The following is a 56794-nucleotide window of genomic DNA, read 5'->3' as shown; positions in this document are numbered from 1 at the left end:
GACCAGTTCGTGGCCGAGGCCAATGCTCAGGGACAAGAGGGTTTTGCCCTGAGTGCTCCTTATATCAGTCTGTATGGCGACACCACCATTCAAACCGTCTACATGCACCAACAAGGCACTAATACCACCTACGAAACCAAGGTGACGCCGGGTCTTGCAACCAGCGCCTCGGCACTCATCGACGCGGCCAATGAAGAAGGAAAGGACGGTTATCTGCTCCTGGGCCCCATCACGGATGGCAACGGCAATGCCGGCTACCTCTGGCAGCGCGCCGTCAATGGCACGGCCCGTTACAGCTACCGGTCGACGCCAGCCGACTATGAAGAAACCGAGGAAGAGTTCCTGACCGCCGTCTCCGAACAAGGCGATCAAGGATACCTGTGGATTTATCCTTTTGCGTTCGTCAATACCAACGGCGCAGCGGAATTCGCCAATCTCTACATCAAGGATGAAAACAGCCAGGCCACTTTCAACTATGAGCTAATGCAGTCGGCGGACACTTACACGGAGGTGGTGGCGGATGCCAACGCCAAGGGTGCGGAAGGGATTTACTTCTTCGGCTTCGTGGCCTTCATCAGCAATGATCCGGTCAACGACCCCACTGGTGAACGGCTGCTGTTCGTCACCCCGGAAAACTGCTCCGGCAGCCCGTTGTGCGCCTTTCCGACCAAGGTGCTCTGATCCGTAATCGTTGAGCATCCCCTCCATTCGCGGCCAAAGCCGCTTCCCACGGTGACTTTGCAGTTCCCGCCGTGGGAAGTCGCCTTGGCTGCGAATACAACGCCAATCCATGTCTGCGGAGTCTGATCATCCGTCTTCCCCGGCGACGGGATCGCCGCACACCGGGCAATGCGGGTCCTTGCGCAGTGCCAATTGCCGCCAGCTCAGGGCTCGGCCATCGAAGGCGTGAAGTTGCGGAGCCACCGGCTGGCCAGTAAGCAAATGCATGGCCAGCAGCGCCTGCAGGGTGCCCACGGTACCCACCACCGGTCCCAGGATTCCCGCCTCACTGCACAGCAAATCGCCCTCGGTACCGTCACCAAACAAACAAGCGTAGCAGGGGCTGCCGGCTTGCCGCAGATCGAACGCGGCGATTTGCCCTTCCAGACGAATGGCGGCGCCACTTACCAGCGGTTTACGATGACGCACGCAGGCGGCGTTGACCGCTTGCCGGGTAGCAAAGTTGTCGGTGCAATCCAGCACCAGGTCCACTTCCGGCAGCTGTTGATCGAGCCAGCCAGCGTCGACACGGGCCACCACTGGCGTGACCGGCACATCGGGGTTCAACGAACGTAATTGCGCCGCCAGGGCCGGGGCTTTTTCCTCCCCGACCTGATCGGCGCGGAAAGCCACTTGACGATGCAGATTGGAGACTTCCACGTGGTCGTCGTCCACCAGCAACAACCCACCGACGCCAGCGCCGGCCAGATACAGGGCTGCCGGGTTGGCCAGACCGCCGCACCCCACCAACAGCACCCGGGCGCGGCTCAACGCTTCCTGACCCTGCAGATCGAAATCCGCCAGCAGCAGTTGGCGGCTGTAACGCATTAACTGGTCGTCGTTGAACATGGTGTCTCCGCCTGTCGTCGGCTCCGGCCAGGGGCCGCGCCGCTATTTTTGCCCTAAAGTAACGCGATCCTGTCCTCCCAGATCGCGGAGCGTCTCCACCTCGCCATACCCCCGATCCTGCAAAAGGGTGCGAACCGCCTCTCCCTGATCATAACCATGCTCCAGCACCAGCCAACCGCCTTCCACAAGACGCGTTATGGCCTGATCGGCAAGCACGCGAATATCCGCCAGTCCCCGTTCCGCCGCCACCAGCGCGGTACGCGGTTCATGGCGGACATCGCCTTGCCCCAGATGCGGGTCTTCGGGATCGACATAAGGCGGGTTGGATACGATCAACTCAAACGGGCCTGGCAACGCCGCCAGCCAGGTTCCGCCGACGACTCCGACTTCCGCGTTCAGAGCCCTGGCATTGTCCTTCGCCACCCGCAGGGCGGCATCGCTGATATCCACCAGCAACACTGACCAGGCAGGCCTTTCCAGCGCCAGAGTAATGCCGATGGCGCCAGTGCCGGTGCCCACATCCACCGCCCGCAACGGCGATTCCGGCAGCCGTTCCAACACGATGTCGATGAGAGTTTCGGTATCCGGGCGCGGGATCAGCGTATCCGGGGTAACCTTGAACAGCCGCCCATAGAACTCCCGCTCGCCGACCAGATAGGCCACCGGCTCACCAGCTTCACGGCGGCCCAGCAATTCCAGGAAGCGCCGTTGCTGGGATTCGCTCAGGGTCCGCTCCGGCCAGGTGAACAGATAGGTGCGGGATTGGGCCAGCACATGGGACAGCAGACACTCGGCATCCAGCGCCGCACTGGGCGAGGACCGCAAACGGGAGCGGGCCTCGCGCAACGCCTGATCGATGCGCACCGGTTACTCCGCGCCGCCGGCGTCCGCCAGCGCCGCCAGCTGTTCCGCCTGATGTTCGGCGAGCAGAGCGTCCAACACTTCGTCCATGTCACCGGCGACGATTTCGTTGAGGCGGTAGAGGGTCAGATTGATGCGATGATCGGTGAGGCGGCCCTGAGGGAAATTATAGGTGCGGATACGCTCGGAGCGATCACCGGAGCCTACCAGGGATTTACGCTGAGCGGCCTGTTCCGCTTGCGCGGCACTTTCGCGAGCGTCCAGCAAACGAGCTTTCAGCAGGGACATGGCCTTGGCCTTGTTTTTATGCTGGCTGCGTTCGTCCTGACACTCCACCACCACTCCGGTGGGCAAGTGGGTGATGCGTACCGCCGAGTCGGTGGTATTGACGTGCTGGCCGCCGGCGCCGGAGGAACGATAAGTATCGATGCGCAGGTCTTCGTTGCGGATCTCGATATCACCGGCCTCCTCGGCCTCCGCCATCACCGCCACGGTACAGGCGGAGGTGTGGATACGGCCCTGGGATTCGGTGGCGGGTACACGCTGTACCCGATGGGCGCCGGATTCGAACTTGAGACGGGAATAGACGCCGTCGCCCATCACCCTCGCGATCACTTCCTTATAGCCACCGTGTTCGCCTTCACTGGTGCTTACCGTTTCCACTTTCCAGCCCCGCTGGTCGGCGTAGCGGGAATACATGCGGAACAGATCGCCGGCGAACAAAGCCGCTTCATCACCGCCGGTACCGGCGCGGATTTCCAGGTAAACCCCGGCGTTATCGCGGGGGTCCTTGGGCAGCATGGCCCGTTGCAGATCGCTTTCCAGTTGCTCCAGACGCGCCTGCCCCTCGCGCAGTTCCTCTTGCCCCATGGCACGCATTTCCGGATCGCTGTCCTCGGCGAGCGCGCGGGCTGCGTCCATATCCGCCTCTGTGGAGCGGTACTCCCGGAATCCCTGCACCACCGGTTCCAGCTCCGCGTATTCCTTGGAAAAGGCACGGAAGCGTTTCTGCTCGGCAATGACGTCCGGATCGGACAGTAGGCCGCTCAGTTCCTCGAAACGTTCCGTCAATTTCTCGAGCTTGGCGCTCAGCGAAGCTTTCATAGAGGTTTCCGATGTTGAAAAAGAGGGACCGGGCGACGCGGCGTCAGGTCTGATCAGGCTCGTCGCCGAGCAGCAGTTCCCGGGCGGTGCGCAGATCCTCCACACGACCTTCGGCGGCCATCCGCCGCAGTGACACGCTGGGCTGGTGCAGCCATTTGTTAACCAGGTTGTGCTTGAAGCGGCGCAGGACATCCTCCGGATCCGCGCCGTTCTGCAGCTGCGACAGTGCGCGCTCCAGTTCCTGGTCCGCCAACGCCACACGCTGCTGCCGGTAATCCCGCAGCACACCCGCGGCGCGTTGCTCACGGCGCGACCGGCGATGACGGTGCACCGCCTCTCGGATCAGCTCACCGGCCTCGCGCGCGGCTTCCTGACGGGCGCGCACATTTTCCTCGATGGCTTCCTGAAGGTGATCCACCGTATATAAATAGACGTCGTCCAACTTACCCACTTCCGGTTCGATATCCCGGGGCACGGCAATGTCCACCATGAACATGGGGCGGTGCCGGCGCCGTTTCAGCGCGCGTTCCACCGTGCCCTTGCCCAGCACCGGCAGTGGCGAAGCGGTGCAGGAAATGACGATGTCCGCGTGCTCCAGCGCCACCGGCAATTCTTCCAGGCCGATGGCGCGCCCGGCCACCTCGGCTGCCAGCTCACTGGCCCGGTCCAGTGTCCGGTTGGCAATAACGATCTCCCGCACCTGCTGTTCATGCAGGTGCCGGGCCACCAGTTGGATCATTTCCCCGGCGCCGACCAACAAGGCCCGGCTCTTCTTCAGGTCGGAGAAAATGTGCCGGGCGAAGGAAACCGCGGCGTAGGCCACCGACACCGGGTTGGCACCTATACCGGTTTCGGTGCGAATACGTTTGGCCACCGAGAAAACATCCTGGAACACTCGTCCCAGATCGCTGTTAAGCAGGCCGGCCTCGTGAGCACGGGCGTAGGCTTCACGCATTTGCCCGAGAATCTGAGGTTCACCCAATACCAGGGAATCGAGCCCGCCGGCCACGCGCATCATATGTTCCAGCGCCTGCTCGTCCCGATACTGGTAGACCACGTCCCGCAGCCGCTGCGAGGGCATGCGCCGGGCACGGGCCAGCCAGTCGCTGAAATCGGGGATGGGGCCGTCCACCAGGCAATAAAGTTCGGTGCGATTACAGGTGGACAATAGCGCCGCTTCGCGAACGCCGGGCAGCTCATCGCGCAAGACGGCCAGTACCTGGTCGGCCTGATCCGCTGAAAACGCCAGTTGCTCGCGCAACTCCACGTCCGCGGTGGTGTGATTGACCCCGACTGCGAAGAGATTCATAAGAAACAAGGACGACCCGGCCTGGGTTAGCTACACGCGCAAGGGCCACGCATTTTGCGCGAAAGAGCACGCGGAAACAATGTTATAACCCGGGCGCCGCGGCCACCAGCCTCACCGGTGCCCTCATCAACACGGCTCCGGAGGCCTTCGGGTCGCTGCCGGTCCGCCCCTTGGGTGACGCAAATGTCTGTGCCATGATAGCCGCTCACCCGTGCCGTGACAGCGAGTTCGATGAAACCACGTTCGCCGTTTTATGCCGCGATCCCGCCGCTGATCGCCAGCTTCTTACTTGGCGGTTGCGCCAGCCCGCCCCCCCGGGTCGAGGATCCCGCCGCCACCGCCGAGCCCGCGCCCCCCAACCGGCCGATCGAGTACAACGGCACCGATATCGGTGACCTGCTGGTGGCGGAAACCGCCGCCCAGCGCCAGGCGCTGGATTTGACCCTGGATTACTACGCCCCGGTGGCGGAGCGCACCGGCGACCCCGGGGTGCTTGGCCAGGCCACCCAACTGGCCGCCTATCTCGGCCACTTCGAGCAGGCCCGGTTGCTATCCAGTCAATGGCTGCGGCATTCCCCCCAAGACCCTGACGCGCTGCGCCTGGCCGCCCTGGCCGACATCCAACTTGGTGACGGCGACGCCGCCGCGGCTCATGTGGACCAGTTGGTGGCCCATCACGGCACCGAAGCCTTGATACCGCTGGTGGCGGAGGCTCAGGACCTGGACCAGCAAGGCAACCGGGAATTACTGCATGCCCTGTCCAGCCTGGCCGACCGTTATCCGGAACACGCCCCGCTGTGGTACGCGCGGGCCCTGGAGCGGCGTGAGCAAGGTGATCTGAAAGGGGCCATGGAAGCCACCGACAAAACCCTCAAACGCAACCCGGATCATGACGAAGCTCTGCTGCTCAAGGCCCAGCTCTGGCACGACATGGGCCGGCAAAAGCGCGCCCAGCGGCATCTGCGCAAGATCGTCAAAAAAGCACCGGAGCAACGCCGCTACCGCCTGGCCTATATTCGTGTGCTGCTGGCCGATGGCGAGCACGAACGCGCCGAGGAGCAGTTGGAAATTCTCGCCGCTCAGGACCCCGACGATCTGGATCTGCAATATTCCCTGGCCCTGATGGCGCTGGAGTCCGGTGCCGCCGAGGTCGCGCAGGAGCGGCTCCAAGCCTTGCTCGATCAGGGCTACCGCCCGGATGAGGTGCGCATGCAGCTGGCTCAGGCGGCGGAACAGCAGGGCGTGCCAAGCCAGGCCATCGACCTTTATATGCAGGTGCAGGGCCCTCAGACCTTGCCCGCCCGGGTCCAGGCGGTACGGCTGATGTACGAGCGCGGCCAGACCGCCAAGGGCCACGCCCTGATGACCAGTCTGGTGCAACAGCATCCGGCTCACACTTCTCTGCTGTACGTCACCGAGGCGGAAATCCGCACCGATACCGGCGACGTGCCCGGAGCCATGGCCCTGCTGGATGAAGCGGTCGGCGAGCAACCCGATGACCCCGATCTGCTGTACGCCCGCGCCATGACCGCCACCTTGCTCAAGGATTGGGACCAGGCCACCGGTGATCTGCGCAAGGTACTGACGCTGAGACCGGACAACACCGATGCCCTCAATGCCCTGGGCTACACCTGGGCGGATCTGGGCATCAATCTGAATCAGGCCCACGACATGATCCGCCAGGCCCTGGAACAGGAGCCGGATCATCCCGCTATTCTCGACTCCATGGGCTGGGTACTGTTCCGGCTGGGGCGTCCTCAACAGGCGTTGGAGTATCTGCAGCGGGCCTACGCTCAGTTTCCGGACGCCGAGGTCGCCGCCCATCTCGGCGAGGTATTGTGGAACCTCGGTCAGCGCAACAAAGCCCGCACGGTCTGGCGCGACGCCCTCGCCGACGACCCGGAGAGCGAACTGCTGCACGGCACCCTGCAACGCCTGGGAGTGTCATTATGATTCGCGTCGCCGCCGTGGCACTGGCCTTGCTGCTGACCGCCTGTCAGCAGCAGCCGGTCAGCACTGATTACACCCGTCCCGACCAGATCCTGAAGTGGCGCATGTCCGGCAAACTGGGCTACCGCACCGAAGCCGACGGCGGCTCCGCCACCTTCGACTGGCATCAGACGCCACGCCAGGGGGAGATCCAGTTTTCCGGCCCTCTGGGTTTCGGCAGCGCTGAACTGCGCTGGGACCCGGGACTGGCCCACCTGCGCACCGCCAAGGGCGAATGGCAGGCCCGCACCCCCGGGGAGCTGGCCTGGCATCTGACCGGATTCTGGCTGCCGGTCTCGGCGCTGGAGTACTGGAGCCGCGGTCTGGTCTGGCCGGGCGCGCCGGCGCAAAGCGACCGCGATCAGGCCGGCAATCTGATCACCCTGAATCAACTCGGCTGGCAGCTGCAATTCGACCGTTATCAGCCGGTGGGCCGGGTCACCCTGCCCCATCGCATCAAGGCGGAGCAGGACGGTAACCGGTTCACCTTGTTGATCCGCGACTGGCGCCCCCTGCCATGACCACCTTCGATTTGCCGGCTCCGGCCAAACTGAATCTGTTTTTGCATATCACCGGGCGCCGGGCGGACGGGTATCATGAGCTGCAAACCCTGTTCGTGATGCTGGACCATGGCGATCGCCTCCACTTTGAACCGCACTCTCATCTCGACTTTCAGTGTGACGATCCCGATTTGCCCACCGATGATGACAATCTGGTACTGCGGGCCGCCCGGCTTCTGCAGGAGCACACCGGCTGCCGCCAGGGCGCGCGCCTGCGCTTGCAAAAACGGCTGCCAGCCGGGGGCGGTGTCGGCGGCGGCTCCTCCGACGCGGCCACCACCTTGTGCGGTCTGAACCTGCTTTGGGATCTGAACCTGGAAGAGGCGGAATTAATCACTCTGGGGCTGAAACTGGGTGCCGATGTGCCGGTGTTCGTGGCCGGCCACAGCGCCTGGGCGGAAGGCGTCGGCGAGCGCCTGACCCCGGTGTTCATGCCCGAGGAATGGTTTCTGGTGGTGCATCCCGGCATTGCCGTTCCGACCGCTCGAATTTTCAGCGACAAGGAATTGACAAGGCACACACCCCCCATTACAGTACCGGCCTCGCTGGACAGGGGCTCCTTGGACAGTCTGCAAAACGACTGTGAAAGCGTGGCCAAACGGCACTTTCCGCCCATAGCGGAAGCCCTGGACTGGCTCCAGCGAGAAGCGGGCAACGCCCGTATGACCGGCACCGGCGCCTGCTGTTTCGCACGCCTTGCCGGTGAGCAAGCAGCCCGGCAATTACTGCCGAGGTTGCCACAGCACTGGACAGGTTTTGTGGCACGAAGCAAACAAATCTCCCCACTCCGGGAGGCACTGGCAACGCTTCGGGCCAGACAGAATTCAGGAACGTCCTGAGCAAGTTAGTGTTGGGGTATCGCCAAGTTGGTAAGGCAACGGGTTTTGATCCCGTCATTCCCAGGTTCGAGTCCTGGTACCCCAGCCATCTTTCCTGTAGTACTTCAAAACGGTACTTTCAACATCCTAGGGGACGCCAGTGTCCAAACTCGTCATCTTTTCCGGTAACGCCAACCCGGTTCTCGCCGACGCCATGGCCAGACACCTCAGCCTTCCCCTGGGTGATGCCGAAGTCGGCACCTTCAGCGACGGCGAAGTCGCGGTGGATATCCAGGAGAATGTGCGCGGCAAGGACGTGTTCATTGTCCAGTCCACCTGCAATCCCACCAATAACAACCTGATGGAAGTGCTGGTGATGGCGGATGCATTGCGCCGCTCCTCCGCCGGCCGCATCACCGCCGTCATGCCCTACTTCGGCTATGCCCGTCAGGATCGCCGGGTGCGCTCCGCGCGGGTACCGATCACCGCCAAGGTGGTGGCCGACATGATCACCGCGGTGGGCATCGACCGGGTGGTGACGGTGGACCTGCACGCCGACCAGATTCAAGGCTTCTTCGATATCCCGGTGGACAACGTGTACGCCACGCCGCTGTTCGTGGCCGATATCGAGCGCCAGAAGTACGACGACGCCATGGTGGTGAGCCCGGACGTGGGCGGTGTGGTGCGCGCTCGCGCCCTGGCCAAGCAGCTCAATGACCTGGATCTGGCGATCATCGACAAGCGTCGCCCGAAAGCCAATGAATCCCAGGTCATGCACATCATCGGTGAAGTCGAAGGCCGCACCTGCATCCTGGTGGACGATATCGTCGATACCGCCGGCACCCTGTGCAAGGCGGCCCAGGCCCTGAAAGACCATGGCGCCGCCAAGGTCTACGCCTACTGCACCCACGCGGTGCTGTCCGGCCCGGCCATCGACAACATCCGCAACAGTCCGCTGGATCAGCTGGTGGTCACCGACAGCATCCCGCTGTCCCCGGAGGGCGAAGCCTGCCCCAACATCCGCGTGCTCAGCCTGGCACCGATTCTGGCTGAAACGGTACGCCGGGTGAACAACGAGGAGTCCCTCTCCGCCATGTTCGACCGCCTCGAGCTGGTGTAACGCCGGACGCCTGACGCTGGATGCCTGACGCTTTCCAAAGCCCGCTTCGGCGGGCTTTCTGCTTTTCGTCCGGCGTCCAGCGTCTAGCGTCTAGCGTCTAGCGTTCTTTTCCGGCATAATCCGCCCCCTTCCGGCCCGTTGCCGGTTTTATTCGACTGATCCCTCCCGGTGCGCCTGGTCGCGGGGTGCCGCGGAGCTTTACTGGAGAACACTCATGAGCAATGAGTTTGTACTGAACGCTGAAGCACGCAGCGACAAGGGGAAAGGTGCGAGCCGCCGCCTGCGTCGTCTGCAAGACCGGGTTCCCGCTGTTCTTTACGGTGGTACCGCCGAACCCGCCATGTTGTCCCTGGAAATGCGCGAACTGCGTAAAGCCCTGGAAAACGAAGCCTTCTACAGCCACGTGCTGACCCTGAAACTGGAAGGCAAAGAGCACCAGGCGGTACTGCGTGATCTGCAGCGCCATCCGTCCAGCGGCTTCCCGATCCACGCTGACTTCCTGCGCGTGGACACCAGCCATGCCATCACCATGACCGTTCCGCTGCACTTCATTAACGAAGAAACCTGCGTGGGCGTGAAGAAGGAAGGCGGTGAAATCCACCACAACGTATCCGAGGTTCAGGTCAGCTGTCTGCCGCAGGACCTGCCGGAATTCATCGAAGTGGACATGGCCGAGGTGGCACTGGAGCAGGTGGTTCACCTGTCCGATCTGGTACTGCCGAAAGGCGTGACCCTGGTCGAACTGAGCCACGGCGAGAGCCACGACCAGCCGGTTGCCGCGGTGCACAAGCCGAAAGTGCGCGGCGATAGCGACGACGCCGAAGAAGGCGGCGAAGCGGAAGAAGGCGAAGGCCAGGAATAACCGGCCCGAGACGAAACGGGGGCCTCGGCCCCCGTTTTTTATGATTTCAGGATAGGGACATGGCACCGGTTCGACTGATCGTCGGCCTCGGCAACCCGGGGCAGGAATACGAGCAGACCCGCCACAACGCCGGCGTCTGGTACGTGGACGCGCTGGCCCGCGCCCATGGGGTTCACCTCAACGAAGAAAAGAAGTACTTCGGCGTCACCGGGACTTTTACTTTCGAGGGCGAAACCATTCGCCTGCTGGTCCCCACCACCTTTATGAACCGCAGCGGGCAGTCCACCTCCGCCCTGGCCAACTTCTTCAAGATCCCCACCGAGCAAATCCTGGTCGCCCATGATGAACTGGACCTGCCACCCGGCACCGCCCGTTTCAAGCAAGGCGGCGGGCACGGCGGCCACAATGGCCTCAAGGACATCATCAGTCGCCACGGCAACAACCGGAACTTTTACCGGCTGCGCATCGGCATCGGCCACCCGGGCAGCGCCCAGCTGGTTACGCCCCATGTGCTCAACAAACCTTCCACCGCTGACCGTACGCTTATCGAACACGCCATCGACGAAGCGGTGCGTTATACCCCCGATTTGCTGCGCGGCGATCTTAACAGCGCCATGAACCACCTGAACGGTTTTCGCGCCTGACCGCCGGCCCCAAGCCAGCCCCCATTATCTATCGCGCAGGTAGCGTTCCTTCACCCATTGCCCGGCAGGGCGTTCACGGACCAACCGGAACTGATGCCGGATCGGCTCCGGCAAGCTGGAAACCGCGATCCCCTCCCAGGGGGTGCCGGCGATCCCCATCATCGGCGCCAGCAGACTGGCGGCGGTAATGTCCGCCAGCGTCAGACGATCCCCGACCAGATAGTCTCCCCCGTTTTGTACCAGCAGCGTCTCCACCAGGGTCAGACCGTCCTCCACCCGCTCACCGGCATAAACCACCGATTTCGGATTGATGGCGTATTTGCGGCGGATGGCTTCACGCAATGGCGGCGCCAGCAATCGCGTTATCCAGGGGGCCATTCCCGCCGGCGCCAGCAGTAACTCCATGGTTTCCGGGCGATCCAGCACATGCCCGTACATCCAGGTTCGCAGATGGACACCCAGGCGATCGAACTGCTGCTCCAGTTCAATGACCCGGTGGCGCAGAGACGCGTCCTCGGGAATCAGGGAGCGCTCGGGATAGTACTTTTCCAGGTAGTAGGCGATTTTGGTGGAGTCCCCCACCCTGCGCTCGCCGTCACGCAACACCGGCACGGTACCGATCCGGGCCAGCCAGCGGGTCCGTGGCCAGTGCGCCCCGGGCAGCAGGTCACGGGTCTCGTAGGCCAGTCCCTTATGCTCCAATTGCCAACGGCTCTTCTCGCAGTAATGGGATATGGGAAACTGGTAAAGGATACGCATGATCATCAGACTCTTGGTTTTCTGACCGACCAGTCTAGCGGCGCCCCACGGCCGGCCTCCCGGCGCCAGCGCCTGGCCGTCCCGGCTCCCTGGCAACCCGCCGGGACGGTCGCTTTTTGCCGACGGCTTGAGTAGCATTGCGCCCTCGAACGTGGAGGTATGGCTATGGGTATTCAGTGCGGCATCGTGGGACTTCCCAACGTGGGCAAGTCCACTCTTTTCAACGCCTTGACCAAGGCGGGCATCGACGCCGAAAACTTCCCTTTCTGCACCATTGAGCCGAACACCGGCGTGGTGCCCATCCCCGACCCACGGCAGGACAAGCTGGCCGCCATCGTCAATCCGGAACGGGTGCTGCCAGCCACCATGGAATTCGTCGATATCGCCGGCCTGGTCGCCGGCGCTTCCAAGGGCGAGGGCCTGGGCAACCAGTTCCTGGCCAACATCCGGGAGACCGACGCCATCGCTCATGTGGTGCGCTGCTTCGATGACGAGAACGTGATCCACGTGGCCGGCAAGGTGTCCCCCCTGGACGACATCGCCGTCATCAACACGGAACTGGCGCTGGCCGATCTGGACACCGTGGAACGCGCCCATCAGCGCGCCACCAAAGCCGCCAAGGGCCAGAACAAGGAAGCCCAGGCGCTGTTACCGGTGTTGGACAAAGTGCTGCCGTTACTGAACGAAGGCGAGCCGGCCCGGGCCGCCGAACTGAGTGACGACGAACGCAAACAACTGCGCAGCCTCAACCTGCTCACCCTCAAACCCACCATGTACATCGCCAACGTGGACGAGGACGGCTTCGACAACAACCCGCTGTTGGACGCGGTACGGGAACTGGCGGAAAAGGAAAACGCTTCGGTGGTGCCAATCTGCGCCAAGATCGAAGCGGAAATCGCCGAGCTGGACGACGATGAAAAAGCCGACTTCCTGGCCGACCTGGGCATGGAAGAGCCCGGCCTGAACCGGGTGATTCGCGCCGGCTACAGTCTGCTGGGGCTGCACACCTATTTCACCGCTGGCAAGAAGGAAGTTCGGGCCTGGACCGTAAAGATCGGCGCCACCGCCCCGCAAGCCGCCGGCGTCATCCACACCGACTTCGAGAAAGGCTTTATTCGCGCCGAGGTCACCGCCTACGACGATTACGTCGCCTACAACGGCGAACAGGGCGCCAAGGACGCCGGCAAATGGCGCCTGGAAGGCAAGGAGTACGTGGTCAAGGACGGCGACGTGGTGCACTTCCGCTTCAACGTCTGATCCCGCTTGCCCCTCGCCACAGGCGACCAGGGCCAACCCGCCCGCCAGGCGGAAACCGCCCCACCGGTTTCCGCCCATGAACCTTTCAGCCCACCTTCAATCCGATAGTAGCCAGCTTACGGATAGACGCCGTTTCACTTTCAATGGGACGGCGCCATACTGCCTTTCCTGAATACGGATAAGAGGGCTATCGGTGCCAGGCAGGAAGATCACGGTCGCCGGTTTGCTGCTCGCCGCCGGCGAGGCCCGCCGCATGGGGCCAGGCGGTCAACATAAACTATTGGCCGAATTCGACGGTTGTGCGCTGGTGAGACGATCGGCGCAAACCCTGTTGTCGTCCCGTCTTCACCCGGTCATCGTCGTCACCGGACATCAGCACTCACGAATCGGGTCGGCACTGCTGGGGCTCGAGGTGGAACAGCAGTTCAATCCCGCCTATGGCACCGGTATCGGCAGCTCTCTGGCCCGCGGGTTTTCTCATCCGGCGATCACCAAAGCCGACGGCACTCTGGTAATGCTGGCCGACATGCCGGCGATCAACCCGGGGCATATCGACCAACTGGTCCAGACATTCCGCCAGCAAGGCGGCAATGTGCTGGCGCGCGCAAGCTGCAATGGACAACGCGGCAATCCCGTTATCATTCCCAAGGCCCTTTATGGCGCCATGCGGCACCTGTCCGGCGATAGCGGAGCGCGGTCATTGATCGAGCGGTCGGAGCTGCCGATCGTCGACGTGGAAACCGGTCCCGCCGCGCTTCTCGACGTCGACACGCCCGAAGCGGTCATCCGGGCAGGCGGCGTGCTGAAAAACTGACCACCGCCAGCGCCTGGCACGATCCACCCTACCGATATTCAGACGAACGTCGCCAGGCGCGTCGCGGCGACATCAGCGAGCACCGAGATGGCCAGGGACGACGCCTCTCTTGCCGGCCCGAACAGGCCAATCGGCGCCTTGATCCGAGCCACGTCCTCATCACTGAAACCGAGGCCGCGCAAGCGTTCGATACGTTTGCGATGGGTTCGGGTACTGCCCAGGGCGCCGAGGTAAAAGCCTGGGGCGTTCAGCGCCTTTTCCAGGAACGGCAGTTCCGCGTCCAGATCGTGATGCAGAAGCACAATGGCGCTATAGGCATCGGCCACCCCGTCCAGCCCTTCCGCGGCCCGGGAGGGGTCGAGAACGACGGCATCATAGCCCGAGCACTCCGCCAGCAGGGCAACGCGTTCCGCTTCAATGCCGCCCCCGGATATCACCACCCGCGTCACCGGACGATAGACCGACACAAAGGTGTCATCGCGCCACCCGGCCTGTTCCGGTGACGCAACGCACCTCAACGTTTGCTGTTGCGGAGAGTAAGCCAGCCCGGCCGGACCGCGCTTGTCGAGACACGCGATAACCTGATCGATGGCGTCGATGTCTCTGAGTACATGAATGGCGACGGTGATGCCGCCTCCACAGGGCAGTACGATGTCAAAAAATGGCGAGCCCTCGCCGTAGAGCACGGAGCGATCACGGCCCTCGGATATGGCGAGAAGCGCCTCGGCCGCGACGGCCGCTTCCACACAGCCACCGGAAACGAAGCCGGCGAATTCACCCTCCTCGGTGACCACCACCTGCGAGCCGAGCGCGCGCGCCGCGCCTCCCCTGATGCCAACCAGCATGGCGATCGCCACGCCGCCGCCACGGAAACTGGCCCGCGCGAATGTCAGCAGTTCCAGCGGATCATCGGTCCGCAGCGTTCGGACCGGCGATGTGTTAACCCAGTGGTTTTCCTTCAAGACCGACTCCGAAACAGATCAATCCGCGATCCGACTTGCCACATTCAGGTCACCGTCCCCACCGGCAGGCTACGCACGCGCTTGCCGGTGGCGGCGAAGATGGCATTGCACAGGGCCGGAGCCACCGGTGGCACCGGCGGCTCGCCCACACCGCCAGGCGGCAAATCATGGTCATCGTTGACCAGATGGGTACGTATCACCCGCGGCGATGCATTGTGGCGCAGCACCTGATAGTCGTGGAAATTGCTCTGCTTTACCCGTCCTTTCTCGAAGGTAATCTCGCTGGTGAGTGCCAGACTCAGCCCCATTACCGCGCCGCCTTCCATCTGTGCACGAATACGCTCGGGGTTGATCTGCGGACCACAGTCCATGGCCATATCCACAGCCAGCACCCGGACCCCGCCCTTCTCGTCCACCGCGACCTCGACCACGGTGGCGGTGTAGCTCATGAAGCTGTAGCAGAAAGCCAGGCCCAGACCATGCCCCCTGGGAAGCTCGCGCCCCCATTTGGCACCTTGGCAGGCGGCCTCAATGACGCCTCGCAAGCGGCCCGTATCATAAGGGTAGCGTTCCGGAGACTCGGTGTAGTTCCAGGTGTCCGCCATGTCGCCGGGATCGATCTGGCGTGCTGGACCGATCAGATCGAGCGCGAACTGCCGGTGGTCCTTGCCGGCGCGATGCGCCAGTTCGGCGATGAAACACTGTGCCGCGAAGGCATGGGGGATATTGGCCACCGAGCGGAACCAACCGATGCGGGCGTGGGCGGCAACCTCCGCGGTTTCAACCCGCACGTTCGGGATCCGGTAAGGCATGTTGATGGCCGACATGGCCGACTCGAAAAGCTGCTGCCCCTTGGCGCCCTCGGCGAACAGAGAAGCGATGGTGGGGGCGGCACTGCGGTGCAGCCAGGACCGAACCTTCCCGCTCTTGTCGATGACCGCTTCCAGCCGCTCCGCCGAAACGGTGTGCAGGTAGTCGTGGTGGATGTCGTCTTCGCGGGTCCACACCAACTTGACCGGTGTCCCCTCGGGCATGGCCCGGGCAACAATGGCCGCTTCATCAACATAGTCCGGCTTGGATTTCCGGCCGAAGCCGCCTCCCAGCAGCAGCACGTTGACTTTGACATCTTCCGGCTTGAGTTTCAGCCGGGTGGCCACCGCGGTCCGTGCCGCCTCAGGGTTCTGCACCGAGGTCCAGACCTCGGCACGGCCCTCCTTGATTTGCACCGTGGCTACCGGCGGCTCCATTGACGCATGCGCCAAATGCGGGATGTAGTAGTCAGCGGCGAACCGCTCCGTCTCGGCGGCGTCGTTCCACACGCTCACGGCATCACCGTTATCACGAATGGTTTTACCCGTTGCACGCGATGCCTTCGTCAGTGCCTCACGGAAGTCGGCGGAGTCGTAGCCACCGTTGGGGCCGTCGTCCCACTCTATCTCCAGCGCCTCGCGGCCCTTGATCGCGGCCCAGGTGTTGCGTGCCACCACGGCAACGCCGCCCAGCGGCTGGAATGCCGGCGCCCCCTGGAAAGCGGGAATCTCCACCACCTTCACGACACCGGGCACGGCCAGAGCTTTCTCACTGTCGAAACGGCGCAGTTTGCCGCCCACCACGGGCGGGCGCGCCACCACGGCGTAAACCATGCCAGGCAGACGCATATCCATGCCATAGGTGGCCTGGCCCTTGCCAATGGCCTCCAGGTCGACCAGGCGTACCTGATTCTTACCAATGTAGCGATAGTCGGCGCGCGCCTTGAGTTTAAGCTGTTCCGTACCGGGTACCGGTTGCCGGGCCGCGTCGGCCGCCAGCTCGCCATAGCCCAGGCGGCGCCCGGAGCTCGGGTGAACCACTTCATGCCGCACCGCCTTGACCTCGGCCACGGGCACCGACCAGCGGGCAGCGGCAGCCGCTTCCAGCATCTGCCGGGCCGCCGCGCCCGCGCGCCGCATCGGCATCAGAAAATGACGCATGCTACGGGAGCCGTCCACGTTCTGGTTGCCATAGCGGGCCTCGTTGGCTTCCGCCTGTACCACCCGCACCCGATCCCAGCTGGCCTCCATTTCATCGGCCACCACCATTGGCAGGCTGGTACGCACGCCGGTTCCCATCTCGGCACGGTGCGCCACGATGGTGACAGTGCCGTCCTCGGCGATGGACACGAAGACCAGAGGATCGTCCACCGTACCGCCCGGCATGGAGTCGGCACCGTACTTCTTGGAATCGGCATCAGCGGCTCTGACGATGGTAACCAGACCACCCGCCGTCACCGCCAGCGTCAGTGCTCCCAGGCTGCCCTGGAGGAAACGGCGCCGCGAGAGTTGTATGGTCGTGGACATTTATTCGCCTCCTTGCGCCAGACGATCCGCCGCCTGCAGGATAGCGGCGCGAATACGAGGGTAGGTGCCACAACGACAGATATTGCCCCCCATGGCACCATCAATCTGTTCTTCCGTGGGCGCCGTTGTGGTCTTGAGCAGCCCCACCGCCGTCATGATCTGACCCGCCTGACAGTAGCCGCACTGGGCCACATTGTTCTCAATCCAGGCTTGTTGCACCACCTGGCCGACACGGTCGGACTCCATGCCTTCGATGGTCGAAATCGCGCGCCCCGCGGCCGCGGACACCGGCGTGACACAAGAGCGGACAGGCGCCCCGTCCAGATGCATGGTGCAGGCGCCACACAGCGCCATGCCGCAGCCGAATTTGCTACCGGTCATGCCAAGTTCGTCGCGCAGAACCCACAACAGCGGCATGTCGTCGGGAACATCGACCTCCCTGGTCTGGCCATTGACGTTAAGCTGGGGCATGGCGAACTCCTTTGCGTTGCACAATCAGCGTGGTGACCATAACCAATAAGGGCATGGGCCCCTACCGCATATCAAGAACGATGCAAAAAAACACTCATCCGATTACGACAGTGCCATGGATTCTGTGCCACATTCGTCTCCGGATGCTGTTTTACCAACATCCGCTAAAAAGCGATGTCAGGTCAATACCGCACCTTTGCCTGTTCCTGCCACGATCCCACCGCTTTGAGACAGCACGCTTACACCTACCCAGGCTGCCGGAGACCGATCGAACACTAAAATCAAAACTCGTCGGGAATACTTTGATTCATGCCCGCGCCACGTCGCCACCGACGAAGCAGCCAATCCAGCCATGGCGCCAGATGCAGCATGCCCATCAGAACATACATCGCCGCCATCCCGGTCCACCAGGACGAATCGTGCATTGAATGAGGCGAATCGCTCAGGCCAATCACCAACGCCATCATGGTGCACACAGGCGTGGCCGCGAAGGCGAGAATGCCGGCCACGCTGGAGGCAGAACGCCCTTCATGTCCGTTATTCATCGCGGTTTCTCCCATGCCCGCCCATTACCTACACTTGCTCATAGGCATCGCGGTGCCGCCACCAGACTCCACCGCTTTCGTTGCGCCCTTTGGGAGCCCGATCAAGCCATTGGTAAACTCCCCAAAGACCGTCGAGGCCACGCGCGTAAGTAGAGTAAGTGTGATAGACGACACCGTCTTCAAGTACAAAAGAACTCATGCCCGGCCGGTCGCGTTCAAAGGTCGGTGCGTCCACACCGCACATGGCCGCGAAAATGGCTTCCGCTTCCTCGCCGCCGCCCTCCTTATCCGCGCGCCAGGGCCGTTCCGGCTCACGATGGAAGTTATATTCAATGCCTTCGCTTTGCTGCCGTTTGGTGTACGAGGCGGAAAAGTCGAAGTTGAAATCGCTGTCGTGTGAAGAGGCCCAGGGAAAATCCCACCCCATACGCTGTTTGAACGACCGCAGCTTCTGTAGTGGTGCCCGGGAGACGGCCCACAACATGACATCATGCTGCGCCAGATGCGTGGCGAAACCATTGAAGCCGTCGGCAATCATCGAACAGGATGGACAACCCGCCTTCCAATCGGGCCCGAACATGAAATGGTAGATCAGCAGTTGTGATCGCCCCTCGAACAAGTCCGCAAGGGACGCCTCGCCCTTGTCGGTTTCAAACACATAGCTCTTGTCCACCGGCACCCAGGGCAAAGCCTGTCGTCGCCGTGCCAGCTCATCGCTGCGCCGTGTCAGTTCCTTTTCCTCCCGCAACAGTTGCAACCGCGCATTCAGCCATTCCTCATGGGTTCCTATAGCATGGCTCGTCATGGTGACACCCTCCAAGTGGTTGTTGGTCATGGGCTATGCTAGGTATCAACCAGCGGGCAGCGTGAGTAACAAAGATGGCGGGATTCCGATGGATTCATTGATCACGGCGGCGGCGCGTGCTCTCGCGGCGGGCGATCCGCTGACCGCGCTCAACCAGGTCGCCCTGCGTGATGATGCCGCCGCGCTGGCCATGCGCGGCATCGCGTTGGCGCAACTCGGAGACCTGCCCCGTGCCGGAGCCTTGCTGAAAGCCGCGGGACGGGCCTTCGGGAAGAAAGAAGCCCTGGCCCGGGCCCGCTGCGTCGTCGCCCGGGCCGAGATCGCACTGGCATCACGCGACCTGGGTTGGTCCGAACAGCCCCTTGAGGCGGCAAGATCCACGCTGGAAAAGCACGGCGAGCGGATCAATGCCGCCCATGCCCGACATATCCGAATCCGGCGCCAGCTCCTGCTTGGTCGTCTTGACGAAGCGGAGCAGGGACTGTCCGGGATCGACGCCGCTTCCTACCCTCCCCCGTTGCAAGCCGCCCATGAATTGGTGATCGCCGGCATTGCCTTGCGTCGTCTACAAACGCGGCGGGCCCGGGCCGCTTTTGCCCGCGCCGGCACGGCCGCCCGCCAAAGCGGCATTCCGGCTCTGATCGCGGAGGTGGAACAGGCCGCACTCACACTGACGGTGCCAGCGGCACGTCTGTTTCACAAAGGCCGGCAACGGGCTCTGCTACTTGAGGAAGTGGAAGCGCTGCTGGCTTCCAATACACTGATCGTGGATGAATGCCGCCATCGGGTCCGTAGCGGCGGCACCTCGATCCCGCTTGTGGGACGCCCGATATTGCTCGCTCTCGCTCGCATGCTGGCCGAGGCCTGGCCGGAAGACGTCCCCAGAGACGTTCTTATTGAGAAGGTATTCCGAACCCGCTTTGCCGACGATTCCCATCGCGCCCGGTTGCGGGTGGAAGTCGGGCGTCTGCGTCAGCGCCTGCGAGGTCACGCCGGAATAAAAGCAACCCGCCGGGGCTTCACCCTGACCCCCGAACCCGGCACTGACGTGGCCGTGCTCACCCCTCCGGTGGACGAAAAACACGCCGCCATTCTGGCCCTGCTTGCCGACGGTGAAGCCTGGTCCAGTTCGGCTCTGGCCCTGGCACTGGGCGCCAGTCAGCGTACCGTGCAGAGAGCCCTTGAATCGCTGGCACGGGAGGAGAAAGTGCAATGTTTCGGACGGGGTCGCGCCCGCCGCTGGCTGCTTCCTCCCATTCCAGGATTCACGACAACCTTGTTACTCCCGGCCCCGCTGCCGGGTGGCTAGGATGAAAACACCCAGGGCAGCAACGAGGACAACAGCATGAACACATCATCAGCCGACCTGATCCGCGAATACGGGCCTTTCCCCGACATTGAGGCCGTCCATGGGGTGTCCTTCGACGGCCAGCACGTCTGGCTTGCCACCGGAGAAACACTGACCGCCCTGGACCCCGACAGCGGCCAAACCGGGCGCTCATTGAACGTCCCCGCGGACGCCGGAACCGCCTTCGATGGGCAGCATTTATTTCAGATCAGCGGAAACCAGATCCAGAAGATCGACCCTCGAAGCGGCTCGATCATCGCCACCCTCCCCGCTCCCGAAGGCGGCAACTCGGGGCTCGCCTGGGGCGAAGGCGTACTCTGGGTGGGCCAGCATCGAAGCCGCAAGATCCATCAGATCGACCCGGAAACCGGAGCGATTCTCCGCACGCTTGAATCCAACCGCTTCGTCACCGGCGTCACCTGGCTGGAGGGAGAGTTATGGCACGGCACCTGGGAAAACGACGAAAGCGAACTGCGACGTATCGACTCCGACACCGGAGAACTGCTGGAGCGAATTGAGATGCCGGCCGGAATGGGTGTGTCAGGGCTCGAATCCGATGGCCGGGACCGTTTCTTCTGCGGCGGCGGTGGCAGCGGAAAGCTGAGAGCCGTCCGCCGCCCCGGATGATGCAAGCAAACCCATTAAGAGAGGGAGGCGCACCGGGGATAAACCCGTGCGCCTCCCTCTGTCCTTGCTTTTTTTTCGTGCTTACGGTTTTTCACTTCTACGGCTTGGAGGGAACCCGCTCCCGCTGGCCATGCACCACCGCCAACCCGGCCAGGATCGCGATCATGCCGGCCAGCGACATTGCCGACAGAGCATTGCCGAATACCAGGTAATCCAGCAATACCGTCACCACCGGAACCAGATAGAACAGGCTGGTGACATTGACTAGATTACCGGAGCGGATCATCCGATAGAGCAGCAGCTGTGCCGCCACCGACACCCCCAGCCCCATCCATACCACCGGCACCAGGAACCCCACACTCCATTGCCAATGGAAAGGCTGGAACGGGATCAGCAAAGCGCACAACAGCAGCGTCACCGCGTATTGCAATGGCAGCACCTCGCTCGGCGGCAACGCGATACGCTTCTGCCATAACGCGCCGACGGTGACACAAAGCAAAGCGCCCAGAGCAAACGCCATACCGGTCCAGGACAACCTGGCCAGAACCAGACTCTGGTAGACCACCAGCGTCAGCCCAAGCAAAGCCAGCAGCAGTCCCGCCAGACGCCACGGCGAGAAGCGCCGCTCGGTGAGCACCAGGGTGAGAATCGGTTGTGCCCCCAGCACCGTGGCCAGGAGCCCCGGCGTGACTTCATGCTCCAAAGCCAGGAAGTAACACAGGGTGTAAAAACCGATCAGCAGCAGGCCGACGCCAGCCACGGGCAAACGCTGTCCTCGCGGAGGCAGCAGACGACCGCCACGAATCAACAGCAGGGCGCCAAGCGCGAGAGCAAAACGCAGAATCAACAGGGCAAGAACCGAGCCGTGGTCCAAACCCCAACGGGTGACGATGGCGGCACTGCCCCACAGCAACACGAACGTGGCCATGGCGCCCTGGGCCGCCCAAAAGGTATTTTCCGTTTTCATCAAAGCTCATCCATCGAATACGAACGGTCCCGACCTGACGCCGCGGAAACCGGGCGGCGAAGCCGTTAAAGCAGGTCAGGGAGGTAAATCAGCGGTATCAGCCGCGAACGACTTGGCGTACTACGGCAACGGATGTCCGAACCGCCGTGACGACGGAGGAAACCGGTGGGGACATGCCATGATCGCGTACGCGGTCGCCGGGGAAGCGGGCAACTACAGCGACAGGGCGTGCGATCACGTTCATGGGGGAGGATCCGTTCGTTCAGGATTTAACGGTACTCATGTTAATACGGAAACCGGCCATGCACCAGTATGATGCATGGCCGCCTCTCATCGTCATACCGCCGCTTTCGCCATCGGTGACACCGGAAACACCCGGTCATAAGCCCAGTTGAAGCTGAAGGCATAGAACAGATAGAACAACACCATGGCGAGGTCCATCAGCAGGGCCTGCAGCAAACCGATCCCCAAATACCAGGCTACCATCGGCAGCAGCATTACCAGCAGGCCGCCTTCGAACAGCACTGCATGCCCTACCCGCATACGCAGGGTTTTCCTGGTATGGCCCAACCAACGCAACATGGCGTGATCAAACCCCAGATTGAAGACAAAGTTCCAGACCGTGGCGATAGTGGCGCCCACCACGCCCAGCACGCCCATATGGCCGACTGGCAACTGAAACAGGTAAGCGCCCACCGGGACCATGATTGCCAGGCCGATCAGCTCGAACAATACCGCGTGACGGACCCGGTCCTGAGTCGTACGCAATGCCATGATGAAACACTCCTCACTGGTTTGACTGGCGCCTAATCTATCTTCAATATTGCGGAAATAAAGTTAGATACCATCTTAAAAACAGATAGATGACTGTCTCCCTGGACCAACTACAGGCCTTCGTCATTGCCGCCGAGACGGGCTCGTTCTCCGCCGCCGCCCGGCGTTTGCACAAGGCCCAATCCGCCGTCAGCACCCAGATATCCAACCTGGAGGAGGATCTTGGGCTGGCATTGTTCAGCCGTGCCGGACGCAGCCCCACACTGACCCCGGCCGGGGAACGCCTGTTACTGGAGGCCAGGGTAATCCTCGACCGGCGTGAACATTTGATCGGCGTGGCGCGCAGTTTCGAGGCTCATGTGGAACAGCGTCTGGTGGTGGCGATCGACGAAATTTATCCGGAACGGATCATGGCCGAAGTGTTCGCCGAATTCGCCGAACACTTCCCCCACGTGGAGCTGGAGTTGCTGTTTCCCATGATGGAGGACGTCAGCCGCCTGGTATTGACCGGCAAGGCCGACCTTGGTGTCATGTGGCGGCAGGAAATTCTGCCCACCGAGCTGGGATTCCAAACCCTCGGCTGGGTGCCGATCAAAATGGTCTGTGGCAAACACCATCCCCTGGCAAAGGTACGGGTGGATTGGGAAGACCTGAAACGCCATCGCCAGATTCTGGTGGCGGCGCACAGCGACGGCCCCGAGAAACAACGTTTACGAGTAGCGCCGGAAGTGTGGTGGGTGGAAAGCCACTGGGTGATCCTGCAGTTGGTGCGACAGGGAATCGGTTGGGCCTTCGTCTCCAGTCACGTGATCGAGGCATCACCGGTGGCGGCGGATCTGGTGATTCCGGAACTGCAGTTCGATGACTTTGATTTGCCGGTGGCGGTGGAATTGGTCTGGCACAAACAACGCCCCTGTGGTCCGGCGGCCAAATGGCTGCGGCAGCGGTTCGCCGCCACGCGCATCTGATTCAACGTTCCCGCCTGCCATGCCACCTCGGTCAGATCACGAGCCGGCCATGCCCTGCCCAGGAAAACGCGCGGCCCAAGGCTCCGGCGCCAATCCGGCGGTGTTGGCGATAAAGCTGACCGTCGAATAGAAACCGCACAGTGCCAGTATCTCCAGCTGCTGCTCCGTCTCCCAGTGACGGGAGAAATACACCAGGGTCTCCTCCGACAAACGCCCCCGTTGATGCAGTTCGTCCACCACCCGTAACAATCCCTGCTCCGTTGCCGTCCAGCAGCCCGCCTCCGCCGGGGCTACGCGGGTGGCACCAAGTTGCTCTTCGCTGAATCCCGCGACCTTGGCGAACACCTTGGCGTGCACTCCCCATTCGTACTCGCATCCGTGATGCGCGGTGGTGCGCAAGATAACAATTTCCCGGTCCCGCAACGATAAAGGGCTGTCCTCGTCCAGCAACCCCGCCGCGCCGAGTTTGCGTAACAGACGGGGACTGCGGGCGAAAACCCGGAACAGGCTTAACACCTCGCCGTCCCGCTGCGGGTAGTGCTTGTCCAGTATCGCTTGAGTCTTGGCGTCGAAGGGCGGTCCCGAAAGGGGCCTCAAATCGTGTGTCATTGTCGTCTCCCGGTCGCTACAATATGTGTAGCACACCTCTCAGTGTCCGCTACTTTTTATGTAGCAGTCAAGTCACTCGATAAGGAATCGCCATGGCCAGGAAGACCGTCAGCCAATCCGTCCGGGGATCGACCACCGGCCGCCCGATCATGGTATTGCTGGATATTCTCGGGCAACGCTGGACGCTCCGTATCTTGTGGGAACTGCGGGATGCCCCCCTGTCCTTCAGAGCCTTGCGTCAACGCTGCGACCAGGTGTCGCCCACGGTCCTGAATGATCGATTGAAAACCCTGCGCGAGCTGGATCTGGTTCAACGGGAAGACGGAACCGGTTATCGTCTCAGCCAGGCCGGGGAGGAACTGGAGAGCACACTGCTGGCGCTCAACCACTGGGCCGAAAAGCACTGGGCCGGGCGCTGAGCCCCCTCTGCTTTGCCCTATCCGGCACCGGAAGGAAGACTCATTGATGGATCGCACTCAACTGCGGGGAACAGGATACGCCTTCGCCACCAGCGCGCTTTGGGGGGCCACCGGTATCTGGGTGGCACTGCTGACGGTTTTGCCGGTGTCTTCCACGCTATTGTTCCGCTTCCTTACCGCCGCCGTGCTACTGGCACCCGCACTGCTGCTCTCCGGCGGTATCCACAAACCCAATCGCCATGGCTATGGCGCGGGAGCCCTGCTGACTGGCTATTATCTGTTCGCCACCGTCGGTTTTTATTTCAGCAATGTGGTCAGCGTCTCGCTGCTGGTATCCACCTCACCGTTCTTCGTCATGTTGATTCGTGTTTGCCGACGGGAGACGTTACGCAGCCAGGAGATAGTCGGGGGAATTCTGGCTTTTGCCGGTGTGCTGGTGCTGATTGGCGGCGGGACGGCGGAGACCGCCGGGCGCCTTCCCGCTCTCGGTAATTTCTGCGGCCTGGGCGCCGCTGTGACCATGGCACTGTATTCATTGGCCGGGCCGCGTTTGCAGGGCCAGGGTTGGACCGTGGTATTGATCAGTTGCCTGCTGGGCGCCCTGATCAGCCTGCCGTTCGCCGCACCGACACTGACATTGCCCGATTGGCCGCAATGGGGATTGTTCGTGGGCCTGGCGCTGTTCTCCACCCTGGCCCCTGGCTATCTCTACCCGCTGGCCTGCCAGCGCATCACGCCCACGGCCGCCACGGTGATCCGCCTGAGCACACCGTTTTTCACCGCCCTGTTCGCCTGGTTGATCCTCGGCCAGACCCTGGGGCTTCACCATTTGCTTGGCGCGCCACTGATGCTCGCCGGGGTTTATCTGACGTTGCCACGGGCGTCTTCACCGGCCTGAACCGCTTCGGCGGACTCCTCCTGACGCCGCCAATACCAGGCCAGCACGGCGCCGGAGAGGTTGTGCCAGACGCTGAACAAGGCACCCGGCAAGGCGGCCATGGCGGTAAAGTGCTTCACCGCCAGCGCCACGCCGAGACCGGAATTCTGCATGCCCACCTCGATGGCGAGGGTGCGGGCACGGCGCGGGTCGAAACGGAACAGTCTGGCGACACCATAGCCGGCGGCCAGGCCGATGCTGTTGTGCAGCACCACCGCCAGCATCACGAGCGCGCCTCCGCTGGCGATGCGGGATTGGTTCAGAGCCACGATGATACCGATCACCAGGACGATGGCGGCCACGGAAATCAGAGGAAAGGCATCCCGCACCCGATCCAGCCGCGCTCCCAGTAAAGAATTGATCAGGGTGCCACCGACCACCGGCAGCAGCACGATCTTCACCAAGGAGAGCAACATGGCGGCCACCGGCACCGGCAGGGTTTCACCCAGATACAGCCAGACCAGCGCCGGTGTCGCCAACACCGCCACCAGGGTGGAAACAGCGGTCATGGCAATGGAGAGCGCCACATCGGCGCGGGCCAGATAACAGATCACGTTGGAAGCGGTGCCGCCGGGGCAGGCGCCGACGATCACCAGTCCGACCATCACCTCCGTGGGCAGGGCCAGGACCTTGGCCACCAGCAGCGCGGCCAGCGGCATGACCAGGTATTGCAGAGCCACTCCCAGGCCAATGACGCCGGGCGCCCTGAACACTCGCAGGAAGTCTTCCCAGGTCAGGGTCAGCCCCATGCCGAACATGATCACCATCAGCAGCGGCACGATCCAGTCGGACAGCGCCGCCAGCGGCGACGGCATGAAATAGGCGAAAATGGAAAACAAAACCGCCCACAGCGGGAAAAGTCTCGCGATCATGCCCTGCCCTCGCTATCTGATGTTGTTGTTCTGGATACCGTCGCGCGGGAGTGTCAGTCGGTGCCCTCCCGGGCCTTGATGGACTCGAAGTCCTCATCCTTCAATTCCGGCAACTGCTCGTCGCAGCCCTGGATGCCCTGGCGGCGCAGATTCTCGCAGACCCGGTCCAGCTTACCGTCCACCGCGTGCATATGATCCAGCAGCGTGCCAATGGCCTCCGCCACCGGGTCGGGCATATCGTTGCTGACGCCATAAGCCTGGAAGCCGATCTTCTCCGCCATTTCCCGGCGATTGCGCTCCTGCTCGTTGGCTGGCTGACGAATCACGCGTCCGGGAATACCAATCACCGTGGCGCCTTCCGGCACTTCCTTGGTAACCACGGAGTTGGAACCGATCTTGGCGTTCTTATGCACCACGAACGGCCCCAGCACCTTGGCGCCGGCGCCGACCACCACGCCATCTTCCAATGTCGGGTGGCGCTTGCCCTTGTTCCAGCTGGTACCACCCAGGGTAACGCCGTGATAGAGCGTGACGTCGTCACCGATTTCCGCGGTTTCGCCGATCACCACCCCCATACCGTGATCAATGAAGAAGCGCCGGCCAATGCGCGCGCCCGGATGAATTTCGATGCCGGTCAGCCAGCGGCTGAAGGTGGAGATCAGGCGAGCGAGCAGTTTCATACCGTGCCGCCAGCACCAGTGCGCCAGCCGATGGAACAAGACGGCGTGCAGCCCCGGATAATTCAGCAACACCTCAAGGGTGTTACGCGCCGCCGGGTCACGGTGAAAGACGGATTGGATGTCCTCTTTGATCTGCTCGAACATAGTTACCTCAGAGAGCCTGTTTGCCTGCTCTATGAGCGGTCATCCAGGGCCTTGTCAATGGCCACCAGGGTGCCGCGCAGGATATTGATTTCCATTCTGTCGGGGCGGGCGCGCAGGAACAATCGCCGCATGCGTGTCATCACCTGGGCCGGTTTTTCCGGGTCCAGGAACTCACTGCGCACCATGATCCGCTCCAGATGATCGAGGAAGTGCTGGACGGCATCGTTACTGGCCGCCGGCTCGTCCCAGTACATCCGGGGTGGCGTCATGGTGGCGCGATTGGCCCGCGCCGCCTTCGGCACGGTATCGTCGTCGGCCAGTACCAGACGCAGTTCATAAGCAATCAACTGCACCGCCGACGCCACGTTCAGCACACCATACTCCGGGTTGGTGGGCACGGAAACATGCAGGTTACAGCGGTGCAGTTCTTCGTTGGTCAGGCCACGATCCTCACGTCCGAACAACACGGCTATACGGGCGTCGGCGGGCTCCTGCTCCAACTGTTGGCCGAGTTCGCGGGGTGTCAGACAAGGCCAGGGAATACGGCGGTGGCGGGCACTGGTGCCCACCACCAGAGTGGCGCCTTCCAGGGCTTCGTCCAGGCTATCGCAAACCCGGGCCGCGGCGAGAATGTCACCAGCGCCGGAGGCACGGGACGTAGCTTCGGCACTGGGGTAGATCTTGGGCGTCACCAGCCGCAGATCGCTCAGCCCCATGGTCTTCATGGCACGAGCCGCCGCACCGATATTGCCCGGGTGGGTGGTCCCCACCATCACCACGCGCACGTTGTCTAACATGATGTATCCAAATCGCGGGAAAGAAAGGGAGTTTAACAGATTCTCACCTGCCCACAGTCCTCCGCCTCTGCTAAACTTCGCGGCAATATGGCTCCTGGTGCCCGTTCAAGGTCGCCGGCCCGAACCGCTCTTTTAAACCGACAGGATACCGGCATGCACGCGCCGCAAGTGAACATTGCTCTGCGAGCCGCCCGCCAGGCGGGCAATCTGATCCGCCGCGCGGCGGAGAACAACGATCCCCTGACCGTGGATCAAAAGGGCATGAACGACTTCGTCACCCAGGTGGACCGGGCGGCGGAAGCTCGCATCATCGAGGTGATTCGCAAAGCCTATCCGCAACATGGCATCCTCGCCGAGGAAGGCGGCGAAATCACCGGCACCGGTGAAGGTGCCGACTATCAGTGGATCATTGATCCTCTGGACGGCACCACCAACTTCATCCACGGTTTTCCGCAATATTGCGTTTCCATTGCTCTGTCCATCAAAGGCCGGGTCGAGCACGCGGTGATCTACGATCCACTGCGCGATGAGGAATTCACCGCCAGCCGCGGCCGCGGCGCGGCGCTCAACGGCCGCCGTATCCGGGTCAGCAAGCGCGCCGGTCTGACCGGCGCCCTGATCGGCACCGGTTTTCCCTTCCGCGCCGACCAGGTCCAGCACCTGGATGCCTATCTCGGCATGTTCAAGTCCATCGCCGAATCCACCGCCGGCCTGCGCCGTCCCGGCTCCGCCGCCCTGGACCTGGCCTGGGTCGCCGCCGGACGCATGGACGGTTTCTTCGAGATCGGCCTGGCGCCCTGGGACATGGCCGCGGGCACACTGCTGATCACCGAAGCCGGTGGCCTGGTGGGCGACCTCGCTGGCGGCCACGGGCACCTGGACTTTGGCCATGTGGTGGCCGGAGCGCCCAAGGTCTTCAAGGGCCTGCTGCAGAAAATCCAGCCCCATCTCACCGCGGCCCTGCGCCGCCAGTAAGCCCGCGCGGGCCCGCTCCCGGCGGGCCCGCCGCCCGCCTGTTTTTCTCGATCACGCTGATTTGTAAATCCGATTTACCAAGGGATGGGATTGCGCGCCGGGCTCTGCTAGCGTAACCCTATACCTCTATTTTCACGGGCGCGGCCACAGGCCGCGCCTCTTGCCTTTGATGCGCTTTCAGGAGAGCCACACCATGACCCAGCACAACCTCAAGGACTCTGATCTGTTCCGCCAGCAGTGTTTCATCAACGGGCAGTGGTGTGATGCCGAGGGTGGCGCCACCCTGGACGTGGATAATCCCGCCACCGGAGAAATCATCGGCACCGTGCCCCGCATGGCGGAAGAGGGAACCCGGCAGGCCATCGCCGCCGCCGACAACGCCCTGCCCGCCTGGCGTGACAAAACCGCGGAAGAGCGCGGTAAACTGCTCTACGCCTGGTATGAGTTAATGATGGCGCACCAGGACGACCTGGCCACCATCATGACCCTGGAGCAAGGCAAACCGTTCGCCGAATCCAAGGGCGAAATCGCCTATGCCGCCTCCTTCCTGAAATGGTTCGCCGAGGAAGCCCGGCGCGCCTATGGCAACACCATCCCCGGCGCCCGTCCCGGCCAGCGTATCGTGGTGATCAAGCAACCCATCGGCGTCACCGCCGCGATCACGCCCTGGAACTTCCCCTCCTCCATGATCACCCGCAAGGCCGGCGCCGCCCTGGCCGCCGGCTGCACCATGGTGGTCAAGCCGGCCAGCGCCACCCCCTATTCCGCGCTGGCGCTGGGTGAACTGGCCACCCGGGCCGGCATTCCCGCCGGTGTGATCAATGTGATCACCGGTTCCGCCGCCGCCATTTCCACTACCATCACCCAGTCTCCGGTGGTGCGCAAAGTCAGCTTCACCGGCTCCACCGAAGTAGGCAGCCAGTTGATGGCACAGTGCGCCGAGCACATCCAGAAGGTGTCCCTGGAACTGGGCGGCAACGCGCCGTTCATCGTCTTCGACGACGCCGATCTGGACAAAGCGGTGGAAGGCGCCATCGCCAGCAAGTTCCGCAACACCGGGCAAACCTGTGTATGCGTGAACCGGTTCCTGGTACAGGATGGCGTGCACGATGCCTTCGTGGAAAAACTGGCGGCGGCGATCAATCAACTGAAAGTGGGCGATGGCTTCGAGGATGGCGTCACCCAGGCACCGCTGATCAACGGCGGCGCGGTGAAAAAAGTGCTTGAGCACATCGAGGACGCCAAATCCAAGGGCGCCAAGGTCGTGGTCGGCGGCGCCGCTCATGAACGTGGCGGCAACTTCGTGCAGCCGACGCTGATCACCGGCGCTACCCAGGACATGGAGTTCTGCCACGAGGAAACCTTCGGGCCGCTGGCCGCGGTGATCCGCTTCCAGGACGAGCAGGAAGCGATCCAACTGGCCAACGACACCCCGTTCGGTCTCGCGTCTTACTTCTACAGTGAAAACATCCATCGCGTTTGGCGCGTGGCGGAAGCACTGGAAGCCGGCATGGTGGGTATCAATGAAGGTCTGATCTCCAATGCCGCCGCCCCGTTCGGCGGGGTCAAGGAATCCGGTCTGGGCCGTGAAGGCTCCCTGTACGGCATGGAAGAATATCTGGAAGTGAAATACCTCTGCATGGGCTGATAACGTATGAGGTAACAGCCACGGCGGCGCGTCGGCGCCGCCCGTTTCAAGGAGCCGCCCATGGTTTCCATCGCGTTACTGCCAGGTGATGGTATCGGCGGCGAGGTGATGGCCGCCACCGTGCCGGTCCTCGACACCCTGATGCAGCGGCACCGGTTGCCGCTGGATTACCGGGTCCTCCCCTGGCCCGCCACCGAGTGGCATCGTCAACACGGCAGCATGATGCCGGACGACGCTATCGATCAGTTGCTCGACTACGACGCCTTGCTCTTGGGAGCGTTGGGGGATCCTGGCCCACTGGATCAACCGGACCGCTACCGTCTGCCCGACAGCGTTTCCCTGGCCCCCCTGCTGACGCTGCGTAAATCGCTCAATCTCTGGGCCTGCGAACGCCCCGCCCGCTATTACCCCGGCGTCCCCCGCTACCTGTCCGATCCGCGCGCCAGGGAACTGGACATGCTGGTGATCCGGGAAAACAGCGAAGGGGAATACGCCGGCCAGGGCGGCCGTCTGCGCGCTGGTACCGAAGATGAAATCGCTACCCAACTGGAAGTGTTCACCTACGCCGCCACCGAGCGGCTGATCCGCCATGCTTTCGAACGGGCCCGGCAACGGGCGCGGGAGCGCCGCGATGAAAAGCGCGTGCGCGCGTTCTCCGGACCCGGGGGCGAAACCCGCGAATCCCAGGTTTGCCTGATCACCAAACGCAATGCCCAGGCTTTCTGGGGCGATCTCTATGACCGCGTCTTCCAGCAGGTGGCGACGGAATACGCGGATGTGGCTACCCATCACGAGTTGGTGGACGCGGCGGCGATGAAATTCGTCCAGTGTCCCTGGCGCTTCGATGTGGTGGTAGCCAGTAACCTGCACGGCGACATTCTTACCGATCTGGCCGCGGTCCTGGCGGGCGGTTTGGGGGTGGCACCCTCCGCCAATATCAACCCCGCCGATGCCAGTGTGCCGGCGCTGTTCGAACCCACCCACGGCTCGGCGCCGGATATCGCCGGCCGCAATCTGGCCGATCCGCGCGCCACTTTGTTCAGTCTGGCACTGTTGCTGGAATGGTTGGGACAACGCTCGGTCGCCACCGCCGATACTAAGAACTCGAACGAAAAAAACCGGCTTTTTTCTAGCGCGGGCCACCAATTGCATGAGACGCTGATAACGGATCTCGCTGCCGGACATCCGGCCAGCGGCACCGACGCAGTGGGTCGGCGTATTGCCAACGCGTTACGGTAATCCGAGCAGCGCAACGCGGTATCGACCCGAGCCACGGGGCTTAGAGCCTGTTTAGGGTCTCGGCACGGAGGAGAGAGCGATGCATCATCTGTCTCCATTGCTGGTGCAATCCAGCGGCATCTGCGCGGAGCGCGGTGAAGGAAGCTGGTTGTTCGATGCCGAGGGGCATCGCTGGCTGGATTTCACGTCCGGCATCGGCGTCACCGCCACCGGCCATTGTCACCCCAAGGTGGTGGCCGCCGCCCAACAACAAGTGGCCCGGCTGGTCCACGCTCAGTACACCACTGTCACCCACCCCAATATGCTGCGGCTCAGCGACCGGCTCAGCGAGCATCTGCCCGCCGGCCTCGACGCCGTGGCCTTCTCCAACTCCGGCAGTGAAGCGGTGGAGACCGCCATCCGGCTGGCGCGGCACGCCACCGGCCGCCCCAACCTGATCGCTTTCCAGGGCGGCTTTCACGGTCGCACCCTGGCGGCGGCCTCGCTGACCAGTTCCACCACCAAGGTGCGCAGCGGGTGGGGGCCGATGATGGCAGGAGTGTTCTTCGCGCCGTTCCCGCACACCTACTTGTACGGTTGGGATGAAGAAGCCACCAGCGCCTTTTGTCTGCGTCAGCTCGACGAACTGCTGTTGACCCAGAGTTCGCCGCACGATACCGCCGCGCTGATCATCGAACCAGTACAGGGAGAGTTCGGTTACTACCCGGCACCGGCCTCGTTCCTGGCCGGTCTGCGCGAGCGCTGCGACCGCCATGGCATCCTGCTGATCGCCGATGAGATTCAGGCCGGTTACGGCCGTACCGGCCGCTTCTGGAGCCACGAGCATGCCCGCATCCAACCGGACATGGTGGTCACCGCCAAGGGACTGGCCAGCGGTTATCCATTGTCCGCCGTGGCCGCCGCCAAGGGCTTGATGGCCCAGGGACACCCCGGCTCCCAGGGCGGCACCTACGGAGCCAACGCGGTGTCCTGCGCCGCCGCTCTCGCCACCCTGGAGGTGATCGAGGAAGAGGACCTGGTCAACCAGGCCGCCGAGCACGGCCGCTATCTGCGTGAACGCCTGGAGGCACTGGCTCGAAAACACGACGACATCGACGAGGTGCGCGGCAAGGGCCTGATGCTGGGCGTCGAGATGGTCCGCGCCCCCGGCCAGCCCGACGGCGAACGCGCCCAAACACTGTTGTCCCGGTGCGAACAGGCCGGCCTGCTGCTGCTGCGCTGCGGCACCCATGGTCAGGTGGTGCGCTGGTTACCCCCTCTGACGGCGAGCCGCCAGGAAATCGATCTGGCGGTGGATACCTTCGAAGACGCTCTGGAGAGCAGTGCATGACGTTGCCGCGCGTTACCGTATTGCTGGCCGAGGACGAGCCTGATCTGCCCGGCCTGGAAAGCCTGGAAGGCCTGGCCCGGATCCACCAGCACCGTGGCGTCGATGGTCTGGCGCCCCGGCTGGCGGAAACCGATGTGCTGGTGGTCACCGACTTTCGCGTCGACGCGCTGGAACGGGCCTGGCCCTCCCCCTGTCCGATTCGTTGGGTGCATGCCACCAGCGCCGGCGTCGACGCACTGATGATTCCACCCTTGCGGGACAGCGATATTCCGGTCACCAATGCCGCCGGCATCTTCGATCGCGGTATCGCCGAATACGTGCTGGGCGCCCTGTTGCTGTTCGCCAAGGACGCTCTGGGCAATCTGCGCTATCAACGGCAACGGCAGTGGCGACACCGGGAAACCCATATGCTGCGGGACCAAAGCGCGCTGGTGGTCGGCGCCGGTTCCATCGGCCGGGAAGTGGCGACGCTGCTTGGCGCCCTCGGCATGGACGTGATCGGCACCGCGCGTCGGGCGCGGCAGCACGACGCGGCCTTCGCCCGGGTCCATGCCCAGGAGGATCTGCCGGCTCTGCTCGGCGACGCCGACTATGTGATCATCACCGCGCCGCTGACCCGCCAGACCGAAGGACTCTTCAATACCGACACTTTCGCGCGGATGAAACCCGGCGCGGTATTGGTCAACGTGGGCCGCGGTGCCATTGTGGACACCCGCGCCCTGCTCACCGCTCTGGATGACGGCCACCTCGGCGGCGCCGCCCTGGATGTATTCGAGCAGGAGCCGCTGCCCGCCGATCACCCGCTCTGGGACTATCCCAATGTGATGATTTCCGCCCATATGGCGGGCGACGCCAAAGGCTGGCGCGCCGCCCTGGGCCACCAGTTCGTGGACAACTTTGAGCGCTGGCGCCGGGGGCAGCCCCTGCGCAATCCGGTGGATACTCAGCGAGGTTACGGTCAACGCTGACCTCTCCTCCTGCCGTTCCTCCACCCCCGTGCCGGCACCGCCACCAGCGGAGGAGGCCATCCATGAGCGAGGATATACGCGCCCTGAGCGCGCGGGCACTGCGGCAAGCCTACCAAAGCCGGACGCTTTCCCCGGTGGAGGTGACCGAGACCCTGCTCGATCAGATCGAGCGACAGGACCCGGCATTGAATGCCTGGTGCCTGATTGATCGTGAGACCACCCTGGCCTCGGCCCGTGAGGCCGAGCAGCGCTATCTGCGCGATGATAGCCAGGGGTTGCTGGACGGCATCCCGGTGGCGATCAAGGATGTCTTCCTCACACCGATGTGGCCCACCCTGAAAGGTTCCCGCACGGTTGATCCCGCCAAGACACTGGGCAAGCGCGCCCCGGCGGTGGCCGCTCTGGAACGCCACGGCTATGTACCACTGGGCAAGACCACGACGCCGGAGTTTGGCTGGAAAGGGGTTACCGACAGTCCCATGTGCGGGGCCACCAACAACCCCTGGGACCCGGCCAAAACCGCCGGCGGCTCCAGTGGCGGGTCGGCGGCGGCGGTGGCCGCTGGCATGGCGCCGCTGGCCCTGGGCACCGACGCAGGCGGTTCCATTCGTATTCCCGCCGCCTTCTGCGGCATCGTCGGGCACAAACCCACCTTCGGCGAAGTACCGCACTGGCCTGCCAGTCCGTTCGGCACGCTGGCCCACGCCGGGCCGATGACACGCACGGTGGCGGACTGCGCATTGATGATGCAGGTGCTGAGCGAGGCGGATCCGCGCGACGCCCAGGCCGCGCCGCGCCGTCCACAGGATTACCTGGCCGCCCTGGACGGCGACCTCAAAGGACTGCGTATCGCCTACAGCCGCAATCTGGGCTACGTGGACGTGGCCGCCGACATTGAACAGGCCTGTGACGAAGCGGTGGCGGTGTTACGGGATCTGGGCGCCGAAGTGGTGGAAGCCGACCCGGGCTTTCGCAGTCCGCTGGCCGCCTTCGGCCACCTGTTCTACGGCGGCGCGGCCAACGCCTGCCGGGAGCTTGGCGCGCGTCAACGCTCACTGATGGACCCGGCCCTGATGGAAGTGGTCAGCAAGGCGGAGCGGCTGTCGATGCTGGACTATCTGGGCGCGGTGAACGAACGGCTGGCGCTGTCGGAGCGCATGGCTCTGTTCCACGAGAAGTACGATCTTCTGGTAACACCCACGTTGCCGATCACCGCCTTCGACACCGCCCGGGAAGTACCCGTGGACTGGCCCAGCACCCGCTGGCCCACCTGGACGCCGTTCACCTATCCCTTCAACCTCACCGGCCAACCGGCGCTGTCACTGCCTCTCGGCCTGGATCGCGCCGGACTGCCGATGGGACTGCAGGTCGTCGGCCGCCGTTTCGATGACGCCCTGGTGTTGCGCGCCGGGCATCAGTTCGAACAGCAACGGCCCTGGCGACGGTTTCCGCCGCTGGCCGGGGTCGACTGACCGGAGGCACTCTCAATGGGTAAGCACCGTCGACAGGAGGCATCGTGAGCGAACTGGACATCGACTTCTACGAATCAGAGGACCCGATCTGGAATCCGGCGCTGCACACCATGCCGGTGCCGGGAATCCGCCGCATGGTGAACCTGGCCGCCACCATGGACGACGTTATTCACCTGTCCATTGGACAGCCGGATTTCAAACCACCGGACCATGTGGTGCAGGCGGCGGTGGAGGCGCTGCAGGCGGGGCAGACCGGTTACACCATGGACGCCGGACTGCCGGAACTGCTGGACGCCCTGGCGGACTACTATCGGAATCGTTATCAACGGCCGCTGGTGCCGGAAAACATCATGGTCACCACCGGTGCCACCGAGGCCATTTACCTGGCACTTACCGCCACGTCGGCCCCGGGCCGGGAATTCATCGTGCCGGAACCGGCCTTTATGCTTTACGCCCCCCTGATCCGCATGAATGGCGGCGTTGTCAAAGCCATTCCCACCCATGCCGAACAACACCATCAGCTGGACCCCGAAGCGGTCATCGACGCCATCGACAACAACACCTGCGCCATCGTGCTCAACTCCCCGAGCAACCCCACCGGTACGCTTTATCCCCGGGAAACCGTAGAGGCCATCGTCCAGGAAGCGGCCTACCGTGGCGTCTATGTGATCAGCGACGAGGTCTACGATCACTTGGTCTACGACGGGCGCGAATACCCCAGCGTACTGTCGTGCTGTGCCGACCTCGACCATGTCATGGTGGTATCCAGCTTTTCCAAGACGTTCAGCATGGCGGGCATGCGCATCGGTTGGTTGATGGCCAGTCAGGGCGCGATCAAGAAGCTGCGCCGCTATCACATGTTCACCACCACCGTGGCCAATACACCCTGCCAGTGGGCGGGGGTGGCGGCCTTGACCGGGGATCGGGGTTTCGTCGATAACATGCTCGCCGAATATCAGCGACGGCGGGATCGCCTGGTGGAACTGGTGGAGCGAACGCCCCACCTCACCGGCTACCGGCCCGACGGCGCTTTCTATCTGTTCCCGTCACTGCCGGAAGGCGTCAATGGCGGCAACGTGGCGCTGAAATTGCTGCGCGAAACCGGCGTCTGCACCGTGGCCGGCGACACCTTCGGGGAGTCCTGCTCCAATGCCATACGGATCAGCTACTCCACCTCCCTGGAGCAGATCGAGGCGGCCTTCGAGCGCATTATTCCTTGGATGGCCAAGCAGGATTTCTGATCAAGTCCTATGAATACGTCGCCAACACAACAAAGGGGCCACGAAGGCCCCTTTTGACCGTGCCGGCGATATGGCGCCGGCAATGCCCGCTCAGGGCATATCGTCCACTTCCTTCTTCTCCGGAATGATGAAGTCCTGTTTGTCCACTTTCATCAGGAACAGCATGTTGGTGACCACGTAAATGGACGAGTAGGTGCCCACCGCGATCCCCACCAGCAGCGCTTCGGAGAAAGCGCGCATCACTTCACCGCCAAAGAAGAACAGGGCAATCAACACCAGCAGCGTGGTGAAGGAAGTGTTGATGGTCCGGCTCAGCGTCTCATTGAGGGAGCCGTTGATGATCTTTTCCGGATCGGTTTCACGGGTGTCGCGAAAGTTCTCCCGGATCCGGTCCGCCACCACGATGGAGTCGTTCAGCGAGTAGCCGATCAACGCCAGCACCGCCGCCAGCACCGTCAGATCGAAGGTCCAGCGCGTCAGCGAGAACAAGCCCAGAACAATAATCACGTCATGAAGCAAGGCCACCACGGTGGCGACACCGAACTTGTTGGTGAAGCGGAACCACACGTAAACCAGCATCAAGCCCAGCGCCATGAGCAGAGCGAGACCGGATTCATCGCGCAGTTCGTCGCCCACTTGCGGACCGACAAATTCCACTTGCAGAACCTTCACCCCAGGCAGCTTGCTTTCCACCACCTCGGTAAGCCGGGGCCCTACCTGATCCGCGGGCATATCGTTCAGGGTGGGCACCCGGATACTGATATCCCGGGGCGACCCGTAACGCACCACGGTGGCCTCTTCGAACGGGGTGCCTTCCAGCGCGGAACGCACATCGTCGATGATCACTTCATTTTCGCCCTTGGCCACCACCGAGGTGCCGCCGGTGAAATCCATCCCCAGATTCAGCCCCTGGGTCGCCAGCAGCCCGATGGATCCGATCACCAGAATGATCGACAGCGCCGCGAATACCCGCCGGATGCCCAGGAAATTGATGGAGAAAGGAGCCTTGTTACTCATAAGCACCTCAAATACTCAGTTTGGCCGGCGGACGGGCGCCGCGGCCGTAGACCATTTCCACCATGGCGCGGGTGCCCACGATGGCGGTAAACATGGAGGAGAGGATGCCGATAAACAGAGTCACCGCGAACCCCTGCACCGAGCCGGTGCCAGCGGAGAACAGGATCACCGCGACGATCATGGTGGTGATGTTGGCATCAAGAATGGTGCTGAACGCCTTGGCGTACCCTTCATCGATGGCCTGCCGTGGCCGCACGCCTTTTTTCAATTCTTCCCGGATACGTTCATAGATCAGCACGTTGGCATCCACCGCCATGCCCACCGTCAGGACGATACCGGCGATGCCCGGCAGGGTCAGAGTGGCGCCGGGAATCAGCGACATGATGCCGACGATGATCAGCAGGTTACCGACCAGCGCCACATTGGCGAAGATACCGAACACCTTGTACCAGACCAGCATGAACACCAGAACCAGAACCATGCCCAGCGCCATGGATTTGAGGCCGGCCTCGATATTTTCCGCCCCCAGGCTGGGACCGATGGTGCGCTCCTCGATGATGGTCACCGGCGCAGCCAGGGAACCGGCACGCAGCAGCAGAGCCAGCTCGGACGCTTCCGCCGGGCTGTCCAGACCGGTAATCCGGAAGCGGCTGCCCAGAGTGTCCTGGATGGTGGCCACGTTGATCACGTAACGGTCGGTGGTGCTCACCGGCACCTGTTCAGTCTCACCGTTTTCGTTGGTGCGCGAGCGCATCTCGGTCTTGGTTTCGATGAACAGCACCGCCATGGGATTGCCGACGTTCTGCGACGTCACCCGCTGCATCCGGCGGGCACCGGCGGAATCCAGGGACACGTTCACCTGCGGAGTGCCGTTTTGCGGATCGAAGCCCATCTGCGCATTGGTCACTTCGTCGCCGGTGGCGATCTTGGCGCGGTCCAGAATCACCGGACGATCCCCCTGACTGCGGAAGGGGAAAATCTCGGTGCCCGGCGGGGCCACGCCAGTGGCGGCGCGGCTGGCCGGGTAATCCTGATTAACCAGCCGGAACTCCAGGGTGGCGGTACGGCCGAGAATACGGCGGGCCTGGGCCGCGTCCTGTACCCCGGGCAGTTGCACCACGATGCGATCCGCCCCCTGCCGTTGCACCACCGGCTCGGCCACGCCCAGTTCGTTTACCCGGTTATTCAGCGCGGTACGGTTCTGATCCACCGCGTAATCCTGCATTTCCTTGAGGGCGGTCGGGTTCAGGTTGAACACCAGCACGCGCTGCTCGGGCTCGGAGTCCAACGAGAATTCCGGCAGCGCGTTGCGCAGCAGGGTGCGGGCGGAATCGGCGTCTTCGGAGTTGGCGAACTGCACGCGCAATTGCTGGCCATCTTGCTGCACGTCGCGGTAACGAATACCTTCGTTTTTCAACGCCAGTTTGATCTGGCCGGCCCAGGCTTCCATACGCTGGTTCACCACCGCGTCCATATCCACCTGCAGCAGGAAATGCACGCCACCGCGCAAATCCAGGCCCAGATTCATCGGCGAAGCGCCGATGGCACGCAGCCATCCCGGAGTCGTGGGCGCCAGGTTCAGGGCCACCACATAGTCATCACCGAGGGAACCGGCCAGAAGCTCGCGGGCACGGAGCTGGCTGTCATTATCGCTGAAGCGCACCAGCCAGGAGCCACCATCGATGTGTTCGCCAGGCCCATGTTCCAGACCCGCCTGATCCAATTGCCGCAGCACGCGCTGGCTGGCACTGTCGGACACCACGCCACCGGCCTTGGCACTGCTGATCTGCACGGCCGGCGCATCGGGGAACAGGTTGGGAAGAGCATAAAGGCCGCAAACAAACAGCACGGCCATGAGCAGGAAGAATTTCCAGCGCGGGTAGCGGGTCATAATCGTCTTCCGGTATTGCCGGGAGGTGGCGGCCCGGAGCGACCGGGCCGGACACACCTCTTTTTATATGGATTTGATGGTGCCCTTCGGCAGCGTGGCCTGGACACTCTGTTTTTGCAGTTTGATTTCCAGATTATCGCTGATTTCCACCACGACGAATTCGTCGGTGACCTTGGTCACCCGGCCGAGAATACCGCCAGCGGTTACCACTTCGTCACCTTTGTTCAGGTTCTGCACCAGATTGCGGTGTTCCTTGGCGCGCTTCTGTTGCGGACGGATCAGGAAGAAATAGAACACCGCGATCATCACCACCAGCATGATCAGTTCAATGCCACCGCCCGGTCCTCCGGCGGCTTGTGCATAAGCGGGCGAAATCAACCAGTTCATCTCAATTCTCCACGTTTTCGCGTTAAAGAGCAGGCACATCGCGGCCCATGGCCGCGTAGAAGTCACCGACAAAGGCGCTCAATGTACCCGCTTCAATGGCCCCCCGCAATCCAGCCATAAGCCGTTGGTAATAGCGTAGATTGTGGATGGTGTTCAGCTGCGCGCCGAGCATTTCACCACAGCGATCCAGGTGATGCAGATAGCTGCGGGAAAACTGGCGGCAGGTGTAGCAATCGCAGCCCTCCTCCAGCGGCGACAGGTCGTCGCGGTGGCGGGCATTACGAATCTTGATCACCCCTTCACGGGTAAACAGATGACCGTTGCGCGCATTGCGGGTGGGCATCACGCAATCGAACATATCCACCCCGCGGCGCACCCCTTCGACAATGTCCTCCGGCCGCCCCACCCCCATCAGATACCGGGGCCGGTCAGCGGGCATATGCGGCGTGATCCCGGCCAGGGTACGCCGCATCTCCTCCTGCGGTTCACCGACGCTGAGACCGCCAATGGCATAGCCGTCAAAACCAATATCCGTCAGACCGGCCAGGGATTCGCGGCGCAGATTGTCGTACATGCCCCCCTGTACGATCCCGAAACAGGCCGCATCGTTCCCTTCATCTGCCACATGGGCCGCTTTCGAGCGCCCCGCCCAGCGCAGAGACAGCCGCATGGACTCGGCGGCCTGGGTCTCGGTGGCCGGATACGGAGTGCATTCGTCGAAGATCATACAGATGTCGCTGCCCAGAGAGCGCTGTACCTGCATGGCCCTTTCCGGCGTCAGTTCCACCCGGTCGCCGTTGATCGGGTTCTTGAACACCACGCCCTGCTCGGAAATCTTGCGCAGCTCACCCAGGCTGAACACCTGGAAACCGCCGGAATCGGTGAGAATTGGCTTGTCCCACTGCATGAAACCATGCAGCGAGCCATGACGTTCGATGATCTCGGTGCCGGGACGCAACATCAGGTGAAAGGTGTTGCCCAGACAGATCTGCGCGCCGCTGTCGGCCAGATCCCGGGGCAACATGGCCTTGACCGTACCGTAGGTGCCCACCGGCATGAACGCCGGTGTCTCCACCTCACCACGGGGAAAGGTCAAACGGCCCCGGCGCGCGGGGCCATCGGTGGTCAGCAGATCAAAGCTCATTCGGGACATGAAAAAACCTTATGTTCACACATCGGGCTGCCGTTCGATGAACATGGCATCGCCGTAACTGAAGAAGCGGTAGCCTTCACGGACCGCTTCCTGGTAAGCCGCCAGCACCCGTTCCCGGCCGGCAAAGGCGCTGATCAGCATCAGCAGGGTGGAACGCGGCAGGTGGAAGTTGGTGACCAGGGCGTCCACCTGACGAAAACGATAGCCGGGATAGATGAAGATGTCGGTTTCCGACTCCCCGGCGCTCAGCGCGCCGTCGGCACTGGCTGCTTCCAGGGCCCGCAAGGCGGTGGTTCCCACCGCCACCACCCGGCCACCACGAGCCCGCGTCGCCAGCACCTGCTCCACCAGCGCCTCGCTGATCCGGAAACGCTCGCTGTGCATGTGGTGCTCTTCCACCTTGTCCACGCGCACCGGCTGGAACGTGCCCGCCCCCACATGCAGAGTAACGAAGCCTGTTTCCACGCCCTGGCCCCGTAACTGCTCGATGAAGGCCTCGTCGAAATGCAAACCGGCGGTGGGCGCCGCCACCGCGCCTGGCTCCCGGGCATATACGGTCTGATAGCGCTGCAAGTCGGTATCTTCATCCGGGCGGTCAATGTAAGGCGGCAACGGCACATGGCCAATGCGTTCCAGCGCATCCAGCACCTGCTCGCAACCGGTAAACGCCAGGTGGAACAATTCTCCGCGCCGGCCGCGGACCTCCGCCGCCACACCCTGATCGAATTCCAGCCAGCCACCCGCCTTGGGCGACTTGGAAGCCCGCACATGGGCCAGCGCCTCGCGCCCACCGAGCAGGCGCTCGACCAACACTTCCACCCGTCCACCGGTTTGCTTGCGGCCAAACAGACGAGCCGGAATCACCCGGGTGTCGTTGAACACCAGCAGATCACCAGGCTTCAGCCAGGCGGACAGATCCGGAAAGCGGCCATGCCCCGTCCCCGCACCGGTCAGCGTCAACAAGCGCGCATCGCGCCTTTGCGCTGGCGGATAGCGGGCGATCAGCTCGTCCGGTAAGTCAAAATCAAAGTCGTCGACTTGCACGTATCACCCGTATTCAGCTCACATGTGTTCAGGAGCGTTCTTTGCCGTTTTTCGGCATTTCCACCGTGGCGGTGAGGGACAATCGGTCATGCAACGTTTGGTGTGGGTGCACCAGCACCACCAGGTAACCAGCCCCCAGCATCAGCCAGGACACACCGGCGGCGGCGAACCGGGCCAGGGTCTGCCAGAATCGCACCGGACCACCACGGTAGTCACGAATTTGCAGCCGCCAGGCGCGCATCCCCAGAGTCTGGCCACCATGCAGCCAGAACCAGGCATAGAAGGCCCAGGTTTCCACCAGCAGCAGGGGGAACAGCACGCCTTTCAGCACCACCGGATCAGCCCGGGTGACACCGTTGATCTCCTGGGTCGGCAACCCCGTGTGGTTATAAACGATGACGAAAATCCCGGCGGTTATGAACCATAACGCCAACACCAGAAAGCCATCATAGACCAGCGCCATCAGCCTTTTGATCAGGCCCGCGGGTCTGGCATCTTCGATCATCGCTGCTCCATACGAGTTACCCGGGCGACGGCCCACAGGGTGACCGCCACGGCTGGTGGTCACAAATAAATCGCCGGGAGCGATTTTTGACGTCGTCCCAGCGACGGCCCACAGGGTGACCACCATGGACGGTGGTCACAAACAAATCGTCCGGAACGATTTTTGACGTCGCTCCGGCGACGGCCCGTAGGGTGACCATCATGGATGATGGTCACAAAAAAGCCCGCTCGGCGCGGGCCTTGCAAATCCTCTGCGGCACGGTCGGCTCGGCGACCGGCCAAAACGGCCGTTATTCTAGCAAACCCGGGGCCTCCTGTCCCACCGCAGACCGGCGTCACAGCCCGTCATCATGGTTGTTGCGAGGTGCCCCCGAGCGGCTGTAAAAGGGCACTATGACCCCGGTCAACGGGGTGCCACCCGGAGGGTGTCCCATGTCCGGCTTCCGCCTGTACGCCCTGCTCTTCCTGGTTGCCCTGTCAGCGCCCCTGACTGACACCATCGTCGCCGCTTCACCCTCCTCCACGCCGTCCCTTGGTGAGCAGATCCGGGGTCACTATGAGACCGTGCTGCCCTCCCTGCCACCGGACAAACAACGGCACTACGCGCTGCGTCTGTACCGGCTGACCGGTGATGACTCTTATCTGCCGCCAATTCGCGATGAGGTCCTGGGCATACTGCCGCGCTGGCAAAAGGCCATGCGGGCCCTCCCCTACGCCAGCCAACGACAGGCCCTGGCCAATCAGATAGTGGATGATTACCGCGACGACACCCCGAAATACCAACGGCGCAAGGCCTTGCTACGCCGTAGCGGGGAGTTCCCCTTCGCCAAGCAACTGCTGTACCGCGTCAATCAGCTCGAGGAGTTGCATCTTGCCGGCGTACCACCGTTTCAGGACACCGACCGAGCCCTGGCCTATCTCAGGGAATTCGATTTCCAGTCCTTCGTGCTCGATCCCGAGGTCATCAAGGTGTACTCGGCGCAGACCGCGAATCTGGTCTACTACCTTTATCGGCTCGGGTTGCAGGATCTGCGGGAGCCCTACCAACAAGCCTTCCGGAGCGTCTATCCCCCCGACACGCCACATCAAGGGCTGGATCTGCAGGAGAAAATCTACGGTATGACCCATCTGGTGATCGCCGCCAGCGGCTATTACCAACATGCCGTGGCGCGCAAGGACTTTGCCTGGATTTTCGATTATTTCGAGCACCGGGCCGGCCACGTCATCCAAGGCACCAAGCCGGATGTGTATACCGAGATGGCGCTGTGTTTCCTGCTCGCGGAAGAGCCGGACAACCCGGTCATCGGCAAGGTCAAAGCGGCGCTGGAACGGGAGTTTGATGACAAGGCGGACATGATTCCGGCCACCGACGGCAGCACCGACCCCGCCCGCGGCGAGCACCGCAACACCCTGGCGGTGATGCTCTATTACTGGCCGGAGAAGCTTCACACAGGGCCGGATCTGTCTCCTGGAAAGCCCCCGGAAACGAAAACGCCGGGCTTGGCCCGGCGCTTCCCCGACGCTATCACGCCGTCAATTTGGTACCAGAGGCCGGACTTGAACCGGCACGCCCGCGAAGGCAACGGATTTTGAATCCGTCGTGTCTACCAATTCCACCACTCTGGCAAGGGATGGCAACAGCCTGCATCAGGCTATCGGCCGGCGAGTATACCAATCTCGCCGGACAATGCCAGCCATTATGCCTTGGATATCGAGGCTACCGCACCCGCAACAACAACCAGACGCCCAGTATCAGGCAAAGCACCGGCGGCAGGCCGGCGGCGAGCAGCGGCTCGGTGCGGAACACCAGGGAGAGGTGGCCAAAAAACTGCTGGCCATAGTGGAAAATCAGGCCGGCCACCACCCCGGCCGCCACCCGCAGCCCCATGGTTACTTCCCGCAACGGGCCGAAGACAAAGGAAATGGCGATCAGCACCATGCCGATGGTGGCGGCGGGCATCAGCAGCTTCTGCCAGAACGACAGCATATAGTCGGCGGTTTCCAGTCCCTGCCGCTTCAGGTAGGAAGCGTACTCTATCAGCTTGGCCATCCCCAGACGCGCCGGGTCCAGCACCACGATACTGAGCAATTGCGGTTTGAGGCTGGTCTCCCAGACGCCGTGTTCCTCACGATAGGTCTCGGTGCGCTCCCCCTGAAAGCGGGTACCCTGCACGCCTTCCAGGGCCCAGGAATCACCCTGGTAGATGGCCCGCTCCACATACAGGCTTTCCGCCAGCTTGTGCTCTTCATCAAAGCGGTAACGGGTCAGGCCGTACAGCACCCCGTTGGGTTGCACCGCGTTAATGTGGATGAACTCATCCCCTTCCCGGTGCCAATAGCCGTATTTGCTGCGGATGGTTTCACCCCCGCCTTCCTGCAACGAGCGATTGCTCTGCGCCACCTGCTCCGAGTACGGGGCCAGGTACTCCCCCACCGGCACGGACAGCAGCATCAGGAAGATCACTGGCCGCAGCACCATCCAGGCGATCCGCAAAGTGGATATGCCCGCGGCACGGATCACCGCCAGCTCGCCGTTATTGGCCATCAGCCCCAGACCGATCAGGGTCCCCAGCAGGATCGCCAGCGGCAGGTACTCGTTGAAACGGCGCGGCACAGTGGTAACCACGAACTGCAGCGCCTGCAGCGCCTGATAGCCGCCACGCAGAAATTCCAGCTCGTAGACGAAACTGAACAGGCAGTCCAGGGCAATGATAATGCCGACAATGGCCAGGGACGGAATCAGTACCGCCCGCCAGAAATAGCCTCTCAGCAGTTTCATGTGTTCCTCCTGCGGCGCCACAACCGGTCGCCGTAATAGAGGAAGAACACCGCCACCGCGGCCAGCGCATGAATCCAGATCATCGAGTAATACCAGGGCCGCTCACCGCCGGAATCCGCCATCCAACTGCGCATGGTAAGCAACAAACCGACGTACAGCATGTATCCGAGCACCGCCGGAATCATCCGCAGGAAACGCCCCTGGCGCGGGTTGACCTTGGCCAGCGGGATCGCCGCCAGACACATGATCGGGACCGTCAATACCAGTGACCAGCGCCATTGCAACTCCGCCACCGCCTGATTATCGCCAGGGCTCTCCAACAGTTCGCCGGTGGTGCGCCCTCTTACCTTGGGCGGCCGGCTCGAGGTGTTTTCACTGCCGATACGGACCCGGGCCTTCTCGAACGCCACTTCCTGATAATCCGCTTCGCCGGGCTTGCCCTGGTATTGGTAGCCGTCGCGCAATTCCAGGTAGTTGATGCCGTTCTCGTCCTGCACCAACCGTCCGGTATGGGCCCACACGGTGAGTACGCGCCCGGCCTGGGAATCATCAAACCGGGCATCGGCGACGAATACGTTCTCCAGATAACCGTCCTCGCGATTAAGACTCTCCGCGTAGGTGGCCCGCTGGCTGCCATCCGAGCCGCGCACCAGGAACCGGCCCGGTGTCAGCAATTCCAGCACCGAGCGGCCTTTTTGTTCCTCGAAGATGCGGTTTACTTCGGCATCACCCCGGGGCGTGACGTACAATGAAAACAATGCCACCACGCTGACCGCCACCAGCACCGGCACCACCAGTGAGCGGATGATCCGGCCGTGTCCCTGGCCTCCGGCTTGCAATACCACCATCTCGTTGTCCATGTGCATACGTCCCAGCACTAGCAACAGAGAGATGTACAAGCTCAACGGCAGAATCATTTGCAGGAATTCCGGCAGCCGGAACGCCATCACCAGAAACAGAGCGTCCGCCGCGATCTGACCGGCGGCGGCCTCTGCCAAATACTTGATAAAGCGACCACTGACCAGCACCATCACCAAAATGAAGGTCACCAGCACCGTGGTCACGAATACCTGACGATTTATGTAGCGGTGTAGTATCAACGTTGGTCCCGCCCGCACCTGTTCCATCTTTGCAGTGTGCGGCATTGTAACTCAGGAGAGAGCATGGAGTACGCAATTAGCCACTCGGCCCTGCCGAAACTGAAAGCAGATTGTCTGGTTCTGCCACTCGGTAGCGCTTCCACCCTGCCGGAAGCCCTGCCCGATGAGACCCGCGCATCGGTACAGGCGTTCATCAAAACCGGGGATTTTTCCGGCAAACAGGGTCAGGTCAGCTGGTTGCACAATCCGCCGGGCGTCGCCGCCCGCCGTTTGCTGCTGGTGGGCTGCGGCGACAAGACCGAGCTCGACGGTCAGGCCTGGCAGCGTCTGGTCACCGGCGCCACCAAGCAATTGCTCGCTTCTCCGGTGAAACAAGCGGTGTTGATGCTGGACACCGTCAAGGTTGCCCGAGAGCTGGACTGGCGGGTGCGGGAAGGGGCCCGGGTAGCGGAGGAAGCCAGCTACCGGTTCGACGACTACCGCAGCAAACCCGCCAAGGCCGCCGCCCTGCGCAAGCTGACATTCTGGCACGCGCAACGCGATGCTGCCCTGCGTCAGGCCCTCAAGCAAGGCCGGGCCGTGGCCGCCGGCACCGCTCTGGCACGCGATCTGGGCAATATGCCTCCCAACGACTGCTATCCGGAGTATCTGGCCGAGCGCGCCAAGGCCCTGGGCAAGGAATACGACAAGCTGACGGTGAAGATCGTCACTCAGGCCCAGGCGGAGAAGATGGGCATGGGGGCTTTCCACGCGGTGGCCAAGGGCAGCACCCGGGAAGGGTGCCTCATCGTGATGGAGTACAAGGGCGCCACCGGCAAGCCGGTGTCCCTGGTTGGCAAGGGGATCACCTTCGATACCGGCGGCATCTCCCTTAAACCGGGTGCCAACATGGACGAAATGAAATACGACATGGGCGGCGCGGCGAGCGTTTTCGGTACCGTCAAAACGGTCTGTGAGCTGGGCCTGCCGATCCATCTCGTGGCCGTGGTGGCCGCGGCGGAAAACATGCCCGACGGCGGCGCCACCCGTCCCGGCGATATCGTCAAAACGCTGTCCGGACAAACCGTGGAAATCCTCAACACCGACGCCGAAGGCCGCCTGGTGCTGTGCGACGCCCTCACCTATGTGCAGCAGAAGTATAAGCCGCATACGGTCATCGACATCGCCACGCTCACCGGCGCCTGCGTGATCGCTCTGGGCAGCCACGCCCAAGCGGTGTACGCCAACGACGATGTGCTGCGCGAGTCACTGCTGGAAGCGGGCCAGGATACCGGCGACCGGGGCTGGCCGATGCCGCTGTGGGAGGATTACCAAAGCCAGTTGGACAGCCCCTTCGCCGACATGCAGAACATCGGCGGCCCGAAGGGCGGCTCGATCACCGCGGCCTGTTTCCTGCATCGTTTTGCCCGGGACGTGAATTGGGCGCACCTGGACATCGCCGGAACCGCCTGGATCAGCGGCGGCAAGGACAAGGGCGCCACCGGCCGGCCGGTACCGATGCTGACCCGCTATCTGATCAATCTGGCCGGCAAGGGCTGAGACATTGACCGAGGTTTTGTTTTACATCACCGGGCAAGCCGGAACGGGGGTGCGTGACGCCCTCGCCTGGCGCATCGCGGAAAAGGCCTGGCGCCAGGGGCGCCGGATCTACGTCCACTGCCAGGACGAGGCCCATGCCCATGAGCTGGATCAACAATTCTGGGCGCAGCCGGCTTCGGGCTTCCTGCCCCATTCCCTGCTCGGTGAGAGCCCGGCACCGGTGGTGCTGGGCTTTGGCGACGACCCGGGCAGTCACCACGACGTGCTGATCAATCTGGCGGCGGCGGTACCGGATTTCGTCACCCGCTTTGAACGGGCCGCCGAGATGATCACCGGCGACCCACAGCAGCGCGAGGGCGGCCGTGAGCGGTTCCGTTTCTATCGGGAAAGGGGCTTTCCACTGAAAACCCACAACCTCTGACGGCAGGCCCCGGTTCCGGTATAATCCGCCTTTCGTTTTTGCGATGAAAGACAGCGGAGATCATGGACAAGACCTACCAACCCGATCGTATCGAGCAGGCCTGGTACAACACCTGGGAGGATGCGGGCTATTTCCGTCCTTCCGGCCAGGGTGATGCCTATTCCATCATGATCCCGCCGCCCAATGTGACCGGCAGTCTGCATATGGGCCACGCGTTCCAGGACACCATCATGGACACCCTGATCCGGTTCCGCCGGATGCAGGGACGCAACACGCTGTGGCAGGTGGGCTCCGACCACGCCGGCATCGCCACTCAAATGGTGGTGGAACGGCGTCTGGCCGCCGAGGGCAAGAACCGCCACGATCTCGGCCGCGATGCTTTCATCGAGAAAATCTGGGAGTGGAAGGCGGAGTCCGGCGGCACCATCACCCGCCAATTGCGCCGCATGGGCGCCAGCGTGGACTGGACCCGTGAGCGCTTCACCATGGACGAGGGCCTGTCCAACGCAGTGCGCGAAGTGTTCGTGCGCCTCTATGAGGAAGGCCTGATCTACCGGGGCAAACGTCTGGTGAACTGGGACCCGGCCCTGCATACCGCCATCTCCGATCTGGAAGTGGAAAACAAGGAAGAGCAGGGTCATCTGTGGCACTTCCGCTATCCGCTCTCCGATGGCTCCGGCCATCTGGTGGTGGCCACCACCCGCCCGGAAACCATGCTCGGCGATACCGCCGTGGCGGTGCACCCGGAGGATCCGCGCTACAAGGACCTGGTTGGCCAGACCATCCGCTTGCCGCTGGCCGACCGCGAGATTCCAATCATCGCCGACGACTACGTGGATCCGGACTTCGGCTCCGGCTGCGTGAAGATCACCCCGGCCCACGACTTCAACGACTATGAAATGGGCAAGCGGCACGACCTGCCGATGATCAACATTCTCACCATCGATGCCCACCTCAACGACCAGGTGCCGGAAGCCTATCGCGGTCTGGACCGCTACGAGGCACGCAGAAAGGTGGTGGATGATCTGGACGCCCTGGGTCTGCTGGAAAAGGTCGACGATCACACCTTGCAGGTGCCGCGCGGCGACCGTTCCGGCGTGGTCATCGAGCCCTACCTCACCGATCAGTGGTTCGTGGCGGTGGAAAGCCTGGCCAAACCGGCCATCGAAGCGGTGGAAAACGGCGACATCCAGTTCGTGCCCAAGAACTACGAGAACATGTATTTTTCCTGGATGCGCGACCTGCAGGACTGGTGCATTTCCCGGCAGCTGTGGTGGGGACATCGCATTCCCGCCTGGTACGACGAGGACGGCAATGTCTATGTGGGACGCAGCGAGGAGGAAGTCCGCGCCGCCCATGATCTGGATGATCGCCCGCTCAGCCAGGACGAGGATGTGCTGGACACCTGGTTCAGCTCCGCGCTGTGGACCTTCTCCACCCTGGGCTGGCCGGAACAGACCGAGGAATTGCGTACCTTCCATCCCAGCAGCGTGCTGGTTACCGGCTTCGACATCATTTTCTTCTGGGTCGCGCGGATGATCATGATGACGCTGAAGTTCACTGGCGAAGTGCCTTTCAAGAAGGTGTACGTGCACGGCCTGGTACGGGATGCCGAGGGCCAGAAGATGTCCAAGTCCAAGGGCAATGTGCTCGATCCGCTGGATTTGATCGACGGCATCGACCTGGACAACCTGGTGGAGAAACGCACCCGCGGGCTGATGCAACCTCAGAAGGAAAAGCAGATCAGCAAGCGTACCCGGGCGGAATTTCCCGAAGGCATCAACAGCTACGGCACCGATGCGCTGCGTTTCACCTTCCTGTCGCTGGCCTCCACCGGCCGTGACATCAAGTGGGACATGGGCCGCATCGAAGGCTACCGTAACTTCTGCAACAAGATCTGGAACGCCGCCCGTTATGTGATGATGAACACCGAGGGCCAGGACTGCGGCGTGAATGAGAAAGAGGGTGAAGTCAGCTTGTCACTGGCGGACCGCTGGATCATCTCCGCGTTGCAGCGGGCCGAGCGCGAAGTGACCGAGGCACTGGATCAGTTCCGCTTCGATGTCGCCTCCCATGCCGCCTATGAATTCATCTGGAACGAGTACTGCGATTGGTATCTGGAGTTGTCCAAACCGGTGCTCTATAGCGACGATTATTCGGAAGCGGAGAAGCGCGGTACCCGCCGCACCCTGGTGCGGGTGCTGGAAGCGATTCTGCGTCTGGCGCATCCGTTCATGCCGTTCATTACCGAGGAAATCTGGCAGAAGGTGGCACCGCTGGCCGGCAAGATGCCCGCCACGGATGCGAGTAAAGCGCCTGCTGAGGATACAGGTATAGGGAACACCACCATCATGCTGCAGCCCTATCCCCACCCCGAGCAGGACAAGGTGGATGAACAAGCGGAGCAAGACATCGAGTGGATCAAGGCGGTGATCACGGCGATCCGGAATATCCGCGGCGAAATGCGCATTCCTCCCAGCCGCACCCTGGATGTGTACTTGCACAATGGCAAGGACGAAGACCAGCGTCGCCTGCAAGCCAACCACAATTTCCTCTGCCGCCTGGCCAAGTTGGACAGCATCAGCTGGCTCAACGCCGACGATTCCGCGCCGGCCTCCGCCACCAGCCTGGTCGGCGACATGGAAATCCTGGTGCCCATGGCCGGACTGATCGACAAGGACGCGGAAATCGACCGCCTCACCAAGGAAGTGGACAAGCTGCGCAAGGAGGTAGGGCGCGCGGAAGGGAAGCTGAAAAACCCGGCCTTTGTCGACAAGGCGCCGGAAGCCGTGGTCACCAAGGAAAAAGCCAAACTCGACGACTACCGCTCCCAGCTTGCCCGTCTGGAAGACCAGTTGGAAAAGATCAAGTACCTGTAACCGCCCGATCCCGGATCAGGACTGCCGCTTCAGCGCCCCTGGAGTGGCTTCCTGGCCCAGGATCACCGATTCCGCGATCCCGATCATGGTGCGCTGGCAAAGATGCAGCCGCTCCTCGCTGAACTCCCCACCCTCGAAGACATAAAGCGAATAGCTTTCCAGAATCCACAGCATGGTCCGCATCACCAAAGGGTCAAAATCACGGCCGGTAAGCCGGTTGATTTCAGCGGTGAGCACCTCGGCGGCAATGGTCTGGGCCCGGTCCCGATGCGGCGCCAATGCCGAATTGGAACTGCGCGCCTCTTCCATCATCAGCTTGATCACCGGCCCCATGCTGATGTGGTAGTCGAAATAGACCTTGGTGGTGTTGTGGATGATCTGCTGAACGGAACGGGCCTGGCGCATTTCATGATGGAAATGCAGCAGCATATTGTCGACGAAGATGCGGTAGATATTCTCCAGCACATCCACCTTGTTGCGGAAGTACTTATAGAAAGTGCGCCGTGACACATTCGCCGCACTCAACAGATGTTGCACCGTGGTACGCTCGACACCGCGCTGAGCGAATACCTGCACGGAATGAATCAAAACTTCCGCCCGCGCCGGCGAGCGGGGGCCCCCTTCATCCTCGGCATGAGCGTCCAGCACCTGATTAACCACCTGGCGGATGGCGTCCAGGTCATCCCCTTGATTCCACACAGTAACTTATCCTTTGTTTTTGTTTACCGGGGCGTAGCTTAAACCAAGCCCCGGAACCCAGTAAACAAAGGGTCTATCAGGCAGCCAGAGCGGCCTTTTCCTCTTCCCGGGGAGCCCGGCGACGCTGCCAACGTTTCCATACCTTCTCGTGGAAGTGGTAAGCCACCGTGTTCACACACGGTTCCACCAACGCCGTGGCGCCACCAATGCGCCAGTCACCGGTCATGGCCCACACCACGAGAAACGCCACACTGATATGCATAATGCCGAAGCTGAATGTCTTCACCATGGGACACCTCCATCATTACTTTTATATGATAACCATTCTCATAAACATAAAAAGAAAGATGAAATGATTTGATCAATAGTCTCAGCCTATGGGAATACAAGTATCATGATGAGACCGACGGTTCCGTCTAAACCAATCTGGAATAGAATGGGTAGCGGGCCATCCGCCAATCCGGTGGCTGATTTTGTCCATTGCAAGGAGTGCCGATGGTGAGCGCTAAAGCTGTTTTGATCCTTCACGGTAAACAAGCCACCAATGATGAGGTGCGTCAGGCGGTCATGGCCCGCCGTGAGCAAGGGCACCAACTCGATGTTCGGGTCACCTGGGAAGGCGGAGACGCCGAAAGGTATGTAGAGGAAGCATTGAAAGCCGGCTACGACACCATCATCGCCGGCGGCGGCGATGGCTCGGTGCGCGACATCACTGATGCCCTGATGAAAAACGGCGGCGGGGCCAATCTGGCCGTTTTACCGCTGGGGACCGCCAACGACTTCGCCACCGCCGCGAACATTCCCGTGCCACCGGAGGAGGCCCTGGCGCTGCTTGACCAACCCGCGACCGCCATCGATGTGCTCGAGGTCAACGGTCATTACTTTCTCAATATGGCCACCGGTGGCTTCGGCACCGAAGTGACCACGGAAACCTCGGAGGAGTTGAAGTCCATGCTGGGTGGCGCGGCCTACCTGCTCACCGGCCTCACCCGCTTCACCGAAATCCGGGCCGCGCAAGGCCATTTCCAGGGCCAGGACTTTGAATGGGAAGGCGAATTCATGGCTCTCGGGGTCGGTAACGGACGGCAGGCTGGAGGCGGGCAGAAACTGTGTCCGGACGCCGTGATCAACGATGGCTTGATGGACGTGGCCATCCTGCCTGCACAGATGGATCTGATGTCTGGCCTTCGCGGCCTGTTCAGCTCAAATAATGGCGCCAATGAAAACAATGGGAACGGTGAGCAGGAGGGCTTGTTCGTCCGCGCCCGCCTGGAATCCATGGAGATACGCACTCCGGAGGCAATGTATCTGAATCTGGATGGCGAGCCCCTGGAGGACACCCATTTTCAAATAAAAGTGCATACTGGCGCGCTCTGGGTTCATTTGCCGCCCGACATCCCCCTTCTTTCCTGATCAGGGCTTGGGACGTCGCAGCGTCTCCAACTGCACATTGAGCGCGTTGGTGGAGATCAGCACTTCCCAAAGCGAAAAGATCAATGACAGTGACAGACTGATCAGGCTGGCTCCGAACAACACCACCCCGGGCATGTCCTGATGCAGATAGAGCGCGAACATGGACAAAGTGCAAAGCAGGAAGCTGAGCACCCCGGCCACCTGCATCCGCTGGGTCAGTACGACTCGTCTGTGCAGCAGCTCAATCTGACGCGTGGCGACTTCCTCGTGGTGCGTCTTTTCCTCATCCGCCAGCTTGCGAATCAACTGCGCCAAAACCAGGAAGCGGTTGGTGTAGGCCAGCAATAGCAGCGAAATGGCGGGAAAGAGGAGCGCGGGAGTGGTCAACGACATAGGACTCTCTCTGAGTTCGGGGTGGCCTTACTTTAACCGATGATGACGCAAGGCGGCACGGGCTCACCAGCCCGCCCGCACTTCAGCCTTCCGCTCCCGGTATCGCAACACTTTTATGATCATCACCCGGACTGTGATCTTCATCACCCCCAAGGCCCGCTGATGTCGCGGCCCTGACACATTACTTTTCCACGCTGATCAGGCCCGTCGGGTACCGGGCTTCTCATTATCGTTTTACCTGGAACCGTCGGGCTCCGGGGCGGAGACTTGCGCGCCAACGGGATGCTCGGCGCGCCTCTCCCCTCTCTCTTTCCAGCAATAACAATGGAGAACGGATCATGTCCTATCGTTATCGGATCGGGATGCCGCTGCTGGTCAGCTCGCTGCTCCTGTCGACCAATGCCGTCACGGCAGCCACCCAGGACCGCAACACCCTATCCTCCCCCACGGGCTCTTTCTCGATCGTGCTGTTACCAGATACGCAAAACTACGCCGAGAAAGCCAGTTACGATGTCTATAACCATCAAACCCAGTGGATCGTGGATCACGCCTACGATCGCAATATCCAGTACGTGCTGCATCTCGGCGATATGACCCAACACGACACCCAGGAACAATGGCAAGTGGTGGATCAGGCCCACACCATTCTGGATCAGGCCGGAATCGGGTACACCGCTCTGTCCGGGAACCACGACCTCTACCCCAGCGATGATATCCATGCCAGGGAATCCTACTTTACCCGTTACTTCGGTCCTGATCGCTTCGCGGAGAAACCCGGCTTCGGCGGCAGTTTCAGCGACAGCGGCGAAAACACCTATCACTTCCTGGAGGCCGGCGGCCTGCAATTCCTGCTGGTGAATCTTGAGTTTCTTCCGCGCAAGGATGTAGTGACCTGGGCCAATCAAGTGATCTCCGACCACCCCCGTCATCGTGTCATCGTCTCCACCCACGCCTACCAGGATTACAACGGCGAGCACCTCACCGGCTGGGCCAACCGCTATAACACCGCCGGTCGCGAAGGTGTGGATCTATGGGAAGAGCTGGTGGCGCGACACAGCAACATTTTCATGACGGTCAGCGGTCATATTCACGGCACCTCCTACCGTCAGCGAACCGGCAACGGCGGCAATGTGGTACATGAGATACTGACCGACTTTCAGAGCGAGCCGGTCATGGGTGACGGCACCGCCCTGGGCAATGGATGGCTGAGACTGCTGACGTTCCACCCCACGGACAATCGGATAGAGGTGGAAACCTTGAGTGTCGAAGACGGTAATCCTCGGATTTTCCCAGGTGGAAACGCGCAATTCTTTGATGACTACAACAAGATCGCGGCACCCTCCGATCAGCAACATAATCGCATGGACTATGTTATCGACTTCGACATGACGGTTATCCCCGAGTACCGCTATACCCCCGGCGATACTCTGTACAAGGATCGTCACCCCCATCGAACCCTTCGAGGTGATCATCGGGCACCGTCCGTTGCCGCCGCCGCCAACGGCATTACCATCACCGCCTGGGAGGAAGACCGAGACGGCGATGGTTACAGCCAGGTCTTCGTGCGTGGTTTCGATGAGGACGGTAATGCCCTGTTCCCCGAACTGGCCGTTTCTCCCTGGGACAGTGTCCCGCAACGAAGCCCCACCGTGGCTACCGATGACGAAGGCAATTTTGTGGTGGCCTGGGTCATGGATGCGGACGGTGACGGCCACGGCCGCATTCATTACCGCGTATTCCGGGCCGACGGGAGCCCGGGCTTCCCCGCCCTCCTCCCCGGTATTCTGGCATCCGGCGATAGCGGACGCGGCCATGGCCGCTGGAAACCCGGCGACTATTGGAACTGGCTGGACGGCCAACAACGCCGGCCGGCGGTAGGCATGAACGACAAAGGGCGCTTTACTATTGCCTGGGAGCAGAAAGGCGATGGCATCCATGTGCAAAGTTTCTTGCGCAATGGGCTGCCCCGCTTCACACAACGCAACGTCAACTCGACCCCGGGTCGCCATCAACGCCCGTCATTGGCCATGAGTAATGACGGACATTTCACCGTAGCCTGGGAGCATGACACCGACGGGGATGGGCAAAGCAAAATAGCCGTTCGCGGTTTCACCGACCGGGGACGTGAACATTTCCCCGAGACCACGGTCAATCAGGTGGTCAGCGGCACCCAGGAAAAACCGGTGCTGGCCATGGATCATCGTGGCCGCTTCGTGGTTGCCTGGCAGGATGACAAGGACGGCAATGGTTATTATCAGATCCTCGCGCGGGGCTTCCTCAGCGACGGCCAGGAATGGCTGCCTGAATTCACCGCCAACAGCAAAGCCTCCGGTCAGCAGTTGGCACCAGCTCTCGCCATGGGTCCGGAAGGCAATTTCACCGTGCTATGGGAAGACGATAACGACGGCAACGGCTATTTCCAAATCTATGCCCGCACATTCCGTGCCGACGGCAGCGAAAAAACCAGCGATTTTACAGTCAACAGTGACGCCACCGGGCAGCAGTTCGAGCCCGTCGCGGCCATGGCTGGAAATGATCGTATCGTGACGGCTTGGGAGGATGACATGGACCAGGATGGAGAGTTCGGCATCCTGCAACGCAACTTCGATTTCTGAGCGGGTTTACTCGCCTGACGCGCATAGCAAAACGCCCTGCCAGGTTATCCTGACAGGGCGTTTTGTATTTAAGAGCCTGACGATGACCTACTCTCACATGGGGAAGCCCCACACTACCATCGGCGCTGAGCGGTTTCACTTCTGAGTTCGGCAAGGGATC

General features: G+C 62.3%; 53 protein-coding genes, 2 tRNA genes, 1 rRNA gene and 1 pseudogene (1 of these 57 cut by a window edge). 28 read left to right on the top strand and 29 right to left on the bottom strand.

The window, feature by feature from the left end; genetic code table 11:
* On the top strand, nt 1–681 hold the 3' portion of the coding sequence (locus CRO06_RS16665) for a hypothetical protein (protein ID WP_022996304.1). It extends 345 nt beyond the left edge of the window; 681 of the gene's 1026 nt are visible here — the last part of the coding sequence; its start codon lies off the left edge, out of view; its stop codon occupies nt 679–681.
* A gap of 126 nt (nt 682–807) precedes the next feature.
* Here CRO06_RS16665 and CRO06_RS16660 read toward each other — a convergent pair whose 3' ends face one another.
* The 4 genes from CRO06_RS16660 to hemA are packed head-to-tail and all read right to left on the bottom strand — an operon-like array spanning nt 808 to nt 4843.
* Entirely contained in the window at nt 808–1569 is a 762-nt protein-coding gene (locus CRO06_RS16660; RefSeq protein WP_097058916.1) for a HesA/MoeB/ThiF family protein, read from the bottom strand.
* Between the two features lie 42 nt (nt 1570–1611).
* Entirely contained in the window at nt 1612–2433 is an 822-nt protein-coding gene (prmC, locus tag CRO06_RS16655; protein WP_097058915.1) for a peptide chain release factor N(5)-glutamine methyltransferase, read from the bottom strand.
* Nucleotides 2434–2436: 3 nt separating this feature from the next.
* The gene (prfA, locus tag CRO06_RS16650) at nt 2437–3534 is read right to left on the bottom strand and encodes a peptide chain release factor 1 (RefSeq protein ID WP_097058914.1); all 1098 of its coding nucleotides are present in this window, start codon (nt 3532–3534) and stop codon (nt 2437–2439) included.
* Nucleotides 3535–3577: 43 nt separating this feature from the next.
* Nucleotides 3578–4843 carry a glutamyl-tRNA reductase gene (hemA, locus tag CRO06_RS16645; RefSeq protein WP_097058913.1) on the bottom strand — a complete coding sequence of 422 codons (1266 nt, stop codon included), beginning with the start codon at nt 4841–4843 and terminating at the stop codon, nt 3578–3580.
* Nucleotides 4844–5074: 231 nt separating this feature from the next.
* On the opposite strand from hemA, the gene CRO06_RS16640 reads away from it, so the two are divergent.
* The 7 genes from CRO06_RS16640 (at nt 5075) to pth (ending at nt 10836) form a co-directional block, all read left to right on the top strand.
* Entirely contained in the window at nt 5075–6796 is a 1722-nt protein-coding gene (locus tag CRO06_RS16640) for a tetratricopeptide repeat protein (RefSeq protein WP_097058912.1), read from the top strand.
* The gene (gene lolB, locus CRO06_RS16635) at nt 6793–7353 is read left to right on the top strand and encodes a lipoprotein insertase outer membrane protein LolB (protein ID WP_097058911.1); all 561 of its coding nucleotides are present in this window, start codon (nt 6793–6795) and stop codon (nt 7351–7353) included. The genes CRO06_RS16640 and lolB overlap by 4 nt, the downstream gene beginning before the upstream one ends.
* On the top strand, nt 7350–8231 hold the full coding sequence (gene ispE, locus CRO06_RS16630; protein ID WP_022996310.1) for a 4-(cytidine 5'-diphospho)-2-C-methyl-D-erythritol kinase: 882 nt from the start codon (nt 7350–7352) through the stop codon (nt 8229–8231). The genes lolB and ispE overlap by 4 nt, the downstream gene beginning before the upstream one ends.
* A 12-nt stretch (nt 8232–8243) precedes the next feature.
* Nucleotides 8244–8319 (top strand) — tRNA-Gln (locus CRO06_RS16625).
* Between the two features lie 51 nt (nt 8320–8370).
* On the top strand, nt 8371–9330 hold the full coding sequence (locus tag CRO06_RS16620; protein WP_022996311.1) for a ribose-phosphate pyrophosphokinase: 960 nt from the start codon (nt 8371–8373) through the stop codon (nt 9328–9330).
* Nucleotides 9331–9544: 214 nt separating this feature from the next.
* On the top strand, nt 9545–10192 hold the full coding sequence (locus tag CRO06_RS16615) for a 50S ribosomal protein L25/general stress protein Ctc (RefSeq protein WP_097058910.1): 648 nt from the start codon (nt 9545–9547) through the stop codon (nt 10190–10192).
* Nucleotides 10193–10251: 59 nt separating this feature from the next.
* Entirely contained in the window at nt 10252–10836 is a 585-nt protein-coding gene (gene pth, locus CRO06_RS16610; RefSeq protein ID WP_022996313.1) for an aminoacyl-tRNA hydrolase, read from the top strand.
* Nucleotides 10837–10860: 24 nt separating this feature from the next.
* On the opposite strand, the gene CRO06_RS16605 is transcribed toward pth, so the two are convergent.
* A complete protein-coding gene (locus CRO06_RS16605) occupies nt 10861–11733 on the bottom strand; it encodes a glutathione S-transferase family protein (protein WP_097058909.1) in 873 nt (290 codons plus the stop codon).
* A 27-nt stretch (nt 11734–11760) separates the two neighbouring features.
* On the opposite strand from CRO06_RS16605, the gene ychF reads away from it, so the two are divergent.
* Together ychF and CRO06_RS16595 are read left to right on the top strand one after the other, a co-directional pair.
* Nucleotides 11761–12852, top strand: coding sequence for a redox-regulated ATPase YchF (ychF, locus tag CRO06_RS16600; RefSeq protein WP_055100885.1), 1092 nt, complete (start codon nt 11761–11763; stop codon nt 12850–12852).
* A 193-nt stretch (nt 12853–13045) separates the two neighbouring features.
* Nucleotides 13046–13666 carry a nucleotidyltransferase family protein gene (locus CRO06_RS16595; RefSeq protein WP_097058908.1) on the top strand — a complete coding sequence of 207 codons (621 nt, stop codon included), beginning with the start codon at nt 13046–13048 and terminating at the stop codon, nt 13664–13666.
* A 38-nt stretch (nt 13667–13704) separates the two neighbouring features.
* Here the strand turns inward: CRO06_RS16595 and CRO06_RS16590 are convergent, their stop codons facing one another.
* The 5 genes from CRO06_RS16590 to CRO06_RS16570 form a co-directional block, all read right to left on the bottom strand.
* Nucleotides 13705–14628 (bottom strand): XdhC family protein, encoded by a 924-nt coding sequence (locus CRO06_RS16590; protein WP_097058907.1) that lies wholly within the window; start codon nt 14626–14628, stop codon nt 13705–13707.
* A gap of 44 nt (nt 14629–14672) precedes the next feature.
* Nucleotides 14673–16964, bottom strand: coding sequence for a xanthine dehydrogenase family protein molybdopterin-binding subunit (locus tag CRO06_RS16585; protein WP_097058906.1), 2292 nt, complete (start codon nt 16962–16964; stop codon nt 14673–14675).
* Nucleotides 16965–17435: a (2Fe-2S)-binding protein gene (locus CRO06_RS16580; RefSeq protein ID WP_097058905.1), complete on the bottom strand. Its 471-nt coding sequence runs from the start codon at nt 17433–17435 to the stop codon at nt 16965–16967.
* A 281-nt stretch (nt 17436–17716) separates the two neighbouring features.
* Nucleotides 17717–17980: a hypothetical protein gene (locus CRO06_RS16575; protein WP_022996320.1), complete on the bottom strand. Its 264-nt coding sequence runs from the start codon at nt 17978–17980 to the stop codon at nt 17717–17719.
* Between the two features lie 28 nt (nt 17981–18008).
* Nucleotides 18009–18785, bottom strand: a complete 777-nt coding sequence (locus CRO06_RS16570; RefSeq protein WP_055098991.1) for a DUF899 domain-containing protein — start codon at nt 18783–18785, stop codon at nt 18009–18011.
* Between the two features lie 88 nt (nt 18786–18873).
* Between CRO06_RS16570 and CRO06_RS16565 the strand changes: the two genes are divergently transcribed.
* Both CRO06_RS16565 and CRO06_RS16560 read left to right on the top strand, forming a co-directional pair.
* Nucleotides 18874–20094, top strand: coding sequence for a helix-turn-helix domain-containing protein (locus CRO06_RS16565; protein WP_097058904.1), 1221 nt, complete (start codon nt 18874–18876; stop codon nt 20092–20094).
* A 36-nt stretch (nt 20095–20130) separates the two neighbouring features.
* Nucleotides 20131–20760 carry a Vgb family protein gene (locus CRO06_RS16560; RefSeq protein WP_022996323.1) on the top strand — a complete coding sequence of 210 codons (630 nt, stop codon included), beginning with the start codon at nt 20131–20133 and terminating at the stop codon, nt 20758–20760.
* A 97-nt stretch (nt 20761–20857) separates the two neighbouring features.
* Here the strand turns inward: CRO06_RS16560 and CRO06_RS16555 are convergent, their stop codons facing one another.
* Both CRO06_RS16555 and CRO06_RS16550 read right to left on the bottom strand, forming a co-directional pair.
* Nucleotides 20858–21727 (bottom strand): DMT family transporter, encoded by an 870-nt coding sequence (locus CRO06_RS16555; protein ID WP_097058903.1) that lies wholly within the window; start codon nt 21725–21727, stop codon nt 20858–20860.
* A gap of 336 nt (nt 21728–22063) precedes the next feature.
* Nucleotides 22064–22501 carry a PACE efflux transporter gene (locus CRO06_RS16550; protein ID WP_022996325.1) on the bottom strand — a complete coding sequence of 146 codons (438 nt, stop codon included), beginning with the start codon at nt 22499–22501 and terminating at the stop codon, nt 22064–22066.
* Nucleotides 22502–22590: 89 nt separating this feature from the next.
* On the opposite strand from CRO06_RS16550, the gene CRO06_RS16545 reads away from it, so the two are divergent.
* Nucleotides 22591–23469, top strand: a complete 879-nt coding sequence (locus CRO06_RS16545; RefSeq protein WP_097058902.1) for a LysR family transcriptional regulator — start codon at nt 22591–22593, stop codon at nt 23467–23469.
* A 36-nt stretch (nt 23470–23505) separates the two neighbouring features.
* On the opposite strand, the gene CRO06_RS16540 is transcribed toward CRO06_RS16545, so the two are convergent.
* Nucleotides 23506–24078 carry a carboxymuconolactone decarboxylase family protein gene (locus CRO06_RS16540; protein WP_097058901.1) on the bottom strand — a complete coding sequence of 191 codons (573 nt, stop codon included), beginning with the start codon at nt 24076–24078 and terminating at the stop codon, nt 23506–23508.
* A 92-nt stretch (nt 24079–24170) separates the two neighbouring features.
* Here CRO06_RS16540 and CRO06_RS16535 point away from each other — a divergent pair, with 92 nt between their 5' ends.
* Both CRO06_RS16535 and CRO06_RS16530 read left to right on the top strand, forming a co-directional pair.
* On the top strand, nt 24171–24497 hold the full coding sequence (locus tag CRO06_RS16535) for a winged helix-turn-helix transcriptional regulator (protein ID WP_022996330.1): 327 nt from the start codon (nt 24171–24173) through the stop codon (nt 24495–24497).
* A 46-nt stretch (nt 24498–24543) separates the two neighbouring features.
* A complete protein-coding gene (locus tag CRO06_RS16530; protein ID WP_063139804.1) occupies nt 24544–25395 on the top strand; it encodes a DMT family transporter in 852 nt (283 codons plus the stop codon).
* Here CRO06_RS16530 and CRO06_RS16525 read toward each other — a convergent pair.
* The 3 genes from CRO06_RS16525 to CRO06_RS16515 are packed head-to-tail and all read right to left on the bottom strand — an operon-like array spanning nt 25359 to nt 27927.
* The gene (locus CRO06_RS16525; RefSeq protein ID WP_097058900.1) at nt 25359–26306 is read right to left on the bottom strand and encodes a bile acid:sodium symporter family protein; all 948 of its coding nucleotides are present in this window, start codon (nt 26304–26306) and stop codon (nt 25359–25361) included. The two genes, CRO06_RS16530 and CRO06_RS16525, sit on opposite strands and share 37 nt — an antisense overlap.
* Before the next feature lie 53 nt (nt 26307–26359).
* Nucleotides 26360–27130: a serine O-acetyltransferase gene (gene cysE, locus CRO06_RS16520; RefSeq protein WP_022996333.1), complete on the bottom strand. Its 771-nt coding sequence runs from the start codon at nt 27128–27130 to the stop codon at nt 26360–26362.
* A 29-nt stretch (nt 27131–27159) separates the two neighbouring features.
* Nucleotides 27160–27927 carry an RNA methyltransferase gene (locus CRO06_RS16515; RefSeq protein ID WP_022996334.1) on the bottom strand — a complete coding sequence of 256 codons (768 nt, stop codon included), beginning with the start codon at nt 27925–27927 and terminating at the stop codon, nt 27160–27162.
* Between the two features lie 153 nt (nt 27928–28080).
* On the opposite strand from CRO06_RS16515, the gene suhB reads away from it, so the two are divergent.
* The 7 genes from suhB (at nt 28081) to CRO06_RS16480 (ending at nt 36800) form a co-directional block, all read left to right on the top strand.
* Complete coding sequence (gene suhB / locus CRO06_RS16510) at nt 28081–28902, top strand: inositol-1-monophosphatase (protein WP_022996335.1); 822 nt, start codon at nt 28081–28083, stop codon at nt 28900–28902.
* Nucleotides 28903–29095: 193 nt separating this feature from the next.
* Entirely contained in the window at nt 29096–30550 is a 1455-nt protein-coding gene (locus tag CRO06_RS16505) for an NAD-dependent succinate-semialdehyde dehydrogenase (RefSeq protein ID WP_022996336.1), read from the top strand.
* A gap of 60 nt (nt 30551–30610) precedes the next feature.
* Nucleotides 30611–31789, top strand: a complete 1179-nt coding sequence (locus tag CRO06_RS16500; protein WP_022996337.1) for an isocitrate/isopropylmalate dehydrogenase family protein — start codon at nt 30611–30613, stop codon at nt 31787–31789.
* Between the two features lie 79 nt (nt 31790–31868).
* Nucleotides 31869–33119, top strand: coding sequence for an aspartate aminotransferase family protein (locus CRO06_RS16495; protein ID WP_097058899.1), 1251 nt, complete (start codon nt 31869–31871; stop codon nt 33117–33119).
* Nucleotides 33116–34087: a D-2-hydroxyacid dehydrogenase gene (locus CRO06_RS16490; protein ID WP_097058898.1), complete on the top strand. Its 972-nt coding sequence runs from the start codon at nt 33116–33118 to the stop codon at nt 34085–34087. The genes CRO06_RS16495 and CRO06_RS16490 overlap by 4 nt, the downstream gene beginning before the upstream one ends.
* A 62-nt stretch (nt 34088–34149) precedes the next feature.
* Nucleotides 34150–35559: an amidase gene (locus CRO06_RS16485; RefSeq protein WP_097058897.1), complete on the top strand. Its 1410-nt coding sequence runs from the start codon at nt 34150–34152 to the stop codon at nt 35557–35559.
* 44 nt (nt 35560–35603) lie between these two features.
* Nucleotides 35604–36800, top strand: a complete 1197-nt coding sequence (locus tag CRO06_RS16480; protein WP_022996341.1) for a pyridoxal phosphate-dependent aminotransferase — start codon at nt 35604–35606, stop codon at nt 36798–36800.
* 90 nt (nt 36801–36890) lie between these two features.
* On the opposite strand, the gene secF is transcribed toward CRO06_RS16480, so the two are convergent.
* From secF to CRO06_RS16450, 6 genes are all read right to left on the bottom strand, one after another.
* Complete coding sequence (gene secF, locus CRO06_RS16475) at nt 36891–37817, bottom strand: protein translocase subunit SecF (RefSeq protein ID WP_022996342.1); 927 nt, start codon at nt 37815–37817, stop codon at nt 36891–36893.
* A gap of 7 nt (nt 37818–37824) precedes the next feature.
* Entirely contained in the window at nt 37825–39708 is a 1884-nt protein-coding gene (secD, locus tag CRO06_RS16470; protein WP_022996343.1) for a protein translocase subunit SecD, read from the bottom strand.
* Nucleotides 39709–39771: 63 nt separating this feature from the next.
* Nucleotides 39772–40095, bottom strand: coding sequence for a preprotein translocase subunit YajC (gene yajC / locus CRO06_RS16465; RefSeq protein ID WP_014995999.1), 324 nt, complete (start codon nt 40093–40095; stop codon nt 39772–39774).
* A 22-nt stretch (nt 40096–40117) separates the two neighbouring features.
* Nucleotides 40118–41239 (bottom strand): tRNA guanosine(34) transglycosylase Tgt, encoded by a 1122-nt coding sequence (gene tgt, locus CRO06_RS16460; protein ID WP_022996344.1) that lies wholly within the window; start codon nt 41237–41239, stop codon nt 40118–40120.
* 24 nt (nt 41240–41263) lie between these two features.
* The gene (queA, locus tag CRO06_RS16455; RefSeq protein WP_022996345.1) at nt 41264–42292 is read right to left on the bottom strand and encodes a tRNA preQ1(34) S-adenosylmethionine ribosyltransferase-isomerase QueA; all 1029 of its coding nucleotides are present in this window, start codon (nt 42290–42292) and stop codon (nt 41264–41266) included.
* 28 nt (nt 42293–42320) lie between these two features.
* A complete protein-coding gene (locus tag CRO06_RS16450; RefSeq protein WP_022996346.1) occupies nt 42321–42797 on the bottom strand; it encodes an RDD family protein in 477 nt (158 codons plus the stop codon).
* Nucleotides 42798–43189: 392 nt separating this feature from the next.
* Here CRO06_RS16450 and CRO06_RS20405 point away from each other — a divergent pair.
* Nucleotides 43190–44209: pseudogene (locus tag CRO06_RS20405) on the top strand (DUF3541 domain-containing protein); the annotation flags it as partial.
* 126 nt (nt 44210–44335) lie between these two features.
* Here CRO06_RS20405 and CRO06_RS16440 read toward each other — a convergent pair.
* The 3 genes from CRO06_RS16440 to lptF all read right to left on the bottom strand — a co-directional run bounded on the left by CRO06_RS16440 (nt 44336) and on the right by lptF (nt 46720).
* A tRNA-Leu gene (locus CRO06_RS16440) sits at nt 44336–44422 on the bottom strand.
* A 91-nt stretch (nt 44423–44513) separates the two neighbouring features.
* Nucleotides 44514–45575, bottom strand: coding sequence for an LPS export ABC transporter permease LptG (gene lptG, locus CRO06_RS16435; protein WP_022997530.1), 1062 nt, complete (start codon nt 45573–45575; stop codon nt 44514–44516).
* Nucleotides 45572–46720 carry an LPS export ABC transporter permease LptF gene (gene lptF / locus CRO06_RS16430; protein WP_231504749.1) on the bottom strand — a complete coding sequence of 383 codons (1149 nt, stop codon included), beginning with the start codon at nt 46718–46720 and terminating at the stop codon, nt 45572–45574. The genes lptG and lptF overlap by 4 nt, the downstream gene beginning before the upstream one ends.
* Nucleotides 46721–46738: 18 nt before the next feature.
* Here lptF and CRO06_RS16425 point away from each other — a divergent pair, with 18 nt between their 5' ends.
* From CRO06_RS16425 to CRO06_RS16415, 3 genes are all read left to right on the top strand, one after another.
* Nucleotides 46739–48214, top strand: a complete 1476-nt coding sequence (locus tag CRO06_RS16425; protein WP_022997528.1) for a leucyl aminopeptidase — start codon at nt 46739–46741, stop codon at nt 48212–48214.
* A gap of 4 nt (nt 48215–48218) precedes the next feature.
* Nucleotides 48219–48635 (top strand): DNA polymerase III subunit chi, encoded by a 417-nt coding sequence (locus tag CRO06_RS16420; RefSeq protein ID WP_097058896.1) that lies wholly within the window; start codon nt 48219–48221, stop codon nt 48633–48635.
* A 62-nt stretch (nt 48636–48697) separates the two neighbouring features.
* Nucleotides 48698–51514, top strand: a complete 2817-nt coding sequence (locus CRO06_RS16415; RefSeq protein ID WP_022997526.1) for a valine--tRNA ligase — start codon at nt 48698–48700, stop codon at nt 51512–51514.
* 15 nt (nt 51515–51529) lie between these two features.
* Here CRO06_RS16415 and CRO06_RS16410 read toward each other — a convergent pair whose 3' ends face one another.
* Both CRO06_RS16410 and CRO06_RS16405 read right to left on the bottom strand, forming a co-directional pair.
* Nucleotides 51530–52213, bottom strand: a complete 684-nt coding sequence (locus tag CRO06_RS16410; RefSeq protein ID WP_097058895.1) for a TetR/AcrR family transcriptional regulator — start codon at nt 52211–52213, stop codon at nt 51530–51532.
* 76 nt (nt 52214–52289) lie between these two features.
* On the bottom strand, nt 52290–52502 hold the full coding sequence (locus tag CRO06_RS16405) for a DUF2061 domain-containing protein (protein ID WP_022997524.1): 213 nt from the start codon (nt 52500–52502) through the stop codon (nt 52290–52292).
* Nucleotides 52503–52708: 206 nt separating this feature from the next.
* On the opposite strand from CRO06_RS16405, the gene yegS reads away from it, so the two are divergent.
* Nucleotides 52709–53626: a lipid kinase YegS gene (gene yegS / locus CRO06_RS16400; RefSeq protein WP_097058894.1), complete on the top strand. Its 918-nt coding sequence runs from the start codon at nt 52709–52711 to the stop codon at nt 53624–53626.
* Here the strand turns inward: yegS and CRO06_RS16395 are convergent, their stop codons facing one another.
* Nucleotides 53627–54019 (bottom strand): DUF2721 domain-containing protein, encoded by a 393-nt coding sequence (locus tag CRO06_RS16395; protein WP_080531517.1) that lies wholly within the window; start codon nt 54017–54019, stop codon nt 53627–53629.
* 338 nt (nt 54020–54357) lie between these two features.
* On the opposite strand from CRO06_RS16395, the gene CRO06_RS16390 reads away from it, so the two are divergent.
* Nucleotides 54358–56634: a metallophosphoesterase family protein gene (locus CRO06_RS16390; protein ID WP_063140677.1), complete on the top strand. Its 2277-nt coding sequence runs from the start codon at nt 54358–54360 to the stop codon at nt 56632–56634.
* A 74-nt stretch (nt 56635–56708) separates the two neighbouring features.
* On the opposite strand, the gene rrf is transcribed toward CRO06_RS16390, so the two are convergent.
* Nucleotides 56709–56794: ribosomal RNA gene (rrf, locus tag CRO06_RS16385) — 5S ribosomal RNA — on the bottom strand; the annotation flags it as partial.

Origin of the sequence: Alloalcanivorax xenomutans (assembly GCF_900217905.1) — a bacterium.
GTDB lineage: Bacteria > Pseudomonadota > Gammaproteobacteria > Pseudomonadales > Alcanivoracaceae > Alloalcanivorax > Alloalcanivorax xenomutans.
Note: the sequence above shows the minus strand (reverse complement) of the source record. Positions and strands in the feature narration are given on the sequence as shown.

Bases quoted from the DNA above. Each gene is read 5' to 3' on its own strand.
- ispE (WP_022996310.1), top strand. From the start codon at position 7,350: ATGACCACCTTCGATTTGCCGGCTCCGGCCAAACTGAATCTGTTTTTG.
- CRO06_RS16450 (WP_022996346.1), bottom strand. From the start codon at position 42,797: ATGATCGAAGATGCCAGACCCGCGGGCCTGATCAAAAGGCTGATGGCG.
- CRO06_RS16485 (WP_097058897.1), top strand. From the start codon at position 34,150: ATGAGCGAGGATATACGCGCCCTGAGCGCGCGGGCACTGCGGCAAGCC.
- CRO06_RS16425 (WP_022997528.1), top strand. From the start codon at position 46,739: ATGGAGTACGCAATTAGCCACTCGGCCCTGCCGAAACTGAAAGCAGAT.
- CRO06_RS16405 (WP_022997524.1), bottom strand. From the start codon at position 52,502: ATGGTGAAGACATTCAGCTTCGGCATTATGCATATCAGTGTGGCGTTT.
- lptG (WP_022997530.1), bottom strand. From the start codon at position 45,575: ATGAAACTGCTGAGAGGCTATTTCTGGCGGGCGGTACTGATTCCGTCC.
- CRO06_RS16580 (WP_097058905.1), bottom strand. From the start codon at position 17,435: ATGCCCCAGCTTAACGTCAATGGCCAGACCAGGGAGGTCGATGTTCCC.
- CRO06_RS16535 (WP_022996330.1), top strand. From the start codon at position 24,171: ATGGCCAGGAAGACCGTCAGCCAATCCGTCCGGGGATCGACCACCGGC.
- prfA (WP_097058914.1), bottom strand. From the start codon at position 3,534: ATGAAAGCTTCGCTGAGCGCCAAGCTCGAGAAATTGACGGAACGTTTC.
- ychF (WP_055100885.1), top strand. From the start codon at position 11,761: ATGGGTATTCAGTGCGGCATCGTGGGACTTCCCAACGTGGGCAAGTCC.
- CRO06_RS16390 (WP_063140677.1), top strand. From the start codon at position 54,358: ATGTCCTATCGTTATCGGATCGGGATGCCGCTGCTGGTCAGCTCGCTG.
- CRO06_RS16505 (WP_022996336.1), top strand. From the start codon at position 29,096: ATGACCCAGCACAACCTCAAGGACTCTGATCTGTTCCGCCAGCAGTGT.
- CRO06_RS16565 (WP_097058904.1), top strand. From the start codon at position 18,874: ATGGATTCATTGATCACGGCGGCGGCGCGTGCTCTCGCGGCGGGCGAT.
- CRO06_RS16525 (WP_097058900.1), bottom strand. From the start codon at position 26,306: ATGATCGCGAGACTTTTCCCGCTGTGGGCGGTTTTGTTTTCCATTTTC.
- CRO06_RS16585 (WP_097058906.1), bottom strand. From the start codon at position 16,964: ATGTCCACGACCATACAACTCTCGCGGCGCCGTTTCCTCCAGGGCAGC.
- CRO06_RS16615 (WP_097058910.1), top strand. From the start codon at position 9,545: ATGAGCAATGAGTTTGTACTGAACGCTGAAGCACGCAGCGACAAGGGG.
- pth (WP_022996313.1), top strand. From the start codon at position 10,252: ATGGCACCGGTTCGACTGATCGTCGGCCTCGGCAACCCGGGGCAGGAA.
- CRO06_RS16490 (WP_097058898.1), top strand. From the start codon at position 33,116: ATGACGTTGCCGCGCGTTACCGTATTGCTGGCCGAGGACGAGCCTGAT.
- secF (WP_022996342.1), bottom strand. From the start codon at position 37,817: ATGAGTAACAAGGCTCCTTTCTCCATCAATTTCCTGGGCATCCGGCGG.
- CRO06_RS16570 (WP_055098991.1), bottom strand. From the start codon at position 18,785: ATGACGAGCCATGCTATAGGAACCCATGAGGAATGGCTGAATGCGCGG.
- CRO06_RS16560 (WP_022996323.1), top strand. From the start codon at position 20,131: ATGAACACATCATCAGCCGACCTGATCCGCGAATACGGGCCTTTCCCC.
- CRO06_RS16660 (WP_097058916.1), bottom strand. From the start codon at position 1,569: ATGTTCAACGACGACCAGTTAATGCGTTACAGCCGCCAACTGCTGCTG.
- CRO06_RS16530 (WP_063139804.1), top strand. From the start codon at position 24,544: ATGGATCGCACTCAACTGCGGGGAACAGGATACGCCTTCGCCACCAGC.
- CRO06_RS16550 (WP_022996325.1), bottom strand. From the start codon at position 22,501: ATGGCATTGCGTACGACTCAGGACCGGGTCCGTCACGCGGTATTGTTC.
- CRO06_RS16575 (WP_022996320.1), bottom strand. From the start codon at position 17,980: ATGAATAACGGACATGAAGGGCGTTCTGCCTCCAGCGTGGCCGGCATT.
- CRO06_RS16395 (WP_080531517.1), bottom strand. From the start codon at position 54,019: ATGTCGTTGACCACTCCCGCGCTCCTCTTTCCCGCCATTTCGCTGCTA.
- CRO06_RS16555 (WP_097058903.1), bottom strand. From the start codon at position 21,727: ATGAAAACGGAAAATACCTTTTGGGCGGCCCAGGGCGCCATGGCCACG.
- cysE (WP_022996333.1), bottom strand. From the start codon at position 27,130: ATGTTCGAGCAGATCAAAGAGGACATCCAATCCGTCTTTCACCGTGAC.
- CRO06_RS16495 (WP_097058899.1), top strand. From the start codon at position 31,869: ATGCATCATCTGTCTCCATTGCTGGTGCAATCCAGCGGCATCTGCGCG.
- CRO06_RS16640 (WP_097058912.1), top strand. From the start codon at position 5,075: ATGAAACCACGTTCGCCGTTTTATGCCGCGATCCCGCCGCTGATCGCC.
- hemA (WP_097058913.1), bottom strand. From the start codon at position 4,843: ATGAATCTCTTCGCAGTCGGGGTCAATCACACCACCGCGGACGTGGAG.
- CRO06_RS16540 (WP_097058901.1), bottom strand. From the start codon at position 24,078: ATGACACACGATTTGAGGCCCCTTTCGGGACCGCCCTTCGACGCCAAG.
- lptF (WP_231504749.1), bottom strand. From the start codon at position 46,720: ATGCCGCACACTGCAAAGATGGAACAGGTGCGGGCGGGACCAACGTTG.
- CRO06_RS16515 (WP_022996334.1), bottom strand. From the start codon at position 27,927: ATGTTAGACAACGTGCGCGTGGTGATGGTGGGGACCACCCACCCGGGC.
- CRO06_RS16415 (WP_022997526.1), top strand. From the start codon at position 48,698: ATGGACAAGACCTACCAACCCGATCGTATCGAGCAGGCCTGGTACAAC.
- yajC (WP_014995999.1), bottom strand. From the start codon at position 40,095: ATGAACTGGTTGATTTCGCCCGCTTATGCACAAGCCGCCGGAGGACCG.
- CRO06_RS16500 (WP_022996337.1), top strand. From the start codon at position 30,611: ATGGTTTCCATCGCGTTACTGCCAGGTGATGGTATCGGCGGCGAGGTG.
- tgt (WP_022996344.1), bottom strand. From the start codon at position 41,239: ATGAGCTTTGATCTGCTGACCACCGATGGCCCCGCGCGCCGGGGCCGT.
- lolB (WP_097058911.1), top strand. From the start codon at position 6,793: ATGATTCGCGTCGCCGCCGTGGCACTGGCCTTGCTGCTGACCGCCTGT.
- secD (WP_022996343.1), bottom strand. From the start codon at position 39,708: ATGACCCGCTACCCGCGCTGGAAATTCTTCCTGCTCATGGCCGTGCTG.
- yegS (WP_097058894.1), top strand. From the start codon at position 52,709: ATGGTGAGCGCTAAAGCTGTTTTGATCCTTCACGGTAAACAAGCCACC.
- suhB (WP_022996335.1), top strand. From the start codon at position 28,081: ATGCACGCGCCGCAAGTGAACATTGCTCTGCGAGCCGCCCGCCAGGCG.
- CRO06_RS16545 (WP_097058902.1), top strand. From the start codon at position 22,591: ATGACTGTCTCCCTGGACCAACTACAGGCCTTCGTCATTGCCGCCGAG.
- CRO06_RS16605 (WP_097058909.1), bottom strand. From the start codon at position 11,733: ATGCTACTCAAGCCGTCGGCAAAAAGCGACCGTCCCGGCGGGTTGCCA.